This window comes from Aequorivita viscosa, from assembly GCF_900106795.1.
Classification (GTDB): domain Bacteria; phylum Bacteroidota; class Bacteroidia; order Flavobacteriales; family Flavobacteriaceae; genus Aequorivita; species Aequorivita viscosa.
The window spans coordinates 1-57,671 of sequence record NZ_FNNS01000004.1 but is presented as its reverse complement, the minus strand read 5'-3'; the positions used below and the strand labels follow the sequence as shown (position 1 = coordinate 57,671).

General features: G+C 36.8%; 42 protein-coding genes. 20 read left to right on the top strand and 22 right to left on the bottom strand.

The features are described from left to right. Nucleotides 1-142: 142 nt before the first annotated feature. A complete protein-coding gene (locus BLW28_RS03070; protein ID WP_073214184.1) occupies nt 143-2,608 on the bottom strand; it encodes a M14 family metallopeptidase in 2,466 nt (821 codons plus the stop codon). Nucleotides 2,609-2,792: 184 nt separating this feature from the next. On the opposite strand from BLW28_RS03070, the gene bshC reads away from it, so the two are divergent. Then, nucleotides 2,793-4,388 carry a bacillithiol biosynthesis cysteine-adding enzyme BshC gene (gene bshC, locus BLW28_RS03065; RefSeq protein WP_073214181.1) on the top strand — a complete coding sequence of 532 codons (1,596 nt, stop codon included), beginning with the start codon at nt 2,793-2,795 and terminating at the stop codon, nt 4,386-4,388. 45 nt (nt 4,389-4,433) lie between these two features. On the opposite strand, the gene BLW28_RS03060 is transcribed toward bshC, so the two are convergent. Both BLW28_RS03060 and BLW28_RS03055 read right to left on the bottom strand, forming a co-directional pair. Continuing rightward, nucleotides 4,434-4,697, bottom strand: a complete 264-nt coding sequence (locus BLW28_RS03060; protein WP_073214178.1) for a Txe/YoeB family addiction module toxin — start codon at nt 4,695-4,697, stop codon at nt 4,434-4,436. Nucleotides 4,698-4,699: 2 nt separating this feature from the next. Continuing rightward, nucleotides 4,700-4,912, bottom strand: a complete 213-nt coding sequence (locus BLW28_RS03055) for a DUF2683 family protein (RefSeq protein WP_073214175.1) — start codon at nt 4,910-4,912, stop codon at nt 4,700-4,702. Nucleotides 4,913-5,139: 227 nt separating this feature from the next. Here BLW28_RS03055 and guaA point away from each other — a divergent pair, with 227 nt between their 5' ends. The 5 genes from guaA to BLW28_RS03030 all read left to right on the top strand — a co-directional run bounded on the left by guaA (nt 5,140) and on the right by BLW28_RS03030 (nt 9,850). After that, nucleotides 5,140-6,669, top strand: a complete 1,530-nt coding sequence (gene guaA, locus BLW28_RS03050) for a glutamine-hydrolyzing GMP synthase (protein ID WP_073214174.1) — start codon at nt 5,140-5,142, stop codon at nt 6,667-6,669. Between the two features lie 13 nt (nt 6,670-6,682). After that, nucleotides 6,683-8,623 carry a LysM peptidoglycan-binding domain-containing protein gene (locus BLW28_RS03045; RefSeq protein ID WP_083540647.1) on the top strand — a complete coding sequence of 647 codons (1,941 nt, stop codon included), beginning with the start codon at nt 6,683-6,685 and terminating at the stop codon, nt 8,621-8,623. Continuing rightward, on the top strand, nt 8,620-9,024 hold the full coding sequence (locus BLW28_RS03040; protein ID WP_073214166.1) for an OsmC family protein: 405 nt from the start codon (nt 8,620-8,622) through the stop codon (nt 9,022-9,024). The genes BLW28_RS03045 and BLW28_RS03040 overlap by 4 nt, the downstream gene beginning before the upstream one ends. 81 nt (nt 9,025-9,105) lie before the next feature. After that, nucleotides 9,106-9,636 (top strand): DUF922 domain-containing protein, encoded by a 531-nt coding sequence (locus tag BLW28_RS03035; protein WP_073214162.1) that lies wholly within the window; start codon nt 9,106-9,108, stop codon nt 9,634-9,636. Then, a complete protein-coding gene (locus BLW28_RS03030) occupies nt 9,620-9,850 on the top strand; it encodes a DUF3820 family protein (RefSeq protein ID WP_073214158.1) in 231 nt (76 codons plus the stop codon). The genes BLW28_RS03035 and BLW28_RS03030 overlap by 17 nt, the downstream gene beginning before the upstream one ends. On the opposite strand, the gene BLW28_RS03025 is transcribed toward BLW28_RS03030, so the two are convergent. The 6 genes from BLW28_RS03025 to BLW28_RS03000 form a co-directional block, all read right to left on the bottom strand. Then, nucleotides 9,851-10,360 carry a hypothetical protein gene (locus BLW28_RS03025; protein WP_073214155.1) on the bottom strand — a complete coding sequence of 170 codons (510 nt, stop codon included), beginning with the start codon at nt 10,358-10,360 and terminating at the stop codon, nt 9,851-9,853. A 188-nt stretch (nt 10,361-10,548) separates the two neighbouring features. Further along, nucleotides 10,549-11,361 carry an SDR family oxidoreductase gene (locus BLW28_RS03020; protein WP_073214151.1) on the bottom strand — a complete coding sequence of 271 codons (813 nt, stop codon included), beginning with the start codon at nt 11,359-11,361 and terminating at the stop codon, nt 10,549-10,551. 215 nt (nt 11,362-11,576) lie between these two features. Continuing rightward, entirely contained in the window at nt 11,577-12,356 is a 780-nt protein-coding gene (locus BLW28_RS03015; protein WP_234946426.1) for an EamA family transporter, read from the bottom strand. 397 nt (nt 12,357-12,753) lie between these two features. Beyond that, nucleotides 12,754-14,034, bottom strand: coding sequence for a glycosyltransferase (locus tag BLW28_RS03010; RefSeq protein ID WP_083540646.1), 1,281 nt, complete (start codon nt 14,032-14,034; stop codon nt 12,754-12,756). Nucleotides 14,035-14,944: 910 nt separating this feature from the next. Then, complete coding sequence (locus tag BLW28_RS03005; RefSeq protein WP_143036830.1) at nt 14,945-16,129, bottom strand: hypothetical protein; 1,185 nt, start codon at nt 16,127-16,129, stop codon at nt 14,945-14,947. Between the two features lie 591 nt (nt 16,130-16,720). After that, nucleotides 16,721-17,026 (bottom strand): hypothetical protein, encoded by a 306-nt coding sequence (locus tag BLW28_RS03000; protein WP_092842528.1) that lies wholly within the window; start codon nt 17,024-17,026, stop codon nt 16,721-16,723. A gap of 597 nt (nt 17,027-17,623) precedes the next feature. On the opposite strand from BLW28_RS03000, the gene BLW28_RS02995 reads away from it, so the two are divergent. From BLW28_RS02995 to BLW28_RS02980, 4 genes are all read left to right on the top strand, one after another. Then, complete coding sequence (locus BLW28_RS02995) at nt 17,624-20,764, top strand: GEVED domain-containing protein (RefSeq protein ID WP_073214141.1); 3,141 nt, start codon at nt 17,624-17,626, stop codon at nt 20,762-20,764. 676 nt (nt 20,765-21,440) lie between these two features. Beyond that, a complete protein-coding gene (locus tag BLW28_RS02990) occupies nt 21,441-22,424 on the top strand; it encodes a tetratricopeptide repeat protein (RefSeq protein ID WP_073214137.1) in 984 nt (327 codons plus the stop codon). Nucleotides 22,425-22,454: 30 nt separating this feature from the next. Then, nucleotides 22,455-23,153, top strand: a complete 699-nt coding sequence (locus tag BLW28_RS02985; RefSeq protein WP_092842527.1) for a helix-turn-helix transcriptional regulator — start codon at nt 22,455-22,457, stop codon at nt 23,151-23,153. A 344-nt stretch (nt 23,154-23,497) separates the two neighbouring features. Beyond that, nucleotides 23,498-24,760: a hypothetical protein gene (locus BLW28_RS02980; RefSeq protein WP_073214132.1), complete on the top strand. Its 1,263-nt coding sequence runs from the start codon at nt 23,498-23,500 to the stop codon at nt 24,758-24,760. Between the two features lie 256 nt (nt 24,761-25,016). On the opposite strand, the gene BLW28_RS02975 is transcribed toward BLW28_RS02980, so the two are convergent. Both BLW28_RS02975 and BLW28_RS02970 read right to left on the bottom strand, forming a co-directional pair. After that, the gene (locus tag BLW28_RS02975; protein WP_083540645.1) at nt 25,017-28,730 is read right to left on the bottom strand and encodes a metallophosphoesterase; all 3,714 of its coding nucleotides are present in this window, start codon (nt 28,728-28,730) and stop codon (nt 25,017-25,019) included. Between the two features lie 66 nt (nt 28,731-28,796). Further along, nucleotides 28,797-32,471: a BamA/TamA family outer membrane protein gene (locus BLW28_RS02970; RefSeq protein WP_073214129.1), complete on the bottom strand. Its 3,675-nt coding sequence runs from the start codon at nt 32,469-32,471 to the stop codon at nt 28,797-28,799. A 53-nt stretch (nt 32,472-32,524) separates the two neighbouring features. Here BLW28_RS02970 and BLW28_RS02965 point away from each other — a divergent pair, with 53 nt between their 5' ends. Then, complete coding sequence (locus BLW28_RS02965) at nt 32,525-33,709, top strand: Pycsar system effector family protein (protein ID WP_073214126.1); 1,185 nt, start codon at nt 32,525-32,527, stop codon at nt 33,707-33,709. Nucleotides 33,710-33,800: 91 nt separating this feature from the next. Here the strand turns inward: BLW28_RS02965 and BLW28_RS02960 are convergent, their stop codons facing one another. The 3 genes from BLW28_RS02960 to BLW28_RS02950 form a co-directional block, all read right to left on the bottom strand. After that, a complete protein-coding gene (locus BLW28_RS02960) occupies nt 33,801-34,187 on the bottom strand; it encodes a hypothetical protein (protein ID WP_073214124.1) in 387 nt (128 codons plus the stop codon). 10 nt (nt 34,188-34,197) lie between these two features. Beyond that, a complete protein-coding gene (locus BLW28_RS02955; protein ID WP_073214120.1) occupies nt 34,198-35,100 on the bottom strand; it encodes a hypothetical protein in 903 nt (300 codons plus the stop codon). Between the two features lie 248 nt (nt 35,101-35,348). Beyond that, the gene (locus BLW28_RS02950) at nt 35,349-37,721 is read right to left on the bottom strand and encodes a GAF domain-containing protein (protein ID WP_073214117.1); all 2,373 of its coding nucleotides are present in this window, start codon (nt 37,719-37,721) and stop codon (nt 35,349-35,351) included. Nucleotides 37,722-37,845: 124 nt separating this feature from the next. Between BLW28_RS02950 and BLW28_RS02945 the strand changes: the two genes are divergently transcribed. Then, the gene (locus tag BLW28_RS02945; RefSeq protein ID WP_073214114.1) at nt 37,846-38,964 is read left to right on the top strand and encodes a TlpA disulfide reductase family protein; all 1,119 of its coding nucleotides are present in this window, start codon (nt 37,846-37,848) and stop codon (nt 38,962-38,964) included. A 99-nt stretch (nt 38,965-39,063) separates the two neighbouring features. On the opposite strand, the gene BLW28_RS02940 is transcribed toward BLW28_RS02945, so the two are convergent. The 3 genes from BLW28_RS02940 to BLW28_RS02930 all read right to left on the bottom strand — a co-directional run bounded on the left by BLW28_RS02940 (nt 39,064) and on the right by BLW28_RS02930 (nt 41,016). Then, nucleotides 39,064-39,744, bottom strand: a complete 681-nt coding sequence (locus BLW28_RS02940) for an SIMPL domain-containing protein (RefSeq protein WP_073214112.1) — start codon at nt 39,742-39,744, stop codon at nt 39,064-39,066. Between the two features lie 43 nt (nt 39,745-39,787). Further along, nucleotides 39,788-40,438, bottom strand: coding sequence for a rhomboid family intramembrane serine protease (locus BLW28_RS02935; protein WP_073214109.1), 651 nt, complete (start codon nt 40,436-40,438; stop codon nt 39,788-39,790). Between the two features lie 161 nt (nt 40,439-40,599). Next, nucleotides 40,600-41,016 carry a hypothetical protein gene (locus BLW28_RS02930; RefSeq protein ID WP_073214106.1) on the bottom strand — a complete coding sequence of 139 codons (417 nt, stop codon included), beginning with the start codon at nt 41,014-41,016 and terminating at the stop codon, nt 40,600-40,602. A 421-nt stretch (nt 41,017-41,437) separates the two neighbouring features. On the opposite strand from BLW28_RS02930, the gene BLW28_RS02925 reads away from it, so the two are divergent. After that, entirely contained in the window at nt 41,438-42,313 is an 876-nt protein-coding gene (locus BLW28_RS02925; RefSeq protein ID WP_073214102.1) for a lysophospholipid acyltransferase family protein, read from the top strand. A gap of 146 nt (nt 42,314-42,459) precedes the next feature. Here BLW28_RS02925 and glmM read toward each other — a convergent pair whose 3' ends face one another. Together glmM and BLW28_RS02915 are read right to left on the bottom strand one after the other, a co-directional pair. Continuing rightward, nucleotides 42,460-43,848, bottom strand: a complete 1,389-nt coding sequence (gene glmM / locus BLW28_RS02920; RefSeq protein WP_073214099.1) for a phosphoglucosamine mutase — start codon at nt 43,846-43,848, stop codon at nt 42,460-42,462. Continuing rightward, the gene (locus tag BLW28_RS02915; RefSeq protein ID WP_073214095.1) at nt 43,845-44,915 is read right to left on the bottom strand and encodes an acyltransferase family protein; all 1,071 of its coding nucleotides are present in this window, start codon (nt 44,913-44,915) and stop codon (nt 43,845-43,847) included. The genes glmM and BLW28_RS02915 overlap by 4 nt, the downstream gene beginning before the upstream one ends. Before the next feature lie 40 nt (nt 44,916-44,955). On the opposite strand from BLW28_RS02915, the gene BLW28_RS02910 reads away from it, so the two are divergent. The 7 genes from BLW28_RS02910 to BLW28_RS02880 all read left to right on the top strand — a co-directional run bounded on the left by BLW28_RS02910 (nt 44,956) and on the right by BLW28_RS02880 (nt 56,034). Further along, a complete protein-coding gene (locus BLW28_RS02910; protein WP_073214093.1) occupies nt 44,956-45,540 on the top strand; it encodes an acyl carrier protein phosphodiesterase in 585 nt (194 codons plus the stop codon). After that, entirely contained in the window at nt 45,537-47,258 is a 1,722-nt protein-coding gene (ggt, locus tag BLW28_RS02905) for a gamma-glutamyltransferase (protein WP_073214089.1), read from the top strand. Before BLW28_RS02910 ends, ggt begins: the two co-directional genes overlap by 4 nt. A 722-nt stretch (nt 47,259-47,980) precedes the next feature. Next, nucleotides 47,981-50,833, top strand: a complete 2,853-nt coding sequence (gene uvrA, locus BLW28_RS02900; RefSeq protein WP_073214085.1) for an excinuclease ABC subunit UvrA — start codon at nt 47,981-47,983, stop codon at nt 50,831-50,833. 156 nt (nt 50,834-50,989) lie between these two features. Next, on the top strand, nt 50,990-51,676 hold the full coding sequence (locus BLW28_RS02895) for an LOG family protein (protein WP_073214080.1): 687 nt from the start codon (nt 50,990-50,992) through the stop codon (nt 51,674-51,676). A gap of 10 nt (nt 51,677-51,686) precedes the next feature. Then, on the top strand, nt 51,687-52,937 hold the full coding sequence (locus BLW28_RS02890) for an endonuclease/exonuclease/phosphatase family protein (protein ID WP_073214077.1): 1,251 nt from the start codon (nt 51,687-51,689) through the stop codon (nt 52,935-52,937). Beyond that, nucleotides 52,934-55,756 (top strand): gluzincin family metallopeptidase, encoded by a 2,823-nt coding sequence (locus BLW28_RS02885; protein ID WP_073214074.1) that lies wholly within the window; start codon nt 52,934-52,936, stop codon nt 55,754-55,756. Before BLW28_RS02890 ends, BLW28_RS02885 begins: the two co-directional genes overlap by 4 nt. 59 nt (nt 55,757-55,815) lie before the next feature. Then, entirely contained in the window at nt 55,816-56,034 is a 219-nt protein-coding gene (locus tag BLW28_RS02880) for a hypothetical protein (RefSeq protein ID WP_073214568.1), read from the top strand. 247 nt (nt 56,035-56,281) lie between these two features. Here BLW28_RS02880 and BLW28_RS15955 read toward each other — a convergent pair whose 3' ends face one another. The 3 genes from BLW28_RS15955 to BLW28_RS02870 all read right to left on the bottom strand — a co-directional run bounded on the left by BLW28_RS15955 (nt 56,282) and on the right by BLW28_RS02870 (nt 57,272). Then, entirely contained in the window at nt 56,282-56,419 is a 138-nt protein-coding gene (locus BLW28_RS15955; RefSeq protein ID WP_394331652.1) for a DUF6364 family protein, read from the bottom strand. Nucleotides 56,420-56,623: 204 nt separating this feature from the next. After that, complete coding sequence (locus tag BLW28_RS02875; RefSeq protein ID WP_073214071.1) at nt 56,624-57,028, bottom strand: type II toxin-antitoxin system VapC family toxin; 405 nt, start codon at nt 57,026-57,028, stop codon at nt 56,624-56,626. A gap of 4 nt (nt 57,029-57,032) precedes the next feature. Further along, nucleotides 57,033-57,272, bottom strand: coding sequence for a hypothetical protein (locus tag BLW28_RS02870; RefSeq protein WP_073214068.1), 240 nt, complete (start codon nt 57,270-57,272; stop codon nt 57,033-57,035). Between the last annotated feature and the right edge of the window lie 399 nt (nt 57,273-57,671).

Here is a 57,671-nt window from a genome sequence, read left to right as displayed (position 1 = left end):
TTTGACTAAAGCCAGATTTATATGCGGATCGTTTAACCACGGGCTAAAGCGCCGTGGTTATTCCAATAACCCCATGCTTTAGCTCGGGGTAAGTAAGCAAAATAGCTATTGGCTTTAGCCAAATTCTTTTAAATCTCACAGCCTAAAAAAACACCGCATTCGCCAAAAACAGCTTCCCGTTCTGCCAAAAAGAGCGAAAAACCACATCGTCCACCATATAAACAACGCTGCCTTTTCCCTTTTCTGCTTGTGCAAAAACGATGGAATTTTTTAAAGAAGCCTTAGCAGCTTCCCCAGAAAATCCGGCAACACTTTCAGGTTCTCCTTTAATGTAACCAACATTGTATCCGTCTTCTAGAAACTTATACGAAGCGCTTCCAAGTTTCAGCGTATAATAAGTATCACCATAACCAAAAGCCAAAGGATGGGTATTGTCTACGGAAATTTTATAAATACTTCCTGTAATCATATCCTTGGTACGCTCCATTTCGCGTTGTGCGTAAGGAATTAGGTTTCCTTCGGAAATGGAATCTTTTTTCTTTTCATCTTCTTCAGAACCATTTTTCACCAAATCAAATCCTTCCTTTCCTTCAAAAAGACTAACAGCATTGCCCATTGCGATAAGCTTTCCGCCCTTATCAATCCAATTACTTAAGGTTTCAAAAACAGTTTCGTCAATAATCGAATTATAATATCCGTCAGGTAAAATCAGAACGTCGTAATCTGACCATTTAATTCTGCTTATGTCTTTCGTGTTAATCGAAGTGATTGGATACTTCAACTGCGTTTCAAAGAAATGCCACAAAGTTCCGTAATTCAAGGAAGATGTGCCCTCACCTTGCAACATCGCAACCTTTTTATTCTTTATTAAGTGAACGTATTGCGAACCGAAATCTGTTCCTTTATCGGCGAAACTCGTTGGGGACGCATATAATTGCCTACCCATTTTGTTCGCGATTTCTGTTACCTTTTTATCAAAAGCTGGATTCAGTTTGTTGTCGCTTCGGGTAATAATTAAGCTACCGCGACCAAACTCATTTCCTCCAAAGCTGAGCTCGTTTTCGGAAAAGCGTACTTTAATGTCATTCTTTAATAATTCTGAAAGAAATTCGGCATCCTTCAAACTACTCCACTTTGTTATATATCCCGCTGCGGAAGGAGTTGGCGCGTTAGAAACTTTTTTCTCCGAAGCACCATTATTCCCCGAAACCAACGTCGTGCTCGCAACTGCCTCAAGTCCGTAAGCATACGGAAGACTCCAAGCTGTAATGTCATAAGTCAAAGGCGTAGTAAGCTCGGTATGTGGCTCAAATAATACCTCAACCATCTTTCCTTTCGGTTGGTTCGTGCTTACAACCAAGGCGCCGTTGGCATCTATCGAGCCTTTTTTATTGTTCGTGTAATCAAACCCTTTTACTGTACCCCCACTTGAAAAACCGTATTTTATTTCGTGGCGGTCCAACATTTCGGTTAGGGTTTTAATGTTGTCTGCATTGCCTTTCAGCACAAAGCTCTTATACTTCAAATTATTGTTTCGGAAAAACTCTTTGAAATTAGAATTCAAAGCAGCTGCATTTTGAGATGCTACTTCAATGGTAGAAAGTCCTGACGTTGTGTGATGCGTCATCCGATCCATCAAGGTTAGTTCAAAATCTTCATCGTTTATAATCCCCAAGCCAGCTTTCCCGTGTCCAGCCTGTTCATACGTCATTCCAATCGCTCCCATAAACATCGGGTAGGTGTCGCCATAGCTAGGATATAACAAATCAAAGCTTTCGCGCGTAAAGAAAAGCCAGCCGTTTTCGTCAAAATGTTTGGCGTTATTCTTCCCAACTGTAAATTGAAATTCCCGTTGCCAAGGCGTCAACATTTCGTGATAAGGTTCGGCTCCTGGTGCAAAATAGTATGGATTATTGATAAACTGCTCGTGAAAATCTACGTGAAGATGAGGCATCCATTGGTTGTAGATTTTTAAGCGCTGTTGCGTTTCAACCTGACTCGCCCACATCCAATCGCGGTTTAAATCAAAAAGATAATGATTTGGTCGCCCGCCCGGCCACGGTTCGCTGTGCTCTGTTGCATCTTGCGAAGTGTTGAATGGCGATGCTTTTACTTGGTTATACCAATTTACATAGCGATCACGCCCATCAGGATTCACATTTGGATCCATAATGACAACTACATTTTCTAAATAATCGGGATGCTCGGTAAGGAGTTTATAAATAGTGTTCATCGCCGCCTCACTGCTCGAAGCTTCATTTCCGTGAACGTTGTAACTAAGCCAAGCAATGGTTTTTTCGGGAGAAGCATTTCCGTCCAAAATCCCGATATTCTTTAAATTATCGGTTCTAATTTTTTCAAGATTCGCGATGTTTTCTTCGGAAGAAATAACGGCGTATGTCAATCTTCTTCTTTCATTCGTCTTGCCATAATCGAAATACTTCACCTTTCCAGAATTGGTGGCTACGTGTTCAAAATAAGAAACCACATCGGCGTGACGGGTAAATTCAGTTCCTATTTCATAGCCCAAAAAGTCGGATGGTGATTTGAGTTGGGCAAAAACAAAGAGTGGAAAAATAAGAAATAAAATTGCGAAATAGCGCTTCATTATACGAGATTTTAAATAAAGGCTAAAACTAAGGAAAGATTTTTGAATAGTATTGGGTTTTCTTGCCACGAATGCACGAATGAATAATTATTTGTGCATTCGTGGCGACTACCAAGATTAACGTATCTTTAAAGCCTCGACCCATTGAAAACGGTTATTTTTGTTTCAATTTTCTAAAAAGCCTATGCCAACCCATTCTATTTCGTATAAATACACCGGATATTTCTCAAAACTTATTTGCGAATATCTTGAAGAAAACGATGCTTTAAAGCCGTTTTACAATCGGTTTCCGTCTTTGAAAAACTTCAAACTTCAAATTGAAGAGAAGCAAAAAAGTTTTTCTGATGATCAACGACATCTTTTAGCAAAGCGGATACTATTTCAATACGGCGATAATTCACTTTCACAATTAACTTTGAGCAATATCGATTTGTTGAGGGAGCGTTCCACTTTTACGATAACGACTGGACATCAGCTAAATCTTTTCACAGGACCGCTTTACTTTTTGTATAAAATATTTTCAGCAATCAATCTTGCCGAACAGCTCGAAAAGGAATACCCGCAGCATCATTTTGTGCCAGTTTACTGGATGGCCACAGAAGACCATGATTTTGAAGAAATAAATCATTTTAATCTCTTCGGGAAAAAAGTAGGGTGGAAAAGAGAGTCTTCTGGTGCTGTTGGAGAACTTTCTACAGAGGGTTTAACTGAAGTTAAAAACCAACTCAAAAAAGAATTCGGGGAGAGTGAGAATGGCAAAAAGCTTACTCAGTTGTTTTCTGACGCTTATACAAAACACAAAAATCTAGCGGATGCTACCCGATATTTGGCGAACACATTATTTCGCAGTCACGGACTCGTAATTGTAGATGGCAATGATGCAGAACTCAAAAAGTGTTTTATTCCGTATGCTGAGAAGGAATTGACGGAAAAACTGAGTTTTAATGAAATCACAAAGACAACAAAGCGATTAACAGCCTTAGGTTTTCCAGAGCAGGTTCATCCTCGGGAAATCAATTTGTTTTATTTAAAAGAAAACCTTCGCGAGCGAATTATTGAACGTAACGGCAAGTTTTATGTGAATGATACCGATATTTCCTTTTCTAAAGATGAAATTTTAAAAGAACTTGAAAATCATCCTGAACGTTTTTCGCCAAACGCCTTGCTTCGACCATTGTATGAAGAAGTTATTTTACCAAATCTATGTTACATTGGCGGCGGCGGTGAGTTGGCGTATTGGTTTCAGTTAAAGGATTATTTTGAAAAGGCAGAAGTGCCATTTCCTATTGTATTGCTTCGAAATTCTGCTTTGATTGTTCCCAAAGTACTATCAGAAAAACTTAAAAAACTCAAGTCAGAAGTTGATGAACTATTTCTTTCACAACACGAATTAATAACGAAACACACTTATAAAAAATCGAAAATCGAGATTGATTTTTCAAAACAGAAAAAGCATTTAAAAAACCAGTTTAAGGATTTATACAAGTTAGCCGAAAAAACCGACGTCACTTTTCTTGGGGCAGTCGGGGCGCAAGAAAAAAAGCAGTTGAACGGCTTAGACAATCTTGAAAAGCGATTATTAAAAGCGCAAAAACGAAATCTTTCTGATGAATTAGATCGTTTGCGAAATATTCAAGATGAATTATTCCCGAACCAAAGCTTGCAAGAGCGAGACCTTAACTTTTCAGAGTTTTATTTGGAGTATGGTGAAGGATTATTGGATGTATTAAAGGCAGATTTAGATCCGTTGGATATGCGGTTTAGTGTTTTTGAGATGTAGTTTAAACCAAACCTAACAGAGGTCTCAAAGACCTGTTAGGTTTACTCAGTAATGACCTTTTAAGGAATGAATTATAATACTATTTTCTATCACATTATAGATTATTCTGTGTTCTCTATTAATCCTTCTACTCCAAAATCCTGACAGATTGTGTTTAAGTTGTTCGGGTTTACCAAGCCCCGCAAAAGGGTGATCAATGGTGTCGTTTAAAAGTTGATAGATTTTATTAATGATGCTTTTGTTGCCTGATTTCTTATGAAATGCAATATCTTTTTTAGCTTGTTCTGTAAAAACTAGAACATACTCCATCGTTAAGTCTTTAAATAATCCTCTAAGTCCTCCTTAGCAACTGTAGTATATTTCCCTTCTTCATATTGTTGCTGACTCTTTTTAATCTTTTCAACAAATTCAGGATCGTAGGGGTTATCTTCATCTCCAGTTTCAAAAACTACATTTAGCGCTTTCAAATATTCTGTAATTTTCTTCATTTTACTGCTTTCCGCATGGACAATGATTGTCTTCATAATTGCTGCATTTTATTAGAATAAATATACAAAATTAAACCAAACCTAGATTTAGATCCGTTGGACTTGCGGTTTAGTGTTTTTGAGATGTAGTTTAAACCTGATAGAGGTCTCAAAGTATCTGTCAGGTTTAAACTTATTAATTCGTGTATTCGTAGTCAAAAACCCAAAAGTTAAAATTCTCTCTTTTGAATTCGTAATTCATAATTAAAAAAGTATTTTTGGCTATGCAAAACAACGTCCTCATTTTAGATTTTGGTTCGCAGTATACCCAGCTCATCGCCAGACGAGTACGGGAACTGAACATATATTGCGAAATCCACCCTTTTCATAATATTCCAGACAACCTCGACCCTTTTAAGGCGGTAATTCTCTCGGGCAGTCCGTTTTCCGTTCGGGCAGAAGATGCACCGCATCCAGATTTATCAAAAATAAAAGGTCATAAACCCCTTCTTGCTGTTTGTTATGGTGCGCAATATTTGGCACATTTCAATGGCGGAAGTGTAGAACCTTCCAACATTCGTGAATATGGAAGAGCTAAGCTTTCAATGATTAAATCTGGTGAGATTTTCTTTGATAACATTCCCGAAAACACAAACGTTTGGATGAGCCATAGCGATACTATTGCGCAACTTCCTAAAAATGCTGTCCGCCTTGCAAGCACTGTAGATGTATTAAATGCGTCCTATCGAATTGAAAACGAAGAAACCTACGCCATTCAATTTCACCCCGAAGTTTATCATACCACGCACGGTAAACAACTGTTGGAAAACTTTTTGGTGAAAATAGCTAAAGTAGAACAATCGTGGACTCCTGCAGCCTTTGTTGAAACAACTGTGCAGACCTTAAAAGATCAAATTGGTAATGATAAAGTTGTACTTGGCTTAAGCGGTGGAGTAGATTCTACAGTAGCAGCAACTTTATTACACAAAGCTATTGGCAAAAACCTGTACTGCATATTCGTGAACAACGGCTTGCTTAGAAAAAATGAATTCGACAGCGTGCTCCACCAATATAAAGATATGGGGTTAAACGTAAAAGGAGTCGATGCTTCCGAACGATTTTTAAAGGCGCTGGAAGGCGAATCTGATCCTGAACGAAAGCGAAAAGCTATTGGAAATGCATTTATCGAAGTTTTTGACGATGAAGCACACCAAGTAACTGGTGTAGATTGGCTTGGGCAAGGCACAATTTACCCTGATGTAATTGAAAGTGTATCTGTTAACGGTCCTTCGGTTACAATAAAAAGTCATCATAACGTAGGTGGATTGCCAGACTTTATGAAACTTAAAATAGTTGAACCACTGCGAATGCTTTTTAAAGATGAAGTGCGCCGTGTTGGAAAAGAAATGGGAATTGACCCAGAATTACTTGGTAGACACCCCTTTCCCGGTCCTGGATTGGCAATTCGTATTCTGGGTGATATAACTGCCGAAAAAGTTCGTATTTTGCAAGAAGTGGATGCCATCTTTATTGACGGCTTGCGAAAGTGGGATTTATACGACAAAGTATGGCAAGCAGGCGCAATACTACTTCCTGTGAATAGTGTTGGCGTTATGGGCGATGAGCGGACTTACGAAAAAGTAGTTGCCTTGCGAGCAGTGGAATCTACAGATGGAATGACCGCAGATTGGGTTAATCTGCCATACGAATTCCTTCAAGAAGTGAGCAATAATATAATAAACCGCGTGAAAGGCGTTAATAGAGTAGTCTATGACATAAGCTCTAAACCGCCCGCCACAATTGAATGGGAATAAAACACCTGAACTTATGTCTATGTTTCACAATCCAATAAAATCGACTCTTTATATTTTGAAGTGTTTCATCTACATTTCCGTAGTAGTTTTACTTACGGTTAGTTGTGGTTCTACAGCCCAGCAACAAACTTATACCAGCCATGCAGTACAACCGGGAGAAACCGCTTACAGCATAGCTAAAGATTATAATATTTCTGAAAGCACCTTATACAACCTGAACCCTGATGCAAAAAATGGAATTAAGGTCAATAGTATCCTTATTCTCCCTTCCAAAGATGGCGTGAGCAAAGGACCTGATGGTTCGAAACTTCGCACCCATAAAGTGCAAAGAAAAGAAACACTCTATGGTATTGCGCTGCTTTATAAAGTAAGTGTTGATGAAATTAAGAAACTCAACAAGGAGTTGTATGCCCGAGAATTAAAAACCGGTGAAGAGTTAATCATTCCTGCTGCACCAGGCGACAAAGGAATGATAAATCCAAACATAGGCGGGCCGATACCCGGAACTGTAGAATACACCGTAAAACCAAAGGAAACAAAGTATGGAATAGCCAGAAAGTTCGGTATTTCTGTTGCTGAATTGGAAGACTTAAACCCTGAGTTGAGCGATGAACTTAAAATAGGTACTGTACTTATTGTACCTGATGAATCTGTTGTTGATGATGCTGAAATTAACGTGGAGGACTACCAATTTTATGAAGTAAAGGCAAAAGAAGGCTTTTATCGATTAAAAGTGAAATTTGGACTTACAGAAGAAGAAATCATAGCCCTTAACCCGTATGCAAAAGACGGATTAAGAGAAGGCATGGTTCTAAAAATCCCGAAGGAAGACGGCTTTATTTCAACAGACGACATCTCGACTATCGATCTTGAAAAAAGGATTGACAACAAGAAAATGAAGACGATTGCCCTTATGCTTCCGTTCCGTTTGAATCAAAACGCAAATGATTCTACTCAAATCGCAGAAGACGTACTTAAAAAAGATCCAACTTTACGAATCGCCCTGGATTTTTACAGTGGAGCGCTTATGGCTGCCGAATTTGCAAAAGACCAAGGAATTCCAGTAACGCTAGATGTATATGATACTGAAAGAAGTGACAGCAAAGTAGCGTCTATCATTTCTAACAAAGATTTTAAAAATACAGATGCCGTAATCGGTCCGCTACTTCAAAAGAATGTAGAAAAAGCAGCTTCAATGTTGGAAAAAGAGAACATTCCTGTCTTTTCTCCATTAAGCAATCGGGATATGGCAATGAACGAAAACCTCTTTCAATCGCTTCCTACAAATTCAGTGTTGGAAAAATTGATGATTCAATATATTAAATCACACGCTTCAGGAAAAAATATAATCATCATTTCCGATTCTAAAAGGCAAAGACAAAAAGAAAAACTTCAAGCTGCTCTTCCAACCGCAAAAGCTTTTTCACCAAGAAACGATTATATTCAAGCTACAGACATTTCGGGTTTGATGTCTGAAGGAAAAGAAAATTGGGTAATACTCGAATCTGAAAGTCCAGTTTTGGTAAGTAGCGCAGTTAATGTATTGGCTGCGATGCCAGCAGGTCATAACATTCGTCTTTTCACGCTAAATAAAAATGAAGCATACGAATGGCATGAGGTATCAAGCACTCGACTTGTAAAACTAAATTTCACCTTTCCATCGGTAAACCGTTCTTATTCTGAAAACGCGCGCGAACCATTTGTAATTAGCTATAAAAACAAATATGGCGTAGCTCCCAATAGGTTTGCTATTCGTGGCTTTGATGTAACGTACGACGTGCTACTTCGATTGGCTTCAGAAAAAGATATTTACGATGCTGTTCTTCCTGAAAGCCTTACTTCTTATATCGAAAACAAGTTTCGCTATGAAAAAACAGAAGAAAAGGGGTATGCAAATCAAGCAGCCTATATTTTAAAATATAACAAGGAACTTAAGTTCGACATTGTAGAATGAGCACTTCAAAAGTAACATACCTCGGCAACCTTCGTACAGAAAACGAACACCTTAAATCGGGAAACAAATACATTACCGATGCGCCAACAGACAACCAAGGTAAAGGCGAGGCGTTCTCCCCTACCGACACTGTGGCTACGGGTTTGGCAAACTGTATGATTACAGTTATGGGCATTAAGGCAAACGACCTAAATGTAAATATGGATGGAACAACTGCTATGGTTACAAAAACAATGGCGGCAAATCCAAGGCGAATTTCAAAAATTGAAGTTGTTGTAACATTACCGGCAGGAATAGATGACCGATCTAAAAAAATTCTTGAAAACACTGGCAGAACCTGTCCTGTGTTACAAAGCCTACATCCAGATATTGAAAAGGTGATTGTTTTCAATTGGGGTTGAAAAAGAAAGTCGGCAGTTTTCAGTTTCAGTTCGCAGTCAATAATTTTATAATCTAGGAAGTATTTTTGATTACGATTTATTATGAAACTACTTTTTGCACTTATCATTTCCTTATTGCTCTTGCCTCAGGATACTTCAGAAAAAATTATCTGGCACGAAGATCACAGACTCACTTGGAGCGACTTTCGTGCAACCCCCAGGCACGATGTTGGTTTTGTTGCAAGCACAAATACTGGAATTAATTTTGGGTATTCCTTTACTATTAGCGAACGCGAAGTAACTGTTGAGTATTCTGTGGAAAGCTTTTTTAGCCCCGATAAATCTTGGTTTATTCCCGGACGTGTTTCGCAGCACATTTTAAACCACGAACAAGCACATTTTGATATTTCTGAACTTCACGCGCGTATTCTTCGGAAAAAGCTGGATGCTCGAAAATTCTCAAAAAACGTAAAGTCTGAAATCGAAGGCATTTATTTGCAAGTGGAAGCACAACGGAAAGCGATGCAAAAGAAATTTGACGTAGAAACAGATCATTCCCAAAATGTTGAAAAGGAGATACAATGGGAAAAACGAATCGCCAAACAACTTGCCCAATATGAACCTTGGAAGTAGCCCAGACCCCAATCACCTTATCGAACTTGCCAACTACAAAATGCCATTTGGGAAATATGAAGGATATTATCTAGCCAATATTCCTGAATATTATTTCGTTTGGTTTAAACAAAAAGGATTTCCTGAAGGTAAATTGGGAAGGATGATGGCTGAAATGTACGAACTAAAACTCAATGGTCTTGAAGGGTTAGTGAAGAAGTTGATTAAGAAATAACTAAGCAGGTTTTTTCTTCTGAACTAACAATATTATCACAAATAAAACAGGTATTCCTATCAGTAAAACTGGGAATAGCGGCATTAAATATTGTTCATAACTGATTGTGTTGCCAAGGCCTTTTAAAATTGCGGTAACTGTAAGCACGAAACATAGTAGCGCAATTATCAACCCGATAATCCGCAACATTTTTGTCGCCATCTTGTAATTATATTCGGCATTTTCTTCTGTAATTTCTGAAGGATAGTTAAAAACCCAAGGGTATTGGTTCAGTTTGTAAATAGCGATTACAATTATCCCACAGATTATCGGACTCGTCCATAACAACCCTTTGGCTCCAAATCCGTTTTCATCTTTTGAAGGCCAATTAAAATCTATCAGAACACGTTCTGGCAGCTGGCTGTAGTAAAATCCAAGTACAACAGCAGAAACCACAATTAGCAGAAAGGATAAAATTTCAATCGTCTTATCGAGTATACATTTTTCGATTTTTAGTTTGGGTCTTGTCATTTGTAACTATTTTCTAAATAGTTTGCAGCATAATTTCATAAACTAAAATAGTAAATAATATCCGAATTGAATATCCACGAGTTTCTATTTCTATAAATAGTTTTATCGTGTTCGTCATAAAAAAACCTCGCAGAAAAACTCACGAGGTTGTATAATTTTAAAATAGTTCAGAAAACCAAAAACTAAGTTTAGCCCATTTTCTTGATGTTTTGAATTACGCCACCGTCCACCAAAATATCGGTAGCTGTAACGAATCGGGCGGCATCACTAACCAAAAACTTCACAACGTCTGCAACTTCTTCTGGCGTGCCATTTCTTCCTAATGGAGTTGCTTTTTTGATGGCTGCAATGCGTTCTGGATGTTCTTCGGCGGCCTTTAGTCCCATTTTCGTTTCAATTACACCTGGAGAGACTGTTACGATCCGTGCTCCTTTTGCGCCATATCTGTTTGCGTTTTTATAGGAAAGCAGCTGAACGCCGCGTTTGCAGTAATTATACATCATATCTGAACTGCCTTCAACAAATTTGTTTACCGTTTCAAAAGATCCGGACTGTTGCGGATTTTCCAGAGCAACGTCGTATGCTTTGTTCGGAGGCACGGTATATGCCATCATCGAGGAGCATAAAACCGCAACCGATCCAGCCGACATCAATTCATAAAAAGCATCTGCTAAAATATCGGTTCCAACAAGGTCTATGTCGAATACAACTTTTGGATCGCCAACAGTACCACTAACTCCGGCCATGTGGATCAATGCTTTTAGTTGTCCGCGATCTGCGACGTAGTTTTTCAGCTTCGCTACATCCTCTTTATCGGTGATATCACAAGCAATTCCGGTGGCTTTATAGCCGTCTTTTTTAAGTGTTTCGATAGTTTCATCTACCATTTCTTGCGAATAGTCTGTAATAACCAATTCGGCATCTTTAAAAACTCGGGCACAAGCCATTCCGATACCGCCAGCACCTCCTGTAACTACAATTAATTGTTTTGTTGCACTCATAAAAATATAATTTCAATTTTATAATTTAGGTAAAAGTAATTGCCTTGAAGCAAATCAACTTCTTCCAAATATACGATTTATATCCCCGAAACCATCGTAAAACCAGCCCACAAAACAATGGAAAACACCGTTTTGAGCTGTTTACTGACATTGGTCATATAAAAACTATGGAGTTTTTAATTTGAAGAATAGATCACTCGCAAAAGACATCAATTTTAAACGCGACTATCTCCTTTGATATACCGATAGTTAATAATTACAACGGATGCTATTATTAGCAAAACACCCATCCATTGTATTGTATTTACTTGTTCATCGAGCAAAATACGGGCAGATAACACTGAGACGGGAATTTCAATAGCCGCCAAAATACTGCCCAGTCCAATTCCGATAATCGGGAAGCCTTTGTTGAACAAAATAGGCGGAATAACGGCTCCGAATAACCCTAAAAACAACCCATATAAAAATAAATTAGGATTGTCTATATTCACGTGTTCAATAATAGCGACGTTCCAGAACAACATTACAACAAGCAGTGCGCCGATAACCAAATAGATACTTCGGGTTAGAATGGGTAACTGACTCTCTACTCTATTTGTGGCGGTGAGGGTAACGGTAAACGACATACTCGCAAGCAACCCGAACGTCAAACCGGTATAACTTAGGGCGTGGAAATTACCTATTACATCTACTGCCAACACGGTTCCTATAAGCACTACAATGCTTCCGACGATTTTTAGGCGGTCCGGTTTGGTTTTATCTAGAAATAGTTCGAGTACACCACCCATCCAAATTGCTTGCATTAATAAAATTATAGCAATTGAAACAGGCACATATTGTATGGCGAGGTAATAAAAGCAGCTGGTAAGCCCCATTGAAGTCCCGAAAAGAACGAGTTTTATTTTCGCTTTTCTCGAGGCTTTTATACTGTCGCTTTTTGGTTTGTTGAAAAACACAAGAACCGCCAACGCCACAAAACCCACAAAATATTGCAAAAAGGTTAGTCAGCTAGCGTGCAACCCTTCTAGATTTCCAAGTTTTACAACGGTTGCCAATAAACCATAACTCGCAGCACCCACTACTACTGAGGCAATTCCTTTTAATTTATTCATTGAATTTTGTTACTGTGTGAAGTTTTAGGAAGCTTTTTCTAATTTTGGAAAGTATTTTCCCGCCTTTTAAATCGTTTTCAAATATAACACACCTCACGACTAGGAAGCAAAGGAATTGGCAGTGTTTAATGGACTTGGGTTATATTTATTTTTGATTATTATACTGTTCATGAATTTTCACGCAAAGGTACGCAAAGGAAAAACGCAAAGAGCGCAGAGGTTAATTGTTTACAAAACAGTTCTTTATGGGGAATTTTAATGCTAATAGTAAATTAAAAAATCACTCCCGATATTCATCCCGCACCTCATCGCTATTGGCGTAACACACTGGTGAGGCGCTTTGCGGCAGGGTATTTTTAGCTTCAATCCACTTACTCATATATTTAGTGGCTTGCAAACTTTGATGCTGAAGCACTTGCCCTATAAAGTTGTGTTGTCTGTGAGTTTCAAGGTTTTGAGATAGGCTTAAAATTTGTCTTTTAAAATCTTCGGAAAAAAGATGCTTTTGGAAGCGGCTCTCAATAATTTTAAAACCGTTTTGCTGTGCTTCGTGCCACGTTTTTTCTTCGGAATACAATCGCACTGCCATTGTGATAAAATCGTCTGTTGAAGCAGTAATCATCCCGCCAAAAGGTAGGTTACCACACAATCCTTCGGCACCAACTTCGGTAGTTATTGAAGGCAATCCAAAACGCATGGCGTCGACGAGTTTTCCTTTTAATCCCGCACCAAAGCGAATGTACGCCAATTGAAGTCGATATTGTTTCAAGGTGGTTTCCAAATCTTCCGTCCAGCCTTTTACTAGAAATCCTTCCTTCTTGTTGTGAAGTTGTGAAATCTGTTGGGGCGCATAGGCACCGTAAATATGAACCTCGGCTGCAGGAAGTTGTTTTTTAATTTCTGGCCATAATTTTTTTAACTGAAGCACCGCATCTACATTAGGTGCGTGTAAAAGATTCCCGATGGCGACAAAGTTCTGACGCATTTCAAATGTTGGAAGCTCCTCCGTAGTGCTTTCAACTAAAAAAGGAAGATAGTACAGGCTATCAGAAGAAATCTTGAAAGTGGTTTGCAGCAACTCCATTTCAAATTCTGAAATAATCAGCGAAAGATCGCATCGGAGGATACTGGCAATTTCGCGTTTTGCATTGTCCGAAAAAAGGTTCGCTTCAGAAATTGGCTTGTCCCTTTTCACTACTTCTTCCCTAGCCTTTCTAAGAAAATGAAGGTCTTCAGTGTCGAGGATTTTTAAAACTTTCGGACAAGTTTCAGAAACGCGCCAACCGAATTGCTCTTCACTTATATAACGGTCAAAGAGTACGATTTCAGGGTTCAGTTCATTTATAAATTCATCAAAAGAAGCGTCATTCAGCAGTATATTTTTGACTGAAATGTTATAAAACTCTAGGTTGACCGTTCGTTCTGAAACTGTCGCGGTGCTTGCAAAAGTGATTTGGTAATCTTCTTCCAGAAACAATTGGAGCAACTGCATCATTCTGCTCCCAGCACCTGTTGTATCAGGTTCGGGAAAGGTGTGGCCTATTATTAGAGCTTGTTTCACGTTTATGGTTTAAGGTTTCTCAGTAAAACACGCCAACTCTCTACCTCACATGCGCGGTTTATGAAAGATAGAATAATGCGTTTTAGTATCAATCTCGTTTCGAGTTAAAACCCATAGATTTTGCACATCATTCGTGTGTCGTATATCCTAACAGATTCTACAAAACACAAAACGCACGTTGCACGAAACAGCAAAATATAAGCTGCGGTAATTTGAAATAAAAAGATTTTTGAAAGAAATCCCTGAATATTTACCATACAGATTATTTTATTCAAAGGTAAGGAATAGGGTACAAAAGCAAAATGCTAAAAATCATTTTGCATATTAAAGGTTGTAGAAAAAATAAATCGGGTTAGCGCACCTTAATTAAGCGAGTCAACTTATCAGATTTTAATCTTGATATTCGTGTTAAAATAATTAAAATTACTTAAAAAGTTGAATTATCTTACTATTTACCACAAAAAATCTCCCTGATGAAAAATGTCCTTCGCAGAGACGTTTTCTTCATTAATCAGCGGATGGTGGCTACACCTTCAAAATCTTCATTTTGAAAAAATTGTTTATTCATGAAATCGCGCTTTTTTACGTTAAAAACCAGTTGTGTCCGACTAAGATGATATACCCATGGGCTTAAGGACATGAGACATAACACTTTCTTCTTAACTGTCTGATAATTAAGATATATTGGTTAAGTCGAATTCTTAATTGTCAGATTTAAGTATTGAACTCAATACCAAGCTATCACTTGATGAGATGTCTTAAGCACCTGTCAGTTTTAACTAAACGTATTTACGGAAAATTTTAATCGGACACTAATGATTAAAAACTTTACTTATTTCTTTAATTCGTTATATAAACTTGTATTGTTATATAGCTTAAATAAAACCAAAGCTATGGCCGTAGATGATGATTAATGCTCAAAGAGTTGTCCGCAAGCGGTATTAATCATTGTAAGTCCTGAATAGCTATAATTTGGATTTTCATCTTGACCGGGCAGCAACCTACCATAAACTCCACAGGCAGCTGCATCTTTAAACGTTGTAGCGATTATTGAAAGTGATGCGTTATACCATAGATCTACAGCACCTTTATTTTCCAAAGGTTCTTCACCAGTATCGCTTATAGTGGCGAATTGAATATTGTTTGGATTCTCGCTATTTATAAAAATCCCTCTCCAAGAACCTGGGCCAGATTCTTTTCCTCGAATTGTTATGGGCGATTCTTGAGTTCCTATTATACTTAAACTTCCATCAATAACTTTAAATCGACTTCCCGAGGTCATTTCAATCACAACCCCTGGTTCTAAGGTTAGTTTGCCATCTGTAGCAATGTTTATATCTCCCATAGATCGATATGGCACATTGATGTGTTCCCACTTAACAGGATCGACAATAGCACCTGATTCGGGAATCAATAAAACCTTATCTAGGTTGTTACCTGTATAATCATTTGTGGCAGAAACCTCATGCGCATTTAGATAATTGATTATAAGTGGCTGTACATTTTGTGAAAACCTGTTATTCTTAATATTTATGAAGGTATTATTATAACGTGCTTCGAAAGCTGTTTCTTCACTATGGCTAATAATAGAATTTTTCATTGTAAGTGCGCTACCACTATATACAACTACACTTGCATGACCGTGTCCGTTATAAGTTTGTCCGCCACCATAGCTTATTTCAACATATTCCATAATATTTCCAAAATTGGTATTCAAAAACAAAATACCTTCCCACCACCCAGGACTAGATTCTGTTCCAGTCATCACAATTGGTTTATCAGCCGTACCAATGGCACTAAAAGAAGACCCCTCCATAAAACGAAGTCGAGCATCTTTCCCATAATGAATTACCACGCCAGGTTCTATGGTTAATTTTCCTTTAACAGCCGCATGGCAATTAATAATGTAATCTACTGGTGCATCTGGATTGTCAGTGAGTATTAGGTCTTCTAAAAAAAGGTCACAGTCTAACAAAGTAGCTGCCACGTTTTCTGTAGTAGGTTCATTTGGATTGTCATCACTAGAACAGGAAGCCATGACTAATAATACTGCACAAAGCGTCAATGTCCATATTCTTTTAAATTCATTCTTCATAGGCTTAATTTTAATAGTTTTAAATGTTTACAGTTATTTTAAGGGTAAATCTACTCATAACTATGAGCGGTCACAACCCTGAATGAGTATACAGCAGATATGAATTAGAATTCAAATTTAAAACTGTTAAATATCATTAAATGCTGAATAGGTAGAAAGGTGTAAGTTTTTGCAATTCGGGCTTACCCTGAAAAACACAACTGTATTTACCCTTCACAATATTTTGTTTATATGCACTTGAAGAGGAGCAGCGGAGTGCTTTGCCACACCACTATAATAGGCAAGTTAAATTTTAACGAAACCGTTTACAGCAGAAAAGCACGCAACTAGCATAATATCATAAAAGCTATTATTATTTAAAGTATAAAAAATAATTTCGAAATTGTCACAATCCATTTCGTTACGAATTTAAAAATCAATGAATCGAAAGTATGAACCTTACTATAATAATACAAACGTCAGACTTTGTTTTGATTTTTTACATAACAATTCTGAGTTTGCTATAATGTACGATTTTAAACAAAATGTATAGGAAAACACTGCAGTCGCACACAGAAAACACATAAAAATTATTTTAAAGAAACGCATTAGTTAAAACCCATAAAGTTCACACATCAACCCAAGATTAAAAAACGCTGAGATAGCACCAAATAATAGGATGCTGCTAATGAACAAGGTAGCTAGAACAACAATTTTATTTACTGAATGATAATTGATATAATTTAAAAACACCTGAAATAGAAGTGCAATTCCTTGAGCTACGAGCATTCGTTGGGCGCACACGATTATAGGCTCTTTATAATAATACAAGTAAGTAGCTATTATAAGCACTAGATACGCGGTGGTAATTCCAAAAAGAACTGTTTTAGGAAATTTGAATCGTTGCGAATTTCTCATAACTGCTGTTTTTTTCAAAGATAATCAATCCCTCGTGTTCAAATAATATTATAATTAAAAAACTGCGATACATCAATTTTTAAATTTTACTTTAAAAATGAGCCTACCGTTCACTTGAAGTACTTGTTTATCCAAGCTGTTAAATATAGATTTAATTGCTTTTCTAGTGTTACGTTAAAGTTGAAATTACGCATAAGGCTATCGTGAATGTTGTGACAGCTTTAGGCAAAAAATCATTGCATAGCCTTAGCTACGGAATTATTTTTAACGATAAGATGCCACAAAAGACACCTTGAAGCATGCGATATTTTTGACTTAACTCAGCACTAGTTAGGAGTTGCTATTTGTTTTACTGCTCCAGAACGGCATAAGGATATCCTAATTTCATTTATGTATAAAAAAATAAAAGTTGCCTAAAATATTGGTGCAAAAAATGATTTTATTTTAATTTTGCACACTGATCTTTGACGTTTTCTAATATGCTACAAATACGATAAAAGTAAAGTTGCATGGCATACAATTGCTTTCAATACATTAAATAATTTAAATAAGTAAACCTCCCTTTTTTTATTAAAACTAATTTAACATGGTTACATTATGAAAAAAATTACATTTTTATCACTTCTATTTCTGCTAACCGCACTTCCGTCTTTAATAGGACAGAATAGGCTATCCAATGCGGGTGTATCAAGAACATCTGAGTCTTTTAGTATACACGAAACTAGACAAAATTTATCAGGTCCTGAAATTGTTTTAACTCAAAGTGCGGGTGCGGTGTCCAATCAAGGGATTGGTTGTAATAATGGCATCACTTCTGGCGACAATTTTTACGCTAGGGTTTATAATTTGGGCAATGAAAGTTTTACAAATTATGTTCGTCTTTTGGGCATAGAATTTAATCTTGCACAATTGGCAGAAAATAGCCAGTTGGAACTAAAAGTTTTTGAATTCCCGATATTTCCCGCGAATTTTGATTTGAGAAATTTACCTACACCGTTGGCAACAAAAACTATAAGCGTAACACCAGCATTGGTGGGTTCAACGGTACGAGGAACTTTTGATACTCCAGCTATTGTTTCACCAAATACAATTGTAGTGGCAACGATACAAGAGATAGGGGAAAACAATCCTCTTTTATTTATAGGGGCTTCACAAACAGAAACACAGGTAAGCTATATTGCATCCGAAGCATGCGGGATTTATATACCTATACCGCCAAATAGTATTGACGAAAATTCAAAATTTGTTATTGACCTTGTGGTGGATGAAGCCACTGTGGGTGCTTGCTCTGGAACTCCTAATTCGGGCATCGCTACAGTATATCCTACAGTAGGAAATACTGGGTCGCAGTATGTTGTTTCTAGCTCTAGTGACGTAACTATGGAAAATGGCGTGGTATATCAATGGCAATCCAGTACTGATGGAGGCGAATGGATTGACGAAGGGCCTGCCTCAAATTATTATAGTGCTCACACAGCTACGGCGCCGTCCACAACTAACTCCATAGTTCAATGGAGGTTAAAAACTACTTGCACCAATTCAGGCGAAATAACTTTTTCTGATATTGCTGCCTTTACCACTATGTTTACGTATTGTGCTTCTATGGCTGATGATGTAAATTATGAATACATTACTAACGTAACTTTTGCCGATATAAATAATACCACAACTGAGCAAAGCGGATATAATGACTTTACATCTCAGGTTGCTAACGTTGCTATTGGCTCTACAAACCAAATTTCAGTAACTATAAACTCTGACGGTCAAGATTATATTTACGCATTCATTGACTGGAATCAAAACGGTGAACTTAATGATGCCGGAGAAGTTTATACATTGGCAACGGATACTTATCTTGATGGGCCTCATACCTTAAATGTTACAGTTCCCGAAGGAACACCCCTAGGAGAAACACGTATGCGTGTTAAAGTACAATATCAAGGAACAATACCTACACCTTGTGACACATTTGGTTACGGAGAGGTTGAAGACTATACTGTAAACGTAACGCCCCCCAAATATATTTACGATGGTGAAAGTTGGTTGCCAAGCAATCCAAACGGCATCACCACTGAATTTTTTGATATTCAGGTAATAGGAGGTGCAGCTTCGTTGAATCTACCTACTACTGTAAATAATCTTGAGGTTAATGCCGGTGCAACTTTGGAAATTCATAGCATTTTAAATATTACTGGAGATATTTTTGTTGAAGAAGAAGCGGATCTAATATTTATTAGCACCCCAACTTCAAACGGAGAACTTGGTCCCGTACCTTCCAGCTCTCGCATATTAGGAGGTGTAACGGTTCAGCAATATATGCAAAATAAACGTTCTTATAGAATGGTTAGCAGCCCAGTTACTACACCACAATCTATTCAGGCCAATTGGCAAGAAGGAGCAACCAGCAGTACAGAGAATCCTGCACCAGGTTTTGGAACACATATTACTGGAAGCACCACAGGAGAAAACGGTTTTGATGCAACATCAACTGGAAACCCATCTTTATTTATTGTAAACGTTGAAAACCAGCAATTTGAATCTATAGCCAATACAAATTTAACTCCTTTAACACCAGCAGATGCGTATTTACTTTTTGTGCGAGGCGATAGAAGTATCGATTTAACAGACAATAACGCATCTAGCGCAACTACTCTCCGCGCTAAAGGAATTTTATCTAAAGGAAATCGTTCGTTATCTTTTAATACAACAAATTCGGGAGATTTTGTAATGTTTGGAAATCCATATCAAAGCACTATTGATATAAATGAGGTTTTTGCGAATGATGGTACTATGAACGTCAATACAGGGCAGTATTATATTTACGATCCTTCATTAGCAGATTATGGAGCTTATGTAACGGTAAATTTGCCATCGGGAACCAATACAGCAGAATCCGTTGCCAATCAGTATTTACAACCAGGACAAGGAGCACAATTTGCAACTGCGGCTAATGGATCATCGCAAATAGTTTTTAACGAAAGCAATAAAGCTCCAGGTAACTTTACAGCGACCAGCCGACCGCTATCTGGTTTTGATATGATTACTGTACAGCTATACAAAACAGAAAATTTCAACAACGGTGGACCTACCCACGATAGTTTCGGAATAATTTTTAGCGACGATTTTGATAATGATATCACTGACGCCGATGCTGTAAAACCTATGAACTTTTACGAAAATCTTGGAATAAACCATAACGGAACCTACCTAAGCATTGAAAAAAGAAAAATGCCTCAATCAAATGAAGTGTACGAATTGTACAGTGCTGTCTTTACAAACTCCAACTATACATTGAAAATAAAAATTGACGGACTTCAAGATACCGTCTTATATCTTGTGGACAATGCGACAGGAAATAGAATACAACTAGAATCTGGAGAAAGTAGCTATAACTTTTCCGTAAATCCAGAAAATCCTTTGAGTATTGCAACAGATCGTTTTTCTATTGAAGTAGCTGAGCGTCTTACTATTAACGAAGATAGTTTGCTTTCAGACATTCGCCTGTACCCTAACCCGGTTTCTGGAAGCAATTTTTATATTAGTGCTCCAAAATTAAACGGAAAACGGTTTTCAATTAATATTAGCGACTTAACCGGAAGAAGCATTTATAGCCAAGATATAGACTTTGATAAAACAACAATCAGCGTGCCTCTAAATAAAACAATGGCAGCAGGCGTTTATTTAGTTACCATAACAAATGGCAAAGAGTCTAAAACATATCGTTTAATGAAGAATTAATTGTTCACATACAAATGTTCGGCTAACGAACATTTCATAAAACTCAGCACGATTTTTTTAAATCCTGCTGAGTTTTTTCGTTTCTTAATAGTATTACCTAGAGTTAAGTTGAAAAAATGGTAGGACAAATAATCAAACTATAATCAAAAACTGACTTTCTACTGGTAGATGCTTATAACTTTTTCATAATATAAACTCGCTGGAAATGAAAACTAGTGTGTGTTTTATTCTTAAGTAGTAAAACGATTTAATATCCCTAAAACAGCAATTAAGAAAGAGGAATGAGAAGACTTATTTTCACCCCGAGCCTTGTTCTTCTTTACTAGAAGATGTAAAAATGTTAGCTATCATTTCTTACATAATCATTTTTAAACTGATAGTAGCGTTTCGATTAAATACTCAAAACCTGAGCTCGATATAATACACAAAAGTCAATTAAACTCATTTTATCGTAGCTTATTCGGGTTAAAGTCTGCAAGAAGTATGCTTTCTGAAGTGAAAAACTAATTTTTAGTTATATTTTTACATCCTAATAGAACAACAAGTTTTTGAAACCCCTTTTTTCATCCTTAGACACCTATATCGGCATCTCCTTTTTCACAACTTTTCCAGTTGTCTCGCCCTTGAGTTTAGAGGATTTTAAAACACCTGTTTTTATCCCACGCGCGCTCGAAAAATGAAACTAATATTCACAATCCTTTGTGTTTTCTTAGTCCAAGCCAGGACAATCGCCCAATATGAACAAATGCTTCATAAACCTTATAACGAGAAGGTTGAAAATATTGCCCGACTTTACCAGAATATGATTTCACTTTATGTGGAAGATTCTGTTAAAGCGAACGATTACACCTATAAAATGAAAACTTGGGCTTGGGAGAACAAAGACAAGGAATTAGTTTTAGAAGCTGAATTACTAAAAGCGTATTTAATCTGGCATGTATACGGTTTTGAACATCCTGAAGTAATTAAAGAACTTATTACAGTAGCCGAAAAAGGGAAAAAACAACACATTCCACACATAGAAGAACGTGCGGTAAAAACCATTGCCGCGCATTATTGGAATCTTAAGAATTATGAAAAAGCCTTTGTTTGGCTTTTACGCACGGCAAAAATTCTTGAGAAAATGGATCCCAATAAATTTCCAAATATGGCGGGTCATTTAAACTTTATCGGACTTTGTTACTATCATTTTGGAGATTATGCAACTGCAGTTACTCATTTTAAAAAAGCCAGTGAACTTCAAAAAACAAGTTTTAATTCGTTAGCCGTTACGGAAGCTCAAAACACATTGGGCCTATGTTATCAAAAGTTAGGGAATTTTAAATTATCCAATAAGTCGTTCTTACAGATTATTAACGATACCACTTCTTACGCAAACCCTATTTGGAAAGGGATTGCTGCTGGAAACTTAGGCTATAATTATTATTTAAATGGCGATTATGAAAAGGCCATTCCTCTACTCGAAGCAGACATTGATGGGGCATTAAAAATAAATGACTTTGGTCTCGCATCGGGTTCTACAATTCCGTTAGCTGATATTTATTTAAAGCAAAATCTATTAAAAAAAGCGAAAGAAAAAATTGACGAATCCCAAAAATACATAAAACAGTCTGGGCAAACTGAACGATATCAAAAGCTTTACCCAGTTATGAGTAAATGATACGCTGCCAATAATGAACCTAAAAAGAGTATGGCTTACTTAGATTTGGCAATGGCATCGGCCAAGAAGCACGATGAAGAGTTTAATAGCTTACAATTACTTCGCGCCAATCAAACTGTTGAAGCCAAAGAAAAGCAAATGGAAATTGAAAAACTCAATACAGAGAGTCAATTAAAACTTGCCCAACGTAATTTCATCATTCTGTTAATCGCAATCTTATTATTAGTAAGTATTTTCGCTTATTGGTTTAGAAATAAAATTCTTTTAAAGAAACAACAAATCAAGCAGTTAGAGTTAGAGAGAACACAAAAAGCACTAACAAATGCGAAGCACAAGTTAGATAACCTAACATTTAAGATACGCGAAGACCATAACTTAATTACTCAATTAAAAGAGAATAAAGCAAACGAAACAAATAGGAACTTACTCTCAAAACTTAAATCGAAAAGCATATTAACCCAAGACGATTGGAACCAATATCAAAACTTATTTAAACAGGTTTATCCAGATTTCTTTCCTTCCCTTCAGGCTAAATTTCCTGAATTAAGTCAAGCTGAAATTCGCTATTTATGTTTAGAAAAACTTCAGTTAAACAATAATGAAATGGCGTTGGTGCTTGGCGTTTCTTCAAATACTGTACGGGTAACTAAATATCGTATCCGTAAAAAACTCAATTTAGAAGGTTCTGAAAACAACGAATCCCTTATTGATGAGTTAGAAGGAAGATAAACGCTAATAATACCCAAAAGAGGTGAATATTAATAAGAATTCACCCTGATTCCCAAGGAGCAACTACAGCATCTAAAATCATTCCACAGCATCTATGGATATAACTTTAGATTAGTTCACTTTATCAAAACATCTTATAACAACCAAAATAATATACTTCCGCTGTATTATAAATAATCGTTGCTGAATTCTAAGCCAACTGCACCAAATACTAATTAACCGTTGTTACCTCCTCTAGACCTCTATACTTTTGGCGAAATAATTATGAAAATTCGCATTTCGAATCACAAATTAGCCCCTCAGTTATCATTTCTAAAAAAATGTATAATTTAAAAACAACACACATGAAAACTTTTCAAACTTATTTTAAAAATTTATTTCTTTTATTACTGATTGGCGCAGTATACTCAAGTTGTAGTAGCGAAGATGAATCAGTTCCAGACGAACCAGTAATTGAACCTTTAGTTTTAGACTGTTCTATAATTACCGAAGCAATGGTCCTGGAAGACCGTGGCGCTGGAATAGATTATATATGGCCTTGTGCTGTAAAAGTAAGAGCTCCTCTAACCATTGAGCCTGGGGTTACAATTGCTTTTGAGCAAGGTGGCGGATTAATTATAGACGATTACGACACCAGAACAGGAGCCTTAATAGCAGTAGGTACTGCAGACAAACCTATAACATTTACAGGAACTACGAGTAGTCCAGGTGCTTGGAATCGAATCTATATGGATTCGGGTGATTTAAACAATAAAATGCACCACTGTATTATTGAATTTGCCGGAGGAACTGATGGTAGTAAACCTGCATTATCTGCCATAAATGGGAGTAAAGTGGAGGTTAAGAACACTATCATTCGAAATAACAAAGGCGACGGCGCTTATATAACGGGCTCAGCAAATATTGAGGGATGGGAATCTAACTCTATAATTGATAACCAAGGATATCCAATGCAGATTGCTGCTCGAAAAATTAAATTTTTAGACGGCGCACAGAGCAACTATGCCAATAACGGCACAAATCAAATTTATGTGAATACTGGTTCCATATACAATCGTGGCTTTATTGAAGATGAAGTAGGTGGCCCAATACACACTTGGCTAAATCCAGGAATACCATATTTTATTGAGGAGAACATATATGTTGTTCGTGATAGAGGAAATGAAAAACCAGGACACTTAAAAATAATGGAAGGCTGCCAAATTATTTTTGGTGAAGAATATGGAATACAAACAGAATCTGACAATACCATTCTAGAAATTATAGGTACTCCAGATCAACCTGTTAAGTTTTCAGGACAGTACGGTGCTGGAAGTTGGAAAGGAATTAATATAACAGCCAGTAACAGCATGTTAAATAAAATTGAAAACACCATTATTGCCGATGCTGGACAATCTCATTGGGACTGGTTTAACCACTCTGGTGGACTTTCACTAGGAAGTCAGACAACTGAAACTATTACATTAAAAGCAACTAATTTGCATATAACCAATAGCGCAGGTTGTGGTATTGTAGAACGCAAAATCCATCCTGATTCTAGAATTACTTACACCAACGTAACTTTTAGCGACAATGTTGGAACTGATATTTGTGATGATGATGACTAAAAGCATAATTTTGATTATTAAATAGCAGTGCTAGATGCAATTACCCTATTTTAAGAGCGATTCCTAACCCGAATCGCTCTTGTTTTTTATATGCTTATCATTAGTGCTCGAGGAAAGAAACAAGACCCGCCCGTACCGCCCACCTTAAGTCTTTATTGGCTGGCTTAACTAAGACAATCTATATTTAGATAAGATAACAGTGTATGCCTATCTAAAAATTATCAGTTCATAATTTACTTTTAAAAGAAGTGAAGAATTAAAAATCAAAACCTAAACCGAAAGTAAATCGTGTTCCTTCTGTTGAATGAAAGGCGTTGAAATTAGCGTTAAGCCCTCCTGAACCATTTACCCATAAGCCGCCTCCGTATGAATTATGCCATCTGTCGCTATTATCATTTTTGAGCCAAACTCTTCCTGCGTCAGCTCCACCAAAAATTCCTATCTGCATAGGTCGAAGTCCTAGTTTAAATTCAGGAAAACTATAGCGCAAATCGGCATTTCCTACTAAAAACGACTTTCCTGTAAATCGCTGCTCTCTATACCCACGTAAACCGTTATCGCCACCGAGGTTTGCAGCTTGATAAAATTGGTAGCGTTCTCCAATATTTACTTCATACCGCAAGTTTGTTTTAAGCACCAACTTTTCACTTTTCACAAGTGAATTATAAAACCCTATGCGCGTTTTTATAAAGCCAAAAAGGTTTTCCATTTCTTCAAAATTATCAGTCGCTCCTACGTTTAAATCAAAGAGCATCCCGATGGTTGGATTGCGAATATCATCATAGCTTCGGTACTTGTAAATACCTTCAATAGTTCCAAAATAATTGGTTTCGTCTTTGCCTAACATTTCAACTTCTTCGATGAAGCGCGTAGGTGAATTTGTTACTTTAAAAGCATCAAAAGTAGTTTGCAACTTAAAGAAGCTACCAAAACTACTATTCCGAAGAACCCCTACGTTTCCTGAAATCTGCTGTACTTCTACTCTATTAAACTCATAGCCTTCTGAGTCTTGAAGGTTTTGGGTTTCGTTTCCGTATCCGAAAAAATTCACCGTGTAATTAGGGCTTGTAAACCGAGTTCCAAAACTTAGGTTTAAATTGTCTTTAATGTTTGCGAATTCCCCTTCATACGAAATATCAAAACTATTTATTTCAGTATAGTACGCTGCATTAACCGTATGTTTTTGAGAAAACGGGTTTCGCTGAAAGTTATCTACTCTGTATTCAAACTGCATTGCCGCACGAAATCCGTCATCAGGATTGTAACCAATTGCCGAAAGTAGGTTTTGCGAACGTTCAATCTGTTTTCGGTAATCATAGGTGTTTAGGTTGTAGACATTTGTAAATCGAAGGTTGCCACCGTTTCGAGCGACAATCGTATCTTCAGCTTCTTCAAAGTCGTACACTTTAACTCGTTTGCCCGCCGCTAAATCGTAACTATCTTTACCCATGCCTCCGATTAATCTGATAAAAATCAAATCATTTTCATCTCCATTAACTACAAATTTGTCGTTTCCTTTAAGACCATAGATCCATAATTCTTTTGTGTCTTTTGAAGAATAAGTTCGATCTATAAGTGTATCAAATTTTTTACCATTACTAACAGTAAAACCACGAACGTTCGTTTTTCCATCAGGAAGGCGAGTGATTTGAAATATATCGTCGTGGTCTGTACCAACTACGGTTTGTTGATTTGCAAGATAGGAGTAATATTTATCGGCAATATCTTCCAAATTTCCCCTCCGCGCTTTAAGTTTCTGTTTTATATCGTTCAAAGCTTCATCTTGAACTTCAGAAGGAATACCATTAAAAGCTTCATCTATTCGTTCATCGGTTAAACTATTTTGAATTTCCTTCGCCAAAAATTTCCACTGTTCGCGACCTGAATTTCGAATGAGCGCCCTGTCTAGAATTATCCCTTCTTTATTAAACCATTGCAAATCGTTTAAATCTTCTCCATAAACGTGAAATTGTTTGGTACCACTAAATAACGACTGGGTGATATCGAGTATATTTCCTTCAAAACTTGAAAAAGCATCATCTCTATTGGTTGGAATTGGCACAAAAACATTTTTCTTATCTTGGTTATAATATTTTGCCCACTGCCAATGGTCGGGTTCACGATCCCAATCGCCAATTAACATATCAAAAAGGCGAGATTTTATATAGTTTTCTTCATCGACAAAAACATCATTGGTTTTACGCATTTTTATAAGGATGTCATCTGTTGTTTCAACGTCGTCCGGATATTCAAAGCGTTCTTCACCTTCACTTTTTTCTGAAGGAGCCACGGAAATTAGATACAGGCCATCTCCAAATTTTTCGTTGTAATTACCTAGATTCTTTTGCTTGGGAACATAGAATAATTTTGGTGTAGTATAAAAAATTCCAACCGTTTTCGCCAAATCTGGAATCGCCATTTCGGCATACGGATGCGAAGCTGTATAAAAATCTATACCCTGCCCTTTCATTGTTGAAGTTTCAATTTCGCCTTCTTTGGAGGGTTTACTATTGTCTTCAAAAACAATTTCAGTTGATTGTTTTAACGCATTTTTTGCCATTGCCCGCATTCGGTATTTATTGCCTTTAGCATCGGTAAGTAATAGGGCGTTGTAGTTATTCCCACTAGCTTCTCGCGTTACTGTTAGGCCTCCGTAAAGTGTGTCTAGCGATGCTACTGGAGCGGTAACAGGCTGTGAATATGCGTTTTTATATTTAGCACCCCAAACCGTTTTAAAAAACAACGCTTCCCGAATACTGTCCTGTTGGTAAATGGAAATGGTTTTTTCTGGTGGATGGATTTTAGCATAGACTGACGTATCAACAACTTCTGGAGCGGGAATTATTTCTTTTTGAAAAATAAGTTCAGGTTGTAAATCTTCCGCAACTACAAAATAGCGGACCCAAGAAGAGCCATCTTCAAAAACATCCAACACCACAAAACCCTGAGCCCCCGTACTAAAGTATCCAGCTTCACCTATAGCGGCATACGATTCTTTAGAACCCGAACCTGAAACTATTTGGCGGAATCCGTCTTGCTCTATGTATTGCAAGTTGTGGTCGTGACCCGATGCAAAAACCAATCGTTTGTTGTTCTTTGCCATTTCCTGCAGTCGAATCATAAAATTGTTATAGAGCTCGTTATATCTGTCTTGCACAGAAACACCGCCCTGCGACCTTATTTGCACTACCAAAGAAGCCAAAACTGGCATCGGGATTTTTTTCTGAAACGGATACAAATGTTTTTCGAACGCAAAATACCCCCCGTGGTTTCCGTTAGTGAACATAGGGTGGTGCATTGCGAAAACAACGGTTTTATTTTGGTTTTTATCGAATTCTAATTGAAGCGTTAGTAGAAATTTTTCCCGCGTTTTAATATCACAATTTTTATTGATTGTGGGGTTTTTATTCCAGTCTTCGAGCATCCATTGGGTGTCTATAATTATTAACTGTATGTCGTCGGTTACAGCAATACTTTCAATTGCGCATCCGTTACTGGGTTTAAATGCGTCTTGATTGGGAAACAAAGATTTTACGTAATTTTCTTGACGGGCAACGCCTACTACTCCGTTGTTATACCATTCGTGATTACCTGGAATGAAAATGGTTTTACCGTCGTAGTCTTTCACTGCGTTGTATTGGGCATCCATCCTACTCTCCGATTGGGCTCTACGCGGATGGCCTTCGGGATCCATTCCTGACGGGTAGATGTTATCGCCAAGAAAAATAGTATAGTTGCCAGCGACTTTTTCGTCTTTAAGGTAATTCTGAAACGCAATTAACCCCTTGCTCATTCCGCCCATTGGTGAATAACCCGCATCGCCTACTAAATAGAATGTTTTCGCGACTTTTTTGTGCGATGGATAGGTTGGATTTTCCCAATTATCCTTGAATTGTGGCTCAAAAGTGGCACAAGAAGCGATTACTGAAAATGCTATTAAAGAAGGAAATAGTCTTTTAAAAATTAACAATCTAATACGAATTTTAATTATTTGTTGAAGGTTTTATCTATTAGTCCTTTTCAATTACAATTCCTTTCACATTGAAACCTTCATTCCAAAAGTGAAACGAAGTCCTTCATCACCTGCAAAAAGGTTGAAATTTGCACTTAACAAATCGGCTGTATTCACCCAAAAACCTCCTCCGTATGAGTTGTGCCAAACATCTGAAGTATCATTCGGTATCCACACTCGCCCTACATCATACCCTCCAAAAACGCCAATTTGAATAGGTGTTAAGGTGGTTCTAAATGAATTGAAACTGTAGCGAACATCTGCGCTACCCACAGCTGCCGTTCTACCTGCAAAACGTTCTTTTCTGTATGCTCGCAATCCTGTATCGCTACCTAACCGTGCTGCTTGAAAAAACTCGAAATTGTTCCCGATATTGAATTGACCGCGAACATCAGTTTTCAACACTAACTTTCTATTTCGGATAAGGGCGTTGTGAAAAACCAATTGTGGTTTTACATAACCAAAAACTGCATCGCCATCTTTGGTGTTTTGAGTTGCTCCAGCTACTAAATTAAAATCCATTCCGCGTGTTGGGTTTACTTTGTTATCGTAGCTTTCATATTGATACGCTCCTTCTGCGGTAACATAATAATGAGTTTTGTCGAGTTCGATAGGAGCTGGAATTAAGTCTGTAATGAGTCTTCCTGAAGTTCCTTCTACTTTAACGCCTTCAAACTTGGTTTTAAACTGAAAAACGCTTCCGTATGGGGAGTCTTTTTTAATTCCGATAGAACCTCCGTAACCGCCAATTCGTACGCGGTTGTAATCTTTCCCTATATCGAATTCATAATCGGGATTAATTGTTTCATTTCCGAAACCAAAAAAGTTTTCTGCAAAATTGGGGTTTTTGAAGTGTCCTCCAACCAAGAAGTTCCATTGTCCAAAAATATTAGCAAACTCTCCTTCGTACGTAACACCCAAGCTTTCAGTTGCGAAGAAATAACCAACCCCAAACCTATGTTGTTGCGAAAATGGATTACGTTGAAAACCGTTAAATGTAAGCACGTCTGTAATACCAATTTTGAAACCATCATCTGGATTATAACCTATAGCAGGAAGCAGTAGATTTATAGTTTTCTTTTCTTTTTTATAATCATACGTGTTGAAATCATAATTATCGGTAAAACGAAATGCGGCACCGCCTTTTTCCTCTACCGTATTTTTCTTGCTCTTATGATCATAAATTTTCACACGTTTTCCGTTCGCAATTTTGTAAACATCGTTATTCTGGCCTCCAATAATTTTAATTGCAATTGGGCTATCTCCTTTTCCTTTAACTTCAAAAACATCATCGTCGTCCAGACCATAAATCCAGATTTCACAGGTTTCCTTAGAACTGAAAGTGCGATCTAACATTAAATCTGCTTTTTCTCCCTTTTTTATGCGATACGTTTTTATGTTTGTCTTACCATTCGGAAGTCGTGTAATTTCAAAATAATCATCTTTATTTGTGCCAGTGATTGTCTGTAATTTTGCGAAATAATCGTAGTATTCTTCTGCAATTCTTACAATGTTGTCGCGTCTTCCTTTCAGTTTTGATTTAATATCTGCAGCTGTTTCGTCTTGCACTTCTTTTGGAAGATCTTTAAAAGCTTCTTCAATTACTTCATCGGTAACATTGTTTTTAATAAACTCAGCCTGTTGCAACCAAGCTTCTCGTCCATAACTTTGCAGTAAAGCACGGTCTAATTTAATTCCGGCCGAATTAAACCACTCGGTATGTTTTAAATCTTCTCCATACACTTGAAACTGTCGCGCCGTATTGAAAAGTGCCCGAACAACGTCTAACAATCCTCCGTCAAAATTGGAATACACTTGGTCGCGATCTCTAGGAATGGGTAAAAAAGTGACAGTTCCATCTTCGTTATCGTGTTGGGTGAAGCGCCATTGATCGTTGTGCCTATCCCAGTCTCCAATTAGCATGTCAAAAATGCGGGCGCGGATGTGAGCTTCTTCATTTAAAGCGTATTTTTCATCGCGTTGTAGTTTTTCCAAAAGGTCATCGGTGCTTTCTACATTGTCCGGGTAATCAAACAAAGGACCGTCAAAGGTTTTATCAGGACGCTCTACAATCATATAAAGTGCGTCGCCATAACTCTCGTTAAACTGACCAAGCGCCTCTTGTTTAGGCACGTAAAATAATATTGGTTTGGTATGTAAAACATTTGCAGCAGTTGCAAGTTTTGGGATGGTAAACGCACCATAAGGGTGGGCTGCAGTGTAAAAATCGAGTATTAAATCTTCAGGAAGTGTATTTTTAAAGTCGTTTTCAATTACTTTATCCTTTATAATTACATTTTGAAGGAATTGCACCGCGCTTTTTTTCATTCCACGCATGTTATAGGTCCGACCGTCTTTATCTTCCAACCTCAACGATCTGGTTTGGTGTCCTCCTCCTGCTCTCACTACGTGTAAACCACCATAAAGTGTATCTAAAAGCACTACTTTTGCGGTTACTTCGGTCCCGTACACATCTCGGTAGTGTTTTCCCCAAATAGTTTTATAAAAGCCTGTTTTTTCGACTAAGCTGTCATCGTAAATTTTCGCCTTTACTGTTTTAGGAAAGTTGTGATGAAGCACACTAAAGTCCAAACCTTTTCCTTGCGGGAAGATTTCTTTTTTAAAGAGTAGTTCGGAAGAACCATCATCTTTTGCTTTAAAAAACTGAACCTGAGCACCGCTATTTTTGCTTATATCGAGTTTAGCAAAGCCCTCTCCACCATAGGCAAACTGGCCGTATTGCCCTAACGAAGCTGCTGTGGCGCCCGATCCAGAACCAGAAACTATTTGTTTTACAGAGCCATTTTCTATATACTGTAATGATTTGTCGAGTGCAGAAACAAAAATTAGCCGATCAATATCTTTTGTAAGGACTTCCATCCTATCCATTAAGTAATTGTACTGTTCGTTATATCGATCTTGTTTGGAAATAGCGCCCAGGGTTTTAACCGATTTTATCGAAGTACTGAAAACATCTTTGTGAATTGCCGGATATTTTCCGCCGTGTTCTCCGTAAGTAATAAAGGGATGATACATTGCAAAAATGATGGTTTTAGTCGCGTTTTTTTTGAGTTCGCTTTCAATCTCATCAAAAAATTTTTCGCGTGTTTTTATCTCGCACTTTTTATTCATTTCTGGGTGTTTGTCCCAGTCTTGAAGGAACCATTGGGTATCAATTGTAAGCAGATAAATATCATCGGTAATATCAATTCCATCTAAGGGGCATCCGTTGTTGGGTTGCAGAATATCTTCATCATTAAACCGCGCTTTCAAAAAATCTTCTTCGAGTTCTAGTCCATCTACACTTCCTTTCCATTCGAGGTTTCCTGGAATTACGATAGCCTTCCCTTTAAAATCCTTTAGTGCATCCAATTGAAGTTGCATTGAATTTTCTGCTTGTTTTGTCAATTTTTCATTTTCAGGAAGCATTCCTTTTGGATAAAAACTGTTTCCTAAAAAAAGTACGTAACTGTCTTTAGTGTTATTCGCAGCTATATACTTACCAAGGGATTGCATTGCTTTCGACGCTTTATCATTGCCAGTGCCTGCATTTCCAATCAAGTAAAATGACTTTTCTACATCTCCTAATGGAGCTGCTGCTTGTTGATTTGCAGAGGAGTCGTATTGCGGAGCGTAAGTTGCACAGCCAGAAAGGAACACAGCGGCTACAAAAGTTATAAAGATGTTAATTTTATTCATATACAGTTCTTCGTTTCTATTTTTTGTTACTTTGGAGTGCCTAATTCAATAGTATGGAGAATCTAATTAAAGCCACTGATGATTTTGTTTTAAAGCTCTTTATCGAGAAGCTTCCAAATACTTTTGTGTATCACAATTATACACATTCTAAGCGTGTTTATAAAAGTATAAATGAAATCATTGAACATTCACAAATTGATGTTAAAGATGCAACTATACTGCGTTTAACGGCTTTACTCCACGATACTGGTTACATTGTATCAAGAGAAAATCATGAAGTAGAAAGCACAAAAATAGCTCGTAAATTCTTGGAATCGCAAAATGTAGAGGAGCCCATGATTGCAGCAGTAGAAAAGTGCATTTTGGCTACCGAATTTAAATATAAGAATCCGAAAACAGAGCTTGAAAAGATAATCCGAGATGCCGATTGTTCTCACTTTGGCAAGGATTATTTTGAAGAGACGAGCGAATTTTTAAGGTTAGAATTAATGCTTCAGGATCAAGCGAAATATTCTCCTCAAGAATGGCGTAAAGAAAACATTAGAATTTTGGTAGAAGAACACCAATTCTATACTGATTATGCTCTTAAAAACTGGCAACCAACTAAAGAAGAAAATCTTTCAAACCTTTTATCAAAACAAAGAAAGAACAAAGAAAAACTACGACGGGATGAAGACAAGGCAAAATTAAAAGCTAAGTATAAAAATGAAAGTCCCGATCGAGGTATTCAAACCTTTTATCGTGTTGCATTACGGAACCATATTAAATTGAGTGATATTGCAGATACAAAAGCTAACATTATGCTTTCCGTAAATGCCATTATAATCTCATTGGTACTATCAAATCTTATATCTAAGCTAGACAACAACAATTATTTAATTATCCCGACTGCTATTTTTATTCTTTTCAGTGCTACAACAATGATATTGGCAGTAATTGCTACGCGACCAAACATTACGCGCGGAGAGTTTACAAAAGAAGACATCGCCAATCAAGAGGTAAACCTAACCTTCTTTGGCAATTTCCATAAAATGAAATTAAAGGAGTTTGAATGGGCTATTGAAGAACTTTTAAAAGACCGCGATTATGTATACAAATCCCTAACAAAAGACCTTTATTTCCTCGGACAAGTTTTAGACAGGAAATACCGAATCTTACGAATTACTTATACCATTTTCGTGGCAGGAACAATCATTTCGTTAGCTGCATTCGCCGCATTCTTTTATATGGAAATGTAGCGCAAAATAGGAAGATAACATCAAAACCCAACACGTACTTCGCACATTGGAATGTACAGTTACAATCAAGGTTTTGGGCAACAACATTAAATTAAACCTCACTTTCTAATTCTTGGTTTGTTAATCGTCTTGTTTTAGATTTCTCAAATATAACCTGATTATTAGGAGTAGTCGTTATATCTATTGGCAGGATAGCTTCGTTTGCTTCCTCACTAACGATAATTTCATCATCAGTTAGTTCCGTTTTTGGATTCTCCTGTTTTAATACGACAACCATTGTGTTTTGATTCGATACAACATAAGCATCCACAGGTTTATTAGACGGCTCATCGCCATCCTGCTTTACAGTTCCTGTTTTTAGTGAAGTTGTTTTAACAAACTTCTCGGTTTTATGGGCATCGACAACACTTTTAGTATTTTGAGAATATGAAACACCTACAACTGCTACGATACTTATAATTGAGAAAATAAATTTCATAATAATAATTTTAATAAAAAGCTATAAAGCTAAAAGGAATAACAGTTCCTGAGGTTATAGTAGCTCCTGTTAAATTGTAAAGGGTAAAGCGAAACTGGCCAGTAGCCGTAGTTGTATTCATTATTATTAAACCTTCAAAGGCTACGTTGAATGGTCCGGTAATACTCATACTAATAGAACTATTGTTACGACAGCTAGTGTCGGTTACTGTAAATGTTTGTCTTGTACTAGGTGAAAAGTCAGAAGCAAGTGTTAAATTAACAAAATATTTAGCAATGGTAGTTGTAGCTGTTTTATTTGCAAAATTAAAGGGAGTCCAAGTTGGTGAAGCACCAGCACCGGCAGATAAAAGCGCATGGTCAACGGTACCAGCATTATTTGCAGGCATAAATGCACCATTCAGCCGCATGTTTCCAGTAACTTCCAATTTTTCCGAAGCATTTGCAGCTGTTCCAATCCCGACGTCACCATTTGTGTCAATTCGCACTCTTTCAGTTCCATTTGTTGCGAAAACTAGATTTTGCGCATCGGTAGTTCCAATAAAATTTTCACCAGAAGCAGTTCCTGGGGTAGTTCCAGTATTTCCTCCTAATTTCCAATCCTTATTACCGTCAATACTCGTCCAGACTGTTCCGTTCCAAAAAAAGAAACCAGGTCCCGTTGTGGTATTCGTATTATAAACCAATAAACTAGTAGCGGGAGAAGTGACTGGTGCTGCTGTATTTAAATTAGTAATATCTACACGAGGAATTAAAATACCAGCATCGTTAGCAGCATCGCGAATATCGAGCAGTGATGAAGCATCCGGATTAGTGTTACCAATACCTACTTGCGCAAAAAGGTTAGCAGAAGCTAAACAACACGAAAAAATTAGAATTAAATACCAAAATTTAAAGGGGTTTGTAGTAATCATAAATAAACATTAAAAGGGTTAGCCCCTCAATATTAATAATTTATTATAAAAAAAACAAACACAATCTAGATAATATACCACATAAAACAAAAGATTTGACACATAATTATGAGTTCATTCAATAAAAAATTGTAAAAATCGCAAATTTACTAATAAGCCTCCTAACATCATTCTACGCAGCAAACCAGGTAAGTGATTATCGCTAATTTAATTAGAACTTTTGTGACTTGTAATGCGATTAATCTTTATTACTCACTAATTTCCGAAATCAAATCTTCATACGTATAATACTCTTTAGATTGTTTATTCTTTTTAGAGTACAAAACACTTACACGAAGCGCTTTTAAACCTGTTACTCCTTGTAAGTCTTCAAGTTCTAAAACTTCTAAATCGTCATCTAGCAATAATTGCGACTGAAGGAACTTAACATACGTTTTGTATTCCTCTTCATCTTCCTTCTGGGAATAAATAATTGCAATTTTCCCAGGTTTAGTAATGCGTTCGTCGGTTCCTTTAATATTTGCCTTATCCACTCGTTTTTTCACTACTTCATAACGCGCATTGTACGTTCCATCTACATCAAAGCGCTTTTCATCCATTCGGAATCGAAGCGATAATGAACCGTGAAATGCCAAAATCATAGAAGCCACATCCATCGCTACAGGAAGTTGATCTTTCAAACGGAAATAAGTGTTCTCCATTTCGCAGATTACCTGTAATTGCCACAGTTTTAAATTTTTTAAATAAATAGCATTAAAGGCTTTTTCTTTAGTAATGGAAGCACCTATGTATAAATTATGCTCAACTCCATCGGTTTTAAAGCGCTCAAAGTAGTGGGGGAACATCTTTTGCGCTTCTCGTTGTTCTCTATCCAATACTGCAGTAAGCACTTTGTTTACTTGCATTACGGAGTCGTCATAATCTTTTCTGTGTTTATACACCAAGCCCGTGCCTACATCTATTAGCTCATTGTATTCTTCGACCAACTTTTTATGTTGCTCATTTGTTTGGCTTAAATGTTTGAAGAAAGGGATAATTTCAGAAGACAGGAAGCTTACAATTTTACGTTCGGTATCTACTTGAAGGTTAACACAAATTTCCTCCATAAAACCGGCTATAGCAAAATCCATCTGCTCAAAAATTGGCATAGGTTCTATTGCATTTAACTTTTTAATTACTTGCGAAACGTATTCTAATTGCTCGGCAAGATCCATTTTTGTCGCCTCGTTTCTTGCTTCAGAAGACCCCTTAATATCAACTTGTCCATATAGTGGATGCACATCGCGAAACACAACTTCTCTAAAAAATGTTGGATTACCTTCTGTTATAGATTCAAAATAACGCTTAGCTTCCTTTCTAAACTTCCAGTGAACACTTTTATGAATTGAAGTACATTCAGACTGAACAATTAACTCTAGTTCGTTTTCGAGATTTTCCTTCGCCCTAACAACCGAATTGACTAGGAACGGCATGATTTCTTTTAACCTATTTGCATTTATGGTATTGAGTTCGTTTTTGTTAGAAGACACTAACTCTAAAACTCCGAGTATTTTATCGCCTGAAACAATAGAAGCAAAAATGGCGCTTTTAATGCCTTGTTCAAGTAGTTTTTTATAAAGTAAATTATCTGGGTATAGTTTACGGTATCGTTCGGTATCTGTTATAACATATAATTCTTTTTGCTTAAACAACGTATAATATGATGCACTACACAAAGCGTCTTTGCTTCCTAATGATTTTTTATCACAGAGTAAAAAACTTTTTATTTCTTTAAACAATACTCTTTCAAACGATTCGGATTCATCATTGTAATCAGCGAAACCTATCTCGAGGTTGTTTAATTCGAAAATAGTTCTAAAAATTCGAGCAAAATCAGTGTTTTCGAATCCTCTAGTCATTTCCAACCGGAGTAAATCGGTTTTAAAATCTGAAATAGAAATATCAGCCGTAACATCAATAAGGTGAGCTATGATAAACCCTTTAAAGGTATAGGACTGCGGTGGAAATTTCTCTTTCCACACAGCAATATCATCAAAACTCTCTAGAAGTTCATTGAAATCGGCATCTGTAAGTTCTGGAGCCGAAGGTGATTTCGCGATCTCTATATAATCTGTATTGTAAACCACCCGATAATTACGAATCATATCCTTTTTGTCGGGAATGTTGTAATGAAAATCGCGTTGAAAACTCAAATCTCTTCCGTAATAGTGAGACGAAATGAGCGCACATCCCATGAGGTAAGACTCCTCTTCATCAAAACTTACCAGATCAGGATAAAAATCCTTGCCAGCGGCGTGCGTTAAATTTTTGTAACACTCGGTACTTTTAAATGCTACATCGTGTAACGGAACTGTTGCAAATTTAATTTCCTTGTCCACAAACACTGCGGGAAACAAAGGTTGCAGAACCTTGTCTATTTGTTCATTGTATTTCTGAAGTTCTTCAAAAGTATCTATTCCTGAAGTTAATTCTGGATACTCATCGGCTAACAAAAGTATCTCAGCCGCCCATTTATGGTTTGCACTGGTTTCAAGCTGTTTACGACATACATCGAAAACCTTCCCAAAACCAATTTTTATTTTCATCGGGAAATCCCGCTCGTTGTTATTCAGTTTATCCATAACTTAAAACTCTAAATGTACAAGTTCTGTTTCCAATATATGTTAAGAATTATCCAAATATTGGAAGCTCTCTACCTATCTTCGAATATTCCAGTATTTTTGCCGAAAATAAATAAAGCATATTATGAGACAGTTTTTAGTATTGTTCCTTACAGTAATTTTCACACTTTTTTCCTGTCAAGAGGAGAAAAACACGTACACTCTAGAAGGTGATGCGGTTGGCTTTGCCGAGGGCACCGAAATTTTTGTTAACACCTTTAAAAATAAGCAAACCAAAGTAATTGACACCCTTGTTGTTAAAGACGGTAAGTTTTCAGGCACCTACCCAAACGACAATACTATTAAATTAAATTTCCTTAGAACAAATGAAGCAAACGGCACGGTACTTTATTTCCCTGAAAAAGAAAACATGAAAGCTGTTCTTTATAAGGATAGCATGCAAGCCAGCGTAGTTACCGGTGGAAAACAAAATAAAACTTACACTGAATTCAACGCTAAAATGAATGAATTCAATAAGAGAAAAGAGGCGAGTATTGCAGCGTTTAGAAAGGCACAACAAGAAAATGATGCCGTAGCAGCTGCTAAAGTTCAAAGTGAAAACTTAAACTTAATGGGGGAAGAAACTGAATACAAAAAGGAGTTTCTTTCTAAAACCGAAAAATCCCTGTTTACTATAATGCTTATTGCCGAGATGGTTAGTAGAGGCGAAATTTCTGTTAAAGACGCGCAAAAATATATGTCGGATTTAAGTCCTGAATTAGAAGCTACAGATATGGCCAAAGAACTAAAAGAGAAACTTGAAGCAATGGGCAATGCGGAAATAGGAGTAAAAGCCCCTGAGTTTAGCGCCCCTAGTCCTGATGGAAAAAACATAGCGCTATCAGAAACATTAGGAAAATATACAATTATCGATTTTTGGGCTTCTTGGTGCAGACCATGCCGTGTAGAAAACCCAAATGTGGTAAAAGTGTATAAAAAATATCACGACAAAGGATTAAATATTATTAGTGTTTCCTTAGATAGAGCAGAACAAAGAGATAAGTGGTTACAAGCAATTGTAGATGATGAAATGGACTGGTACCACGTTTCAAACCTTCAGTTTTGGGATGATCCAATTGCTAAAAAATATAACGTTCGTTCTATTCCAGCTACTTTTCTTTTAGATGAAAATGGCATTATTATAGACAAAAACCTTCGTGGTGCTGCTCTTGAAGCTAAGATTGGCAGTTTACTGGGAGATTAAACGGTAGGTGTTATACTAACCTAAAAAAACTGGAAAAGAAAGCGTTTTTAAAACACTTCTTTTCCAGTTTTTATTTTGATGAAAAAAAATGCTATTATTCTAGTCTAATAAAAAGCTTATATTAACTGTAGTTCTAATTTCCATTTCGCCTGGAGCTATCGTTTGTCCTTCGCCAGATGAAGAATCCATCGCCATTGCCCTATACAATGGTTGCGGCCCATTTGAGTCTCTAAATTCACTAATAGACAATGCCTTTCCTACCGTTTGATTCAATACTGAAGCGTACTCTTCGGCTTTCATTTTTGCGTTGGCAACGGCTTTTTTTCTTGCTTGACTTTCCAACGCCTCTCTATTGGAAGATGAAAAAACAACTCCATCTATTCGATTAATGCCAGTGTCTAATAAACCATCGATTACTTGTTCGTATTTACTTAAATCGCGTAATTTAATAGAAAGCGATTGGTTTGCTGCAAAAGTGTATGTTTTGCTGTTGTAGTCGTAGTTTTTAGTAAGATTCATATACTCGGTTCGCACATCTTTATCTGCAATTTTTACCTGTTTTAAAAACCGTAAAACTTCACTTACAATTGCGTCATTCTGTTTCTTTAAGGCTTTTGTGTTTTCACCGGTGTTCTCCACACGAATATTAATGGTAACCTCATCGGGTATAACATTCACAACACCTACTCCTGAAACATCAACTGACGGAATTGGTCTATTTTGAGCCATCATAGTTGTAGTTGTTATTGCTAAAATTAAAAGGGTTTGTATGGTTTTCATATATCGTAATAGTTTTTTGATGTTTAAAATTTAGTGCTTAAAATCATAACTTTCCAAGCTTATGCATTACAAATAAAATTATAAGTGGCACTGCGAGTAAAAGGACAATCCATAAACTAGTTTGAAAAAGGTATGGAGCAAATAGCAGTGTTAAAGCATATCCTCCAACTGCACCGCCAATATGAGCATCGTGGCCTATATTGCCTACCCTGTTTTTCATTCCGTATATGGAATACAACAAATATGCCATTCCAAAAAGCCACGCTGGAATTGGGATGGGAATAAAGAATAGATACAACCCCATATCTGGATAAAACAAAATAGCCGAATAAAGAGTTCCCATTACCGCACCACTGGCTCCAATTGCGCTATAATGCGGTTCATCTTTATGAAAATAATACGCCAAAAGGTTTCCCGCCAATAAGCTCACTACATAAATAATCACGAAATAAGGAACTCCAACTTGATTGATCACTACATCGGCAAAAAAGTAAAGCGTAAGCATGTTGAATAACAAATGCGAGAAGTCGGCATGCAAAAATGCAGAGCTGAACATTCGTATCTGTTCCCCGCGACGTATCCCCCCAACATTAAATTTATACCGCTCAAAAAAGGAAAAATCATTAAACCCTTTCATCGAAATAATTACGTTAGCGGCAATAATGATGATTACCGCGATATGTGGAATTTGCATATAAATAGAAGTTTATTATCTAAGGCGCGAAGTTAAATATAACAAACTATAAATAATGGAACTTGTGTAATTGGTTTGGAATTTTGTGAGGTGGTTAAAAACAAGTTTCTTATTTCATTATAAACCTATAAGTTTAGATCTTCCTGAAATTCACTTGATAGTTACTTCAAATTTCTAGTTAAAGTCAGAATATATTCCGCATTAAAGATTGTCAAATTCTCATTTAATGCATCACAATCTTTTTGATTTGCCCTTCTTAAATTCAATTTATCACAAACGCGATCCAACAATTCCATATCCTGCAATTCCTCCACTCCATAAACTACGTGAATATCATCTTCAGGATAAAGTGAAATATCGTCCATTCGGATAAATTCTTTTATTGTGTCGTATACAACTTCAGCGTGATGTTTATCAAACCCTTTTAGCACTAGTTGGTTTACATATTTTATTTTGGAAAGTTTCGGTCTACTTTCATTTAATTCCCTCAGTTTTTTCTTGGCTTGTTTACTTTGGTAATAATTGTAAATGACTATTAGAAAAACTACCGCTACAATTATGATTACTATTTTGTTCATACATCAAAAAAAATTAAACTTGAACCCTAGGTCATGTCTCAAATATAACCCATTTTATCCATCTATTTCGGGTTGTTTAAGAGAAACAATTTGATTTTTGAACCAAACACAACAACTTAATTTGAATCTAATAGTACTTTTGTTCGTATCAAGGTCGTAGCTGCTTCGTCGCTCGTTTGTTTGTTGATTGAAAAATATCTAGATTATCGAACAAACAACGAACTTGAAGCGAATATGCAGCGATTACGTTAATAATTATATAAACGGAATTCAACAACATATTCAATCGCATTTTAAATGAAGAATTATGCTGAAAATTGGAAAATAAGAGAATTATACTCCTTTTTCTTCATTTAACATCTTGAACTTTCTTTTCTCATTTCAAAAGATAAATTTGAGTAGTTTTGCCGAATCAATTTTTATGCAAAAACTGCTTTATATATTAGTTTATCCCATTCTGTGGTTACTTTCTAAGTTGCCAATGCAGATTTTATATGTAAAATCTACTGTGCTTTTTTTTCTGATTTATCACGTTATTGGATATCGTAAAAAAGTAGTGAAAGACAACCTCGCCTTGGTGTTTCCTGAAAAGACTCAGGAAGAACGAAATCTAATATCGAAATTGTTTTTTAAACACTTATGCGACATTATTGTTGAAACCATCAAAGCTTTTACTATTTCAGAAAAAGAAATCCGCGAGCGCTTTGTATTTACTAACACCGAAATTCTTGACGATTATTACGCCAATGACCGAAGCATCTTGCTAATGACTGGGCATTATGGCAACTGGGAATGGAGTGGTATTTTAAATAAATTAATGCCTCATCAAGGGCATGCAGTTTACAAAACACTTGTAAACAAACAATTAAACGCTCTGGTAAAGAAAACAAGGGAGCATTTTGGGGCAACACTTATAACTAATAAAAAAATAGTGAGTGTATTATACAGAAAGTGGAGAAAAGGCGAGAAAACCCTGACATACATTCTTTCGGATCAAACCCCAAAAATGGGTGCTTTTAAATATCACGACACTTTTTTAGGAATTGACGTACCAATGTTTACGGGAACCGAAGAGTTGGCTAAAAAACTTGATTTTGCAGTGCTCTATCTTAAAGTTGAAAAAGCAAAACGCGGATACTATACCGCTACTTTTGTTCCTTTAGCCGACAACCCAAAAGAATATCCCGATTTTCAGATAACCCGAATGTTTTTTGATGCACTCGAAAATCAAATCCACGAAAAACCAGAATATTATTTATGGTCGCATAAGCGTTGGAAACACCGAGACAAAGTGTAATTGAATAAATTGTTTTAATAACGCCTATTGCGCGGTGGAGGTTTTCAGGTAGAAAATAAAATGCCTAAGTATTTTTAAAAACACTTAGGCATTAAATAACTATAAAAATCTCTCTTTGCTTTCAAAAAGCATCAAAAACGTGACAATTAAATTCCCGCAATTTCTTTTATTTCACCTATAATTCTATCGGCTAATGAATCTGCTTCTTCTTGCGATTTTGCTTCGGTGTAAATTCGGATAATTGGTTCTGTGTTCGACTTTCTAAGGTGAACCCAATTTTCAGGAAAGTCTATTTTTACACCATCAATTGTATTAATATCTTCTGTAGCGTATTTCGCTTCCATTGCTTTCAAAATAGCATCAACATCGAGCTGTGGCGTTAATTCAATTTTCTTTTTGCTCATAAAATAAGCAGTATATTTCTTCCGAAGTTCACTCACAGCAATTTTTTCTTCAGCTAGAAAGCTTAAAAATAAAGCAACACCTACCAAGCTATCTCTTCCGTAGTGCAATTCTGGGTAGATAATTCCGCCATTTCCTTCACCTCCAATCACGGCTTTGGTTTCTTTCATTTTCTCAACAACGTTCACCTCACCTACTGCACTAGCGGTATACGTACCCCCGTGTTTTTCAGTAACGTCGCGCAATGCACGGGATGAAGACATGTTTGAAACTGTATTTCCTGGTGTTTTCTGTAACACATAATCGGCAACGGCAACAAGTGTATATTCTTCGCCAAACATTTCGCCATTTTCATCAACAAAAGCCAAACGATCTACATCTGGATCTACTACAATTCCGAAGTCCGCATTCTCATCGACCACCATGTTCATCAAATCGCCTAAATGTTCTTTTAAAGGCTCCGGATTGTGTGGAAATTGGCCGTTTGGCGTACAGTACAATTTTACAGGTTCTACGCCTAAAGCTTCCAACAACAACGGAATTGCAATTCCTCCAGTTGAATTTACAGCATCTACAACCACTTTAAACTTAGCTTTTTTAATTACGTCGGCATTCACCAAAGGCAAGTCCAATATTTCGTCGATGTGGATATCTATGTAAGCGTCGTTTCTGTGAATTTCTCCCAAATCATCAACTTCGGCAAACTCAATATCTGCTCCTTCGGCAATATCTAGGATTTTTTGTCCTTCGGCTGCATTCAAAAATTCACCTTTACTATTTAATAGTTTTAATGCATTCCATTGTTTTGGGTTATGGCTAGCAGTTAGGATAATTCCGCCATCCGCGTGTTCCATTGCCACTGCTACTTCTACGGTTGGAGTTGTGGAAAGTCCAAGGTCGATTACGGTTATACCCATCCCAACGAGGGTGTTCATTACCAATTGTTGCACCATTTCGCCCGAAATACGTGCATCACGGCCTACAACTACTCGGTAGCTCTCTTTGTTTCGTTGTTGTTTTACCCAACTTCCGTAGGCTGCTGCGTATTTTACAGCATCGATTGGAGTTAAGTTTTCACCTTGTATCCCGCCAATTGTGCCTCGGATACCGGATATTGATTTTATTAATGTCATTTTCTAAATCTGTTTTTTAATTTTAAAAAGTAAAGCTCAAAATATGTGTATGATAAATGAGCAATCAAAAGTGTTCCTGCGAATATAAGAAGGTGCATTAAAATTATTGTTGAAATATCAGTAAGGTTTCTAAATATTTCCAATTTTAAGAACAAAAAGACAACTGCATTTAAAACAATTGCGTGAAACATATAAATTCCATACGAAATACTTCCTAAGTAATCCAAAAGCCTACTATTCAGTATTACACCTCGGTTATTGAAAGCTAAGGAATGTATAAAAAACCCAAACAAAAAGCACGTGAACAAACCTCGGAGCCACAAGGGTTCAAAGATAAACCAATCGGTTATAAAGTATAGTAAAGTGGTAATACAAACTATTGCAGGGAAAATTGTGGTTCGTTTAACGAATTCCAGCTTTTTCTCCTCTTCAAGAATTGCAATAACCCCTCCCGAAAAAAGATAGAAAAACACAAAATTAAACTTCCGTAGTACTGGAAAAGCATCCGTCCAAAATATGATAAAATAAGTGATTAGTAGGAGTCCTAAAACCTTTAAAACCCATTTTACATTCACGAAAAACAACAAAGGAGCAATCAGGAGATAGAACTGTTCCTCTATTCCAATAGACCACAGAATCTCGATTATTCCTCCTGGCTCATAGACCTTTGCGAATACATTGGGAAGAAAAAACAAATTATAAAACAAGGCTTCTTTCCAAGTATAATTTATTTCGAATGGAATATTCAAGAATGGTAGGATAACATTATAAAACAGCAATCCAAATCCCAAAACGAGATAATAGAGCGGGAAAATTCGCAGAATCCTCCGAATATAAAAGTCTTTAATTGAGAAAGCGCCCCTAATTTTTGCTCGGTAAATAAGTCGAATAATAAGAAACCCACTCAACGCAAAAAACACATACACCGCTTCTACGCCACGATGGTAAATAGGAAGCCCATCAAAATACGGAAGCCCTTGGTTGCGTGAAAGTTGAGGTAGGTGAAAAAGTAAGACTATAGAAGCCAGAAAAAACCGTAATGGATCTAAATTCGGTAACCTCTTCAAATTTCAGTTTTAGGAGTTCAAAAATACATATATTTATTGAATGAATTTTTTAGCCCATATCTACCTTTCTGGCGATGACAAAGATGTAATAATTGGTAATTTTATTGCCGATGGCATCAAAGGAAAACGTTACCTTAAATATCCCGCGGGTATTGCCAAAGGCATTATTTTACACCGTGGTATCGACACTTTTACTGATTCTCACCCAACCGTTCAGAAAAGCACCGCAAAGCTTCACAAAAACTATGGGCATTATAGCGGAGTGATTGTCGATATACTTTACGATCATTTTTTAGCAAAAAATTGGAGTAAATATCACGCTAAACCGTTAGATAAATTTGTTGACGATTTTTATGAATTACTCCGAAAAAACTTCACAACCCTTCCACCGCGAATTCAGCGTATGATGCCGTATATGATTGCCGACAATTGGTTGCTGAGCTATGCCACCATTGAAGGTATCGGTAAAATATTAATCCAAATGAATGTTCGTATAAAAGGTGTGGTCAAGATGGACCAAGCTGTGACAGAGCTCATTGAATATTACGATGAATTTGAATCTGAATTCACTTCTTTTTTTGAGGAATTAAGAGAATTCTCTAAACAGAAATTAAATCAACTATGAAACTCATCCCCCTACTAATTGCGTTTGTTCTGTTTGTATCGTGTAATGAAAACCGCGTACAGACAGCTTCAACTCCAACTCCTGAAATTACCGAAAAAGAAATAATCGCACCAATTGCCGACAGTGCCATGGTCGTTTCTGCACGTGCCGAAGCTTCAAGAATTGGGACTGAAATCCTGAAAATGGGCGGGAATGCTTTTGATGCGATGATTGCCACAGAAATGGCACTAGCGGTTAGTTTTCCGTATGCTGGAAATCTTGGCGGCGGCGGATTTATGGTGTACCGAACTCAATTTGGGGAAATTGGAGCTTTAGACTATCGTGAAAAAGCACCACTAGCAGCCACTGAAAAAATGTTCTTAGATGAAAATGGAAATTATCTTTCCGAAAAAAGCAAATCTGGTGCATTGGCGGTTGGTGTTCCGGGAACTATAGCTGGAATATTTGCCGTTCACGAAAAGTTTGGAAGTCTCCCTATGGAAATAATTTTAAAACCAGTAATCGAACTTGCAAAAAACGGATATATTATAACTGAACAACAAGCACAACGATTTGAAAAATTCAGACCTCAATTTATAGAAGTAAATAAAGGAAATTCCATTTATACCGAAACCTATAAAGCTGGCGACACACTGAAAAATATAGCTTTAGCAAAAACACTTGAACTCATAGTACAAAACGGACGATTTGAGTTTTACGGTGGTGAAACAGGCGAAAAACTGGTTGAGTTTATAAAACTGAAAGGAGGAATTTTTACGTTGGAAGACTTGGAAGCTTATGAAGCCAAATGGCGTGAGCCAATTGTATTCAATTATAAAGACCTGAAGGTTATTTCTATGCCACCTCCATCTAGTGGTGGAATTTGCCTTGCACAGATTTTGAAAATGGTTGAACCCTATCCGCTTTCAGAATATGGCCATAACAGCGAGAAATATATTCAAGTACTTGCAGAAGCGGAACGTCGTGCTTATGCGGACAGAAGTTTTTATTTAGGCGACCCTGACTTTGTTTCGATTCCAATCGATTCATTATTGTCAGGTGCATATCTATCAGAAAGAATGAGCAGTTTTTCATTTGATGCCGCCACCTCGTCTTCAACTGTAAAACCTGGTGTTATCAATGGTTATGAAAGTCCACAGACCACACATTACTCAATTGTGGACGCCTTCGGAAATGCGGTTTCTGCTACAACAACGCTCAATTCAGAATACGGATCAAAATTGTATGTCAACGATCTTGGCTTCTTTTTAAATAATGAAATGGACGATTTTAGTGCTAAACCTGGAGTACCCAATGTATATGGTTTGGTTGGTGGGAAAGCAAACGCCATTGCCCCACAAAAACGAATGTTAAGCTCTATGACGCCAACCATAGTTGAAAAGGATGGCAAATTATGGATGGTAGTAGGAACTCCTGGAGGTTCTACGATTATAACTTCGGTAGCGCAAACTATTTTAAACGTGTATGAATTCGAAATGAATATGCAGCAAGCTGTTGATGTTGCTCGATTTCATCATCAGTGGCTTCCAGATGTTCTTCGCTATGAGTCTGAAAGATTCCCAAGAGAATTAATTACTTCTTTAGAAAAAAAAGGATATCCCGAAAACACAGAATCGGATCCGATAATTGGAAAAGTGGATGCCATTCGCATCCTTCCAAACGGCACGTTGGAAGGTGGGGCAGATTCACGTGGTGACGATACGGCTGTGGGATATTGATTCAAGAAAAAATCAGAGACACTTACTTTATATTTTGACTAACATTTAAACAGCACTAAATCCGAGTAATGCAAGAATAGCCTATGATTATTGGGCTTAGCTCAAATTGTAATAAGAAAGAAGGTTTGGCTAAAGCCAACTGCCACACTTGCCTGCTTCCCCGAGCTAAAGCACGGGGTTATTGAAATAGGCTACATAGAATAACCACGGTGCCCCACCTGACGGAACGGGTAGGTTCAGCCCGTGGATAATCAAACGATGCACGATTCTGGCTTTAGCCCCCCATAGCTCTTGAAAACCCAATGAATTCTTATGATTTTAGGCTATTGTTGGTTTTTTGTTAATTAAATCTAATAACCCCGTAGCTTTAGCTCGTGGAATCGTGAAAAGCACCAAAGATAAATGGGCTTTAACTTAAGATCTTCTGCCTAATGCTTTGTTAACACCAAGTAAGACGGGACGTTGTTGTCATCTGAAATAGCCTTACGCCTTTTGTCCTTTCGTCCTAAGTTTAATAACGTCATTAGTACAACTTAAGGACTTTTAAATAATCCTTCAATTACTAGTCGGAATAAGATAAAGTGTCCAAACCTCAACCATTACTGAAAACGGTTTAAAAGGCTGTACACAGGTAATTTCTAGGCGAAAGGGAGCTAAATATTAACAATCCATAAACTACTTGGGCTGCTTAATTTCGGTTCAATTAAGTACCTTTGCAAACTATGTCAAAAAACGAGGATTTTATTGAGGTATTGGGTGCGCGTGTTCATAATTTAAAGAATATAGATGTCCGCATTCCCAGAGACAAAATGGTAGTAATAACAGGCCTTTCGGGCAGTGGGAAATCCTCTTTGGCATTCGACACTATTTATGCCGAAGGACAGCGACGCTATATCGAAACTTTTTCGGCCTATGCGCGCCAATTCCTAGGCAGCTTAGAGCGTCCCGATGTGGATAAAATTGAAGGACTTTCGCCTGTAATCGCCATCGAACAAAAAACAACAAGTAAAAGTCCACGTTCAACCGTTGGAACTATTACTGAAATTTACGATTTTCTACGTCTTTTATTTGCCCGAGCAAGTGATGCTTACAGCTATAACACAGGCCAAAAAATGGTTAGTTATAGCGACGAACAGATTAAAAATTTAATCCTAGAAAACTTCGCCGATAAAAAAGTAAGCATCTTGGCGCCAGTAGTCCGTTCCCGAAAAGGGCATTATCGCGAACTTTTTGAGCAAATTGCCAAACAAGGTTTTGTAAAGGTACGGGTAGATGGTGTTGTGCGCGAGATTGTTAGCGGTATGAAAGTGGACCGTTACAAAAATCACGATATTGAAATCGTAATCGACAGACTTAAGATTCCTTCCAACTCGGCCAACGATGATTCGAAAGAAAATTTAGACAAACGCCTTTCTGAATCCATCAACACCGCAATGTACCACGGAGACGATGTATTGCAAGTTTTAGACAACGACAGCGGTGAAGCTCGTTATTTTAGTCGATCGTTGATGTGTCCAAGCTCCGGGATTTCCTATCCCAATCCAGAGCCAAACAACTTTTCTTTTAATTCGCCTAAAGGCATGTGCCCACGATGTAAGGGTTTAGGGAAATTATACGAAGTCAATCTTCAAAAATTGGTTCCAGACCCAAAACTTTCAATCAAAAAAGGTGCATTAGCTCCCCACGGACCACAAAAAAATAATTGGATTTTTAAACAATTAGAACTTATTGCCGAGCGGTATGGTTTTAAATTAACCGATACTTTTGAGAGTATTCCAAAAGAAGCTAAAGAAGTGATTTTTTTCGGAGGAAATGAACAAGTCAATATCTCTTCCAAAACCTTAGGAATCACAAGAAATTATAAAATAGATTTTGAAGGCGTTGCCACGTTTATACAAAACACTTTTGAGGCAAATGAATCGAAATCTTTACAACGGTGGGCCAAGGAGTATATGGATAAGATTGCTTGCCCAGAATGTGGCGGCACTCGCTTGAGAAAAGAATCACTTTACTTTAAAGTCAATGATAAAAACATTGCCGAGTTAGCCAATATGGATGTGGTGGAATTGGCAGCTTGGTTTAAGAATCTTGAGAAAAACATCTCCGAAACCCAAGTAAAAATAGCTTCTGAAATTATAAAAGAAGTTAAAACGAGACTTCAATTTTTAGTAGATGTTGGTCTTACCTATTTAGCCTTAGACCGAGGTTCTAAATCCTTATCGGGAGGTGAAGCGCAACGAATCCGTCTGGCAACTCAGATAGGTTCACAATTGGTTGGCGTACTTTATATTCTAGACGAACCTAGTATTGGGCTGCATCAACGTGACAACGAACGCTTGATTCATTCCCTTCAAAGTTTAAGAGACATAGGAAACTCCGTACTAGTAGTGGAACACGATAAGGATATGATTGAAAGTGCGGATTACGTAATAGATATTGGTCCAGCAGCAGGAAGGCACGGGGGCGAAATAGTTTCGGAAGGCAGCCCAGCGGAAATTAAAAACCACGATACGTTAACTTCAGATTATTTGAACGGAAGGAAGCAAATTGAAATTCCCGAAAAGCATAGAGAAGGAAATGGCAAAGTGTTAACCATTAAAGGCGCAACTGGAAACAATTTAAAAAACATCTCAGTCGATTTCCCATTAGGGAAAATGATAGGCGTTACGGGAGTGTCGGGCAGTGGAAAATCTACGCTCATCAATGAAACCTTGTATCCTATTTTAAATGCACATTTCTTCAACGGAGTAAAAAAACCAATGCCTTTTAAAAAGATTGAAGGTCTTGAACATATTGATAAAGTTATAAGCATCGATCAATCGCCTATTGGTCGTACCCCACGTAGTAATCCAGCCACTTATACGGGTGTTTTTTCTGAAATCAGGAATCTGTTTGCAAAAACACCAGAAGCATTGATTCGTGGGTATAAACCAGGACGTTTTAGTTTTAATGTCTCGGGCGGAAGATGTGAAACCTGCAAAGGAGCTGGCCTTAGAGTTATAGAAATGAACTTTTTACCCGATGTTTACGTTGAATGCGAAACCTGTCAAGGAAAACGCTTTAACCGTGAAACCTTGGAAATAAGATTTAAAGGAAAATCTATTCACGATGTGCTTAAAATGACCATCAACGAAGCATCCGATTTCTTTGAAAACATTCCGAAAATATATCGAAAAATCAAAACGATAAAAGAGGTTGGTCTTGGATACATCACGCTTGGACAGCAGTCTACAACCCTTTCGGGAGGAGAAGCGCAACGAGTAAAGCTAGCTAGCGAATTGTCAAAAAGAGACACAGGAAAAACATTTTACATTTTAGATGAACCAACAACTGGACTTCATTTTGAAGATATTCGAGTGTTATTAATAGTACTAAACAAATTGGCAGATAAAGGCAATACTGTACTAATTATTGAACACAATATGGACGTAATTAAAACAATGGATCATATTATAGACATTGGCCCCGAAGGAGGACGAAAAGGCGGAAAAGTTATGGCCGTTGGTACCCCGCAGGAAATTGCAACACATAAAAAGAGCCACACCGCCCGATTCCTTAAAAAAGAATTACTTTAGTAGCTTTGGCAATGTTTGGATAAGTTACTTTTTCAGTTATCAGTTATGAAAAATAAATTTTTGAAAACTATACACTGAACATTTCTAAAAAACATTAAAAAACATAGGCTTGTTTCAAAAACCAAGTTCAAGCTATATAAAACAGACAGATATAAAATGAGAGACGAAAGAATACCAAAAAATTGGAATGCAGTAAAAAACAACGATTCTTGGGCCATATTTAAAATTATGGGAGAATTTGTTAATGGCTATGAAAAAATGAGCCGCATTGGCCCTTGTGTATCCATTTTTGGTTCGGCACGTACTAAGCCAGACCACAAGTATTACAAATTGGCCGAAAGTATCGCTAAAAGAATTACCGAAAACGGTTACGGAGTTATTACTGGCGGAGGTCCTGGAATTATGGAGGCAGGTAACAAAGGTGCGCACCTTGCTGGCGGAACTTCAGTAGGATTAAACATTACACTTCCGTTTGAGCAACACGACAATCCGTACATCGATAGCGACAAAAGCATTGATTTCGATTACTTTTTTGTTCGAAAGGTTATGTTTGTAAAATACTCACAAGGATTTGTAGTAATGCCCGGAGGATTTGGAACTTTAGATGAATTGTTCGAAGCCTTAACGCTTATACAAACGCATAAAATCGAAAAATTTCCAATTATTTTAGTTGGCACTGAATTTTGGAAAGGGCTTTTTGAATGGATTAAAGAAACGCTCGTAAATGCCAAAAATATAAACACCGAAGACTTAGACTTGGTACACTTAGTAGACACCGAAGATGAAGTACTTACAATTCTCAACGATTTCTATAATGAATACAATCTAAGCCCTAATTTTTAATTTCAATTCCATGAAAATTTTTAAAAGATCAATTCAACTGTTATTCATTCTCTTTACGTTTGGACTCAACGCCCAAGAAACTATAAAGACAATGTTTTACAATGTCCTTGATTTTCCTGCCGCTTATCCAAATAACAGAGCAGAAATTCTTCGGGACATTCTGGATGAATATGAACCAGATATTTTCATGGTATGCGAACTTCAAAACGAATACGGAGCGAATCTAATTCTCGATATTTCTTTAAATAGCGATGGCGAAAACTATAGAATGGCTCCGTTTGAACCTACGCAATCTGGAGACCCTGATCATTTACAAATGATTTATTACAGGAAGGGAATGTTCACTTTGGTAACTTCAGATGTAATCCCCACTCCTGTTCGCGATATAAATTATTATCAATTAAAACTCAGTACTGAAGATCAAGATTCAGACCCTGTTTTATTCGATATTTTTGTAACCCACTTAAAATCTAGCCAAGGAACGGCAAACAAACAACTAAGGTTAGAAATGGTGCAGCAATTAACCAATAGGTTGGAAACGGTAGATCCTAATTCGCACGTAATTTTTGCAGGCGATTTTAACTTTTATACACATTCTGAACCAGCTTATCAAGAGCTCCTCGACCCTACCAATAACATTGTATTTGTAGATCCAATAGACCGCCCAGGCTCTTGGAATAACAAACCCGAATTTCAAGATATTCACACGCAAAGCACACGTACAAGTTCGGGACCATTTGGCGCAGGAGCAGGTGGCGGATTAGATGATAGATTTGATTTTATCTTGGTTTCTGAAAATATGATGACCGACCCAAAACTTAGATATATTCCTGAAACCTATAAAGCCTATGGCAATAATGGCAATTGCTTTGATAATAGCATAAACAGTCCAGATTGTAGCGGTGATTTCAGTGCAGAACTACGTGAAAACCTTTACAATATGAGCGACCATTTACCTGTTGTAATGGATATTGAAACCAATAAAAACATTGTTTTAAGCAGCCAAGACTTTGCAACAGAAGTACCTATTAGCCTAGAGGCCACTTTAGTAAATGAAAAACTAAATATTCGCTTGGGTTCAAATGTTTTTGGAAATGTTTCGTTTGAAGTGTACAACACCATAGGTCAAAAACTTTTGGAATATCGTTCAGAAAACAACCAATACATTTCTGTAGATATTAGTCTATTGGCAAATGGCATTTATTATCTAAAATCAAATATTCCAAACGCACCTACATTCAAATTCGTTAAGTCTTCTTGATAGTTAGATATTTTTTTTTCATCATCCTTTTTTTTGCGGCATTTCAAGGAAAGGCACAGCATACTATTTCTATTGATGCAACCCTAGACCCGACAAAAAAGAGCATTTCCATTAAGCAAGAAATAACCTATCAAAACACTTCGCAAGACACCTTAAACGAAATATATCTATTTGATTGGGCCAATAGTTTTTCGGATAAAACAACACCGTTGGCAAAACGTTTTGCTGAAAACTATGTTAGTGCCTTCCATTTTGAAAAAGAAGAAGATCGCGGAAGAACGCATATTGAAAGAGTTTATAACAAAACTGCTACTCCACTACAATGGCAACGAGGGAAACAAGTTGATATTCTTACCATTATATTAGACTCACCGCTATTACCAAACCAAAATTACACCTTCGGCATAGAGTATACTGTAAAAGTTCCTGACGACCGTTTTACGCGTTTTGGAGTAAACAAATTTGACGATTACAAACTGCGCTATTGGTATATTTCACCAGCGGTTTATGATGGCCAATGGCAAGTGTACAGCAATAAAAACACAGATGATTTATATGTAACACCTTCCGAGTTTTCAATTACATTTCATTACCCAAATATCTATTCCCTAAATTCAGAATTAGATTTGGTTTCAGAAACCATTTCGACTGGAGAAAAAAACATTAAAACCACAAAACTCCATGGCAAAAACCGAATAAGTGCAGATCTTTATATTGAAAAAGATGCAAGGTTTGACATTGTAGAAACGGATAAGTTGAAAGTAGTTTCAAATTTACATAACAGCCGTATAAACACTCCATTAAGGGCTTTGATATCTGATCGTATAGTGCATTTTTTAGACTCAAAACTCGGCCCTTATCCGTTTGATAAAATACTAATCAGTGAAGCAGATTATAAAAATAACCCAGTATATGGACTAAACCAGTTGCCCAGTTTTATTAGTCCTTTCCCTAATGGTTTTGAACACGATATGGAACAATTAAAAACCATATCGCGTCAGTATATAAACAATACTTTAATTTTAAATCCGCGTAAAGATTACTGGCTTCAAGATGCGCTTCAGGTATATTTAATGATGGAATATGTAGACACCTACTACCCAAAGATGAAGATAATCGGAGCTTTAAGTGATTGGTGGATTATTAACTGGGCGCATATTTCGGACATAGAGTTCAATGATCAATATCCGCTTCTTTATTTAAATATGGCGCGCAACAATATTCATCAAGCGCTTACTGTTCAAAAAGATTCATTATTAAAATTTAATAAAAACATAGCCAATGGTTATTATGGAGGAACGGGCTTGAATTATCTAAATGATTATTTAGGAAATGACGTTTTAGGCACGAGCCTCAAACAGTTTTATTCTGAAAATAAATTAAAGCCAATTAAAACTTCAGATTTTGAAACAATTCTTTCGAAAAACACTACCCTTACCGTTAATTGGTTTTTTGAAGATTATGTTGATAAAAGAAGCACGATTGATTTCAAAATTAATAAAGTAGAAAAATTTGGGGATTCTTTGAAAGTATCCATAAGAAACAAAAGAAAAACACAGCTCCCTGTTTCAGTTTATGGGCTTAACAAAGATGAAGTAGTATTTAAAACTTGGACAACACCTGTAGATAGTATTACTACAATTACAGTTCCTTCAGAAAACGTTCGAAAATTGGCACTCAATTATGAAGGCGAAATACCCGAATACAACCGACGGAATAATTACAAAAACCTAAAAGGTATTCTGAATAAACCTATTCAGTTTCGACTTCTCCAAGACATGGAAGACCCCAATTACAACCAAGTCTTCTTTATGCCTATTTTTCAATATAATTTATATGATGGTATTTCGGCAGGCGTACGACTTAACAATAAAACACTATTAGCCAAACCGCTGAGATACAGCTTGGCGCCCCAATATGCTTCACGTTCTAAAACAATTGTGGGAAGTGCTTCCATAAGTTACGTGCAAGATATGGACGAAGGAAACCTGTATGCCATGCGCTATGGGTTTGCCGGCAGTTACCATTCTTACGACCGTGATCTTTTCTACAAACGGTTTTCTCCGTATATGTCGTTTGCTTTCCGAAATCCAGATCTTAGGGATAATAAAAGACAATATATAAACTTGCGCAGCGTAAATGTGCATCGAGATGAAAGCCTCAACGATCCAATTCAAGAGCCTAATTATAATGTTTTTAATATTCAGTATAAATACTCAGATTCAAACCTGATAAACTATTTCAAAGGACTGATAGATTACCAAATTTCATCAAAATTCAGCAAACTATCGGCAGATTTGGAATACCGTAAACTTTTTTTAAACAACCGCCAGCTTAACATACGGTTGTACGCTGGTGCTTTTCTGTTTAACGATACTCGGGAAAGTGAAGATTTTTTCAGTTTTGCCCTAGACCGCACCAATGATTATATGTTTGATTATAATTATTACGGACGTAGTGAAAATGCAGGTTTGTTTAGCCAGCAATTGGTTATTGCCGAAGGAGGTTTTAAGTCGCAATTGCAACCCGCTTTTGCCAATAGTTGGATAACCACCCTTAACGCCAATACAAATATCTGGAAATGGATTTATGCCTATGGAGATGTTGGTTTAGTCCACAACAGCCATAAAGGAACTAAAGCTGTTTTTGATAGCGGAATACGGGTAAGTTTAGTTGCTGATTATTTTGAGCTTTATTTTCCTGTTTATTCCAACTTAGGTTTTGAACCAAACCTACCAAACTACGACCAAAAAGTACGGTTTATAATAACCCTAAGCCCGAGAACATTGATGGGCTTGTTTACTCGAAAATGGTACTAAAAAAATCTGTTACACTGAGCGCAGCTGAAGTGCCAACTAACAATAAAAAAACTATTTCAATGGAACTATTAAACAACTGGCGACTCATTTTACTGCTATGTCTAACCTTGGGTCTTGCACCCTTCTTTCCAGAACCACACATTTGGGGAAAAATTAAATGGATTGCCGGAGGAGCTGTCGGAATGAAAGCTGCAGATTGGTTTGATGTACTTTTTCATGGAATTCCGTTTTTATTATTACTACGCCTTTTAATTGTAAAGTTGAAAAAGTCAAAATAAAAATTGTTTTAAAGTGAATTCAACCTTAGGGTTAAATGAACACAGGGTTTTTAAATGAGACCAACTTAATTGCCTCCGCAAAGCGCAAACAACGTCTTACTTGTTTTTAACTCCATCCTTTAAAATATTCTTTAGCTAACTGGGCAGACTATGTAGCGACAAGCTGTTTGCCAAGGCTCCAATCCAACTGGGTCATACTCGCATTTACAACCCTACTCAAGCTTTCAACAAGAGGCGTTATTTCCGTTTAATTCCTTTTGTGTTTCCCAAGTGACGCTAAATAAGATTCGATGAGTTTTGACAGACTTATGTTATTTGATTTCGCATATTCTTTTGCGCTTTCAATAACTGATTTATTGAAACTTAATGTCAGTTTTTTATCCATAACAATTGTTTTACGTGCCAATTAAATGATTTATTACGTAATTTCAATACTATCTGGGCTTTTTGCTTGTGTCTGACGTATAGTATAAGCGCAGTAGCAGGATTTACGCATTTATTTTTCAGGCTATAACTGAATTTTGATTTAAAACCACTTTTGGATATAGCAATTAGCCGCTATTGCGTTTATACCGCTTGGTGGCAGTACTTACTTCCTCACAAACCAATTTTCAATGTTTAATTTGTTTAGATGTTTGAAGTCTTTGATATTGTCGGTAACCAATATTAAATCATTTACAATTGCAGTAACACCAATTATTAAGTCAAATTCGTCATTCATTGGTGTTCCATTTTTTCTTAATCTTACTTTTTCTTCGGCGTATCTTTCCACAATTCCATAAATAGGTATTACTGATAATCCTTTTACAAAGTTGTCAACAGCTTTATGGGATTTCGTTGGGTTATCGCTATTTTCCGCACCATATTTCAATTCGAACACAGTTAGCTCTGAAATAAAGCAATTGTCAATTCCCTTTTCTCTGATTGTTTTGTCTAATTTCAATTTTCCACGAAGAAAAAAGACACACATATTCGTGTCCAATAAATACTGCATATTGCTACAATTTCAATTCTTCTCCCTTAAATTTCCGACTTTCTTTAATTTCTTTAATGATTTCTTCAGCTGGTTTTTCAGAGCCGAAAGCTCCAAAAGACTTATAAAATTCCGCATCCCTGCTTTTTCTTCCTTTTTTAAGGGATTTTGCAAGCTTTTCAAGCAGCTCAATTTTACTGATAGAATTTAACCCTTCAAAAAGATTTGAATAAGTCTCCACAATATATTTTTCTACAACTGTCATTTTTGTCCGTTTTATTCAAATTTAATGAATTTTCTTTATGTATAAATCATTTTCTTGTATTGCCACCAACGATTGGATATGGGAAGTATCGCTTTTCGCGATATTTACTATATCTGGTGTTATCGGCAGTGTTTCTACTCCCAATTCTCAAATATAATCGATTATTCACAGAGAAACACGTAGTTTTAAAAATGACCCAAAAATACTGAAGGACTATCTTTTTGATTTGCTGAATCGGGCTATTTCTTTTAGGCATTGACTACATGAAGTCGCCCGAAGCTGAACAGATCAGTTCTTTTTACTACTTAGAAGCATTTTAAAATAAAAGTTGCGGCATTAAAAAAATGATCAAATACTTGACTTTCTAATATTTTTTCAATACCTTGACACAAAGTCTTT

Coding starts and splice junctions, on each gene's coding strand:
- BLW28_RS03070 (WP_073214184.1), bottom strand. CDS start 2,608: ATGAAGCGCTATTTCGCAATTTTATTTCTTATTTTTCCACTCTTTGTT.
- bshC (WP_073214181.1), top strand. CDS start 2,793: ATGCCAACCCATTCTATTTCGTATAAATACACCGGATATTTCTCAAAA.
- BLW28_RS03060 (WP_073214178.1), bottom strand. CDS start 4,697: ATGGAGTATGTTCTAGTTTTTACAGAACAAGCTAAAAAAGATATTGCA.
- BLW28_RS03055 (WP_073214175.1), bottom strand. CDS start 4,912: ATGAAGACAATCATTGTCCATGCGGAAAGCAGTAAAATGAAGAAAATT.
- guaA (WP_073214174.1), top strand. CDS start 5,140: ATGCAAAACAACGTCCTCATTTTAGATTTTGGTTCGCAGTATACCCAG.
- BLW28_RS03045 (WP_083540647.1), top strand. CDS start 6,683: ATGTCTATGTTTCACAATCCAATAAAATCGACTCTTTATATTTTGAAG.
- BLW28_RS03040 (WP_073214166.1), top strand. CDS start 8,620: ATGAGCACTTCAAAAGTAACATACCTCGGCAACCTTCGTACAGAAAAC.
- BLW28_RS03035 (WP_073214162.1), top strand. CDS start 9,106: ATGAAACTACTTTTTGCACTTATCATTTCCTTATTGCTCTTGCCTCAG.
- BLW28_RS03030 (WP_073214158.1), top strand. CDS start 9,620: ATGAACCTTGGAAGTAGCCCAGACCCCAATCACCTTATCGAACTTGCC.
- BLW28_RS03025 (WP_073214155.1), bottom strand. CDS start 10,360: ATGACAAGACCCAAACTAAAAATCGAAAAATGTATACTCGATAAGACG.
- BLW28_RS03020 (WP_073214151.1), bottom strand. CDS start 11,361: ATGAGTGCAACAAAACAATTAATTGTAGTTACAGGAGGTGCTGGCGGT.
- BLW28_RS03005 (WP_143036830.1), bottom strand. CDS start 16,129: ATGAAGAATGAATTTAAAAGAATATGGACATTGACGCTTTGTGCAGTA.
- BLW28_RS03000 (WP_092842528.1), bottom strand. CDS start 17,026: ATGAGAAATTCGCAACGATTCAAATTTCCTAAAACAGTTCTTTTTGGA.
- BLW28_RS02995 (WP_073214141.1), top strand. CDS start 17,624: ATGAAAAAAATTACATTTTTATCACTTCTATTTCTGCTAACCGCACTT.
- BLW28_RS02990 (WP_073214137.1), top strand. CDS start 21,441: ATGAAACTAATATTCACAATCCTTTGTGTTTTCTTAGTCCAAGCCAGG.
- BLW28_RS02985 (WP_092842527.1), top strand. CDS start 22,455: ATGGCTTACTTAGATTTGGCAATGGCATCGGCCAAGAAGCACGATGAA.
- BLW28_RS02980 (WP_073214132.1), top strand. CDS start 23,498: ATGAAAACTTTTCAAACTTATTTTAAAAATTTATTTCTTTTATTACTG.
- BLW28_RS02970 (WP_073214129.1), bottom strand. CDS start 32,471: ATGAATAAAATTAACATCTTTATAACTTTTGTAGCCGCTGTGTTCCTT.
- BLW28_RS02965 (WP_073214126.1), top strand. CDS start 32,525: ATGGAGAATCTAATTAAAGCCACTGATGATTTTGTTTTAAAGCTCTTT.
- BLW28_RS02960 (WP_073214124.1), bottom strand. CDS start 34,187: ATGAAATTTATTTTCTCAATTATAAGTATCGTAGCAGTTGTAGGTGTT.
- BLW28_RS02955 (WP_073214120.1), bottom strand. CDS start 35,100: ATGATTACTACAAACCCCTTTAAATTTTGGTATTTAATTCTAATTTTT.
- BLW28_RS02950 (WP_073214117.1), bottom strand. CDS start 37,721: ATGGATAAACTGAATAACAACGAGCGGGATTTCCCGATGAAAATAAAA.
- BLW28_RS02945 (WP_073214114.1), top strand. CDS start 37,846: ATGAGACAGTTTTTAGTATTGTTCCTTACAGTAATTTTCACACTTTTT.
- BLW28_RS02940 (WP_073214112.1), bottom strand. CDS start 39,744: ATGAAAACCATACAAACCCTTTTAATTTTAGCAATAACAACTACAACT.
- BLW28_RS02935 (WP_073214109.1), bottom strand. CDS start 40,438: ATGCAAATTCCACATATCGCGGTAATCATCATTATTGCCGCTAACGTA.
- BLW28_RS02930 (WP_073214106.1), bottom strand. CDS start 41,016: ATGAACAAAATAGTAATCATAATTGTAGCGGTAGTTTTTCTAATAGTC.
- BLW28_RS02925 (WP_073214102.1), top strand. CDS start 41,438: ATGCAAAAACTGCTTTATATATTAGTTTATCCCATTCTGTGGTTACTT.
- glmM (WP_073214099.1), bottom strand. CDS start 43,848: ATGACATTAATAAAATCAATATCCGGTATCCGAGGCACAATTGGCGGG.
- BLW28_RS02910 (WP_073214093.1), top strand. CDS start 44,956: ATGAATTTTTTAGCCCATATCTACCTTTCTGGCGATGACAAAGATGTA.
- ggt (WP_073214089.1), top strand. CDS start 45,537: ATGAAACTCATCCCCCTACTAATTGCGTTTGTTCTGTTTGTATCGTGT.
- uvrA (WP_073214085.1), top strand. CDS start 47,981: ATGTCAAAAAACGAGGATTTTATTGAGGTATTGGGTGCGCGTGTTCAT.
- BLW28_RS02895 (WP_073214080.1), top strand. CDS start 50,990: ATGAGAGACGAAAGAATACCAAAAAATTGGAATGCAGTAAAAAACAAC.
- BLW28_RS02890 (WP_073214077.1), top strand. CDS start 51,687: ATGAAAATTTTTAAAAGATCAATTCAACTGTTATTCATTCTCTTTACG.
- BLW28_RS02880 (WP_073214568.1), top strand. CDS start 55,816: ATGGAACTATTAAACAACTGGCGACTCATTTTACTGCTATGTCTAACC.
- BLW28_RS15955 (WP_394331652.1), bottom strand. CDS start 56,419: ATGGATAAAAAACTGACATTAAGTTTCAATAAATCAGTTATTGAAAGC.
- BLW28_RS02875 (WP_073214071.1), bottom strand. CDS start 57,028: ATGCAGTATTTATTGGACACGAATATGTGTGTCTTTTTTCTTCGTGGA.
- BLW28_RS02870 (WP_073214068.1), bottom strand. CDS start 57,272: ATGACAGTTGTAGAAAAATATATTGTGGAGACTTATTCAAATCTTTTT.